This is a genomic window from Pseudomonas sp. C5pp (genome assembly GCF_000814065.1).
Taxonomy (GTDB): domain Bacteria; phylum Pseudomonadota; class Gammaproteobacteria; order Pseudomonadales; family Pseudomonadaceae; genus Aquipseudomonas; species Aquipseudomonas asiatica.
The window spans coordinates 1-56,574 of the sequence record NZ_JWLN01000003.1; the positions used below are offsets into that span (position 1 = coordinate 1).

At 63.6% G+C, this 56,574-nt stretch carries 50 protein-coding genes and 2 pseudogenes (1 of these 52 only partly in view); 30 read left to right on the forward strand and 22 right to left on the reverse strand.

Annotation, left to right across the window (positions count from 1 at the left end):
* Positions 1-33 precede the first annotated feature (33 nt).
* Together RR51_RS02885 and pvdO are read right to left on the reverse strand one after the other, a co-directional pair.
* The gene (locus RR51_RS02885) at positions 34-2,493 is read right to left on the reverse strand and encodes a TonB-dependent siderophore receptor (protein WP_039612569.1); all 2,460 of its coding nucleotides are present in this window, start codon (positions 2,491-2,493) and stop codon (positions 34-36) included.
* Positions 2,494-2,620: 127 nt separating this feature from the next.
* Positions 2,621-3,480 (reverse strand): annotated as a pseudogene (gene pvdO, locus RR51_RS02890) (dihydropyoverdine dehydrogenase).
* Positions 3,481-3,868: 388 nt separating this feature from the next.
* On the opposite strand from pvdO, the gene RR51_RS31165 reads away from it, so the two are divergent.
* Complete coding sequence (locus RR51_RS31165; protein WP_177328635.1) at positions 3,869-4,033, forward strand: hypothetical protein; 165 nt, start codon at positions 3,869-3,871, stop codon at positions 4,031-4,033.
* A 116-nt stretch (positions 4,034-4,149) separates the two neighbouring features.
* Positions 4,150-5,031, forward strand: coding sequence for a DMT family transporter (locus RR51_RS02895; protein WP_039612570.1), 882 nt, complete (start codon positions 4,150-4,152; stop codon positions 5,029-5,031).
* 3 nt (positions 5,032-5,034) lie between these two features.
* Here the strand turns inward: RR51_RS02895 and RR51_RS02900 are convergent, their stop codons facing one another.
* Both RR51_RS02900 and RR51_RS02905 read right to left on the reverse strand, forming a co-directional pair.
* Positions 5,035-5,493, reverse strand: a complete 459-nt coding sequence (locus tag RR51_RS02900; RefSeq protein ID WP_015271322.1) for a DUF4265 domain-containing protein — start codon at positions 5,491-5,493, stop codon at positions 5,035-5,037.
* Positions 5,494-5,506: 13 nt separating this feature from the next.
* Entirely contained in the window at positions 5,507-6,382 is an 876-nt protein-coding gene (locus RR51_RS02905; RefSeq protein ID WP_039612571.1) for a DMT family transporter, read from the reverse strand.
* Between the two features lie 248 nt (positions 6,383-6,630).
* On the opposite strand from RR51_RS02905, the gene aceK reads away from it, so the two are divergent.
* Positions 6,631-8,346, forward strand: a complete 1,716-nt coding sequence (gene aceK / locus RR51_RS02910) for a bifunctional isocitrate dehydrogenase kinase/phosphatase (RefSeq protein WP_039612572.1) — start codon at positions 6,631-6,633, stop codon at positions 8,344-8,346.
* A gap of 129 nt (positions 8,347-8,475) precedes the next feature.
* Here aceK and RR51_RS02915 read toward each other — a convergent pair whose 3' ends face one another.
* Positions 8,476-9,336, reverse strand: a complete 861-nt coding sequence (locus RR51_RS02915; RefSeq protein ID WP_039612573.1) for a DUF6279 family lipoprotein — start codon at positions 9,334-9,336, stop codon at positions 8,476-8,478.
* Between the two features lie 131 nt (positions 9,337-9,467).
* Between RR51_RS02915 and RR51_RS02920 the strand changes: the two genes are divergently transcribed.
* Complete coding sequence (locus RR51_RS02920) at positions 9,468-10,304, forward strand: CvfB family protein (protein WP_013973728.1); 837 nt, start codon at positions 9,468-9,470, stop codon at positions 10,302-10,304.
* Here RR51_RS02920 and RR51_RS02925 read toward each other — a convergent pair whose 3' ends face one another.
* Positions 10,305-10,685, reverse strand: coding sequence for a hypothetical protein (locus RR51_RS02925; RefSeq protein ID WP_013973727.1), 381 nt, complete (start codon positions 10,683-10,685; stop codon positions 10,305-10,307).
* A 186-nt stretch (positions 10,686-10,871) separates the two neighbouring features.
* Here RR51_RS02925 and RR51_RS02930 point away from each other — a divergent pair, with 186 nt between their 5' ends.
* The 3 genes from RR51_RS02930 (at position 10,872) to def (ending at position 12,703) form a co-directional block, all read left to right on the forward strand.
* A complete protein-coding gene (locus tag RR51_RS02930; RefSeq protein WP_015271319.1) occupies positions 10,872-11,051 on the forward strand; it encodes a CsbD family protein in 180 nt (59 codons plus the stop codon).
* Between the two features lie 159 nt (positions 11,052-11,210).
* On the forward strand, positions 11,211-12,170 hold the full coding sequence (locus RR51_RS02935; protein WP_013973725.1) for a YihY/virulence factor BrkB family protein: 960 nt from the start codon (positions 11,211-11,213) through the stop codon (positions 12,168-12,170).
* Positions 12,167-12,703 carry a peptide deformylase gene (gene def / locus RR51_RS02940; protein WP_039612574.1) on the forward strand — a complete coding sequence of 179 codons (537 nt, stop codon included), beginning with the start codon at positions 12,167-12,169 and terminating at the stop codon, positions 12,701-12,703. The genes RR51_RS02935 and def overlap by 4 nt, the downstream gene beginning before the upstream one ends.
* Here def and RR51_RS02945 read toward each other — a convergent pair.
* Complete coding sequence (locus RR51_RS02945) at positions 12,658-13,026, reverse strand: GNAT family N-acetyltransferase (protein WP_039612575.1); 369 nt, start codon at positions 13,024-13,026, stop codon at positions 12,658-12,660. The genes def and RR51_RS02945 overlap by 46 nt on opposite strands.
* Positions 13,027-13,380: 354 nt before the next feature.
* Between RR51_RS02945 and RR51_RS02950 the strand changes: the two genes are divergently transcribed.
* From RR51_RS02950 to RR51_RS02970, 5 genes are all read left to right on the forward strand, one after another.
* Positions 13,381-13,638, forward strand: coding sequence for a DUF2790 domain-containing protein (locus RR51_RS02950; protein WP_004375752.1), 258 nt, complete (start codon positions 13,381-13,383; stop codon positions 13,636-13,638).
* A gap of 259 nt (positions 13,639-13,897) precedes the next feature.
* Entirely contained in the window at positions 13,898-14,323 is a 426-nt protein-coding gene (locus RR51_RS02955) for a YybH family protein (RefSeq protein ID WP_039612576.1), read from the forward strand.
* A gap of 44 nt (positions 14,324-14,367) precedes the next feature.
* Positions 14,368-14,712 (forward strand): YciI family protein, encoded by a 345-nt coding sequence (locus RR51_RS02960; protein WP_013973721.1) that lies wholly within the window; start codon positions 14,368-14,370, stop codon positions 14,710-14,712.
* A gap of 21 nt (positions 14,713-14,733) precedes the next feature.
* Complete coding sequence (locus RR51_RS02965) at positions 14,734-15,219, forward strand: SRPBCC family protein (RefSeq protein ID WP_004375750.1); 486 nt, start codon at positions 14,734-14,736, stop codon at positions 15,217-15,219.
* A complete protein-coding gene (locus RR51_RS02970; protein WP_039612577.1) occupies positions 15,219-16,457 on the forward strand; it encodes an RNA polymerase sigma factor in 1,239 nt (412 codons plus the stop codon). Before RR51_RS02965 ends, RR51_RS02970 begins: the two co-directional genes overlap by 1 nt.
* Positions 16,458-16,583: 126 nt before the next feature.
* Here RR51_RS02970 and RR51_RS02975 read toward each other — a convergent pair whose 3' ends face one another.
* Together RR51_RS02975 and RR51_RS02980 are read right to left on the reverse strand one after the other, a co-directional pair.
* Positions 16,584-17,054, reverse strand: a complete 471-nt coding sequence (locus RR51_RS02975; RefSeq protein ID WP_012273633.1) for a MaoC family dehydratase — start codon at positions 17,052-17,054, stop codon at positions 16,584-16,586.
* Positions 17,055-17,088: 34 nt separating this feature from the next.
* Entirely contained in the window at positions 17,089-18,033 is a 945-nt protein-coding gene (locus RR51_RS02980) for an alpha/beta hydrolase (RefSeq protein WP_039612578.1), read from the reverse strand.
* Between the two features lie 219 nt (positions 18,034-18,252).
* Between RR51_RS02980 and fadD2 the strand changes: the two genes are divergently transcribed.
* Together fadD2 and fadD1 are read left to right on the forward strand one after the other, a co-directional pair.
* Complete coding sequence (gene fadD2 / locus RR51_RS02985) at positions 18,253-19,941, forward strand: long-chain-fatty-acid--CoA ligase FadD2 (RefSeq protein ID WP_039612579.1); 1,689 nt, start codon at positions 18,253-18,255, stop codon at positions 19,939-19,941.
* 332 nt (positions 19,942-20,273) lie between these two features.
* Positions 20,274-21,971 carry a long-chain-fatty-acid--CoA ligase FadD1 gene (fadD1, locus tag RR51_RS02990; RefSeq protein ID WP_023663600.1) on the forward strand — a complete coding sequence of 566 codons (1,698 nt, stop codon included), beginning with the start codon at positions 20,274-20,276 and terminating at the stop codon, positions 21,969-21,971.
* 158 nt (positions 21,972-22,129) lie between these two features.
* On the opposite strand, the gene RR51_RS02995 is transcribed toward fadD1, so the two are convergent.
* Positions 22,130-23,437: an NAD(P)/FAD-dependent oxidoreductase gene (locus tag RR51_RS02995; RefSeq protein WP_039612580.1), complete on the reverse strand. Its 1,308-nt coding sequence runs from the start codon at positions 23,435-23,437 to the stop codon at positions 22,130-22,132.
* Positions 23,438-23,460: 23 nt separating this feature from the next.
* Positions 23,461-24,825: a glutamine synthetase family protein gene (locus RR51_RS03000; protein ID WP_039612581.1), complete on the reverse strand. Its 1,365-nt coding sequence runs from the start codon at positions 24,823-24,825 to the stop codon at positions 23,461-23,463.
* A 533-nt stretch (positions 24,826-25,358) separates the two neighbouring features.
* Between RR51_RS03000 and hrpA the strand changes: the two genes are divergently transcribed.
* Together hrpA and RR51_RS03010 are read left to right on the forward strand one after the other, a co-directional pair.
* Positions 25,359-29,264, forward strand: coding sequence for an ATP-dependent RNA helicase HrpA (gene hrpA, locus RR51_RS03005; protein ID WP_039612582.1), 3,906 nt, complete (start codon positions 25,359-25,361; stop codon positions 29,262-29,264).
* Positions 29,265-29,502: 238 nt separating this feature from the next.
* Complete coding sequence (locus RR51_RS03010) at positions 29,503-30,624, forward strand: beta-ketoacyl-ACP synthase III (RefSeq protein WP_039612583.1); 1,122 nt, start codon at positions 29,503-29,505, stop codon at positions 30,622-30,624.
* A 199-nt stretch (positions 30,625-30,823) separates the two neighbouring features.
* Here RR51_RS03010 and RR51_RS03015 read toward each other — a convergent pair whose 3' ends face one another.
* Positions 30,824-32,068 (reverse strand): putative porin, encoded by a 1,245-nt coding sequence (locus tag RR51_RS03015; protein WP_039612584.1) that lies wholly within the window; start codon positions 32,066-32,068, stop codon positions 30,824-30,826.
* Between the two features lie 262 nt (positions 32,069-32,330).
* Between RR51_RS03015 and RR51_RS03020 the strand changes: the two genes are divergently transcribed.
* Entirely contained in the window at positions 32,331-33,458 is a 1,128-nt protein-coding gene (locus tag RR51_RS03020; RefSeq protein ID WP_039612714.1) for a GNAT family N-acetyltransferase, read from the forward strand.
* Positions 33,459-33,583: 125 nt separating this feature from the next.
* Here the strand turns inward: RR51_RS03020 and RR51_RS03025 are convergent, their stop codons facing one another.
* The 4 genes from RR51_RS03025 to RR51_RS03040 form a co-directional block, all read right to left on the reverse strand.
* Entirely contained in the window at positions 33,584-35,416 is a 1,833-nt protein-coding gene (locus tag RR51_RS03025; RefSeq protein ID WP_015271302.1) for an ABC transporter ATP-binding protein, read from the reverse strand.
* A gap of 63 nt (positions 35,417-35,479) precedes the next feature.
* Positions 35,480-36,037, reverse strand: coding sequence for a peptidylprolyl isomerase (locus RR51_RS03030; protein ID WP_039612585.1), 558 nt, complete (start codon positions 36,035-36,037; stop codon positions 35,480-35,482).
* Positions 36,031-36,843: an alpha/beta fold hydrolase gene (locus RR51_RS03035; RefSeq protein WP_013973707.1), complete on the reverse strand. Its 813-nt coding sequence runs from the start codon at positions 36,841-36,843 to the stop codon at positions 36,031-36,033. The genes RR51_RS03030 and RR51_RS03035 overlap by 7 nt, the downstream gene beginning before the upstream one ends.
* A gap of 13 nt (positions 36,844-36,856) precedes the next feature.
* Positions 36,857-37,780: a LysR family transcriptional regulator gene (locus RR51_RS03040; RefSeq protein ID WP_012273620.1), complete on the reverse strand. Its 924-nt coding sequence runs from the start codon at positions 37,778-37,780 to the stop codon at positions 36,857-36,859.
* A gap of 48 nt (positions 37,781-37,828) precedes the next feature.
* Here RR51_RS03040 and RR51_RS03045 point away from each other — a divergent pair, with 48 nt between their 5' ends.
* From RR51_RS03045 to RR51_RS03060, 4 genes are all read left to right on the forward strand, one after another.
* Positions 37,829-38,143, forward strand: a complete 315-nt coding sequence (locus RR51_RS03045; RefSeq protein WP_012051530.1) for a hypothetical protein — start codon at positions 37,829-37,831, stop codon at positions 38,141-38,143.
* 109 nt (positions 38,144-38,252) lie between these two features.
* Positions 38,253-38,852: an FMN-dependent NADH-azoreductase gene (locus RR51_RS03050; RefSeq protein WP_039612586.1), complete on the forward strand. Its 600-nt coding sequence runs from the start codon at positions 38,253-38,255 to the stop codon at positions 38,850-38,852.
* 285 nt (positions 38,853-39,137) lie between these two features.
* Complete coding sequence (locus RR51_RS03055; RefSeq protein WP_039612587.1) at positions 39,138-40,019, forward strand: carboxylate/amino acid/amine transporter; 882 nt, start codon at positions 39,138-39,140, stop codon at positions 40,017-40,019.
* Positions 40,020-40,091: 72 nt separating this feature from the next.
* The gene (locus tag RR51_RS03060; RefSeq protein ID WP_039612588.1) at positions 40,092-41,468 is read left to right on the forward strand and encodes a purine-cytosine permease family protein; all 1,377 of its coding nucleotides are present in this window, start codon (positions 40,092-40,094) and stop codon (positions 41,466-41,468) included.
* A gap of 311 nt (positions 41,469-41,779) precedes the next feature.
* Here RR51_RS03060 and RR51_RS03065 read toward each other — a convergent pair whose 3' ends face one another.
* Positions 41,780-43,081 carry a mechanosensitive ion channel family protein gene (locus RR51_RS03065; RefSeq protein WP_039612589.1) on the reverse strand — a complete coding sequence of 434 codons (1,302 nt, stop codon included), beginning with the start codon at positions 43,079-43,081 and terminating at the stop codon, positions 41,780-41,782.
* 104 nt (positions 43,082-43,185) lie between these two features.
* Between RR51_RS03065 and RR51_RS03070 the strand changes: the two genes are divergently transcribed.
* Positions 43,186-44,547: a DEAD/DEAH box helicase gene (locus tag RR51_RS03070; RefSeq protein WP_039612590.1), complete on the forward strand. Its 1,362-nt coding sequence runs from the start codon at positions 43,186-43,188 to the stop codon at positions 44,545-44,547.
* Positions 44,548-44,672: 125 nt separating this feature from the next.
* Here the strand turns inward: RR51_RS03070 and RR51_RS03075 are convergent, their stop codons facing one another.
* Positions 44,673-44,945: a hypothetical protein gene (locus tag RR51_RS03075; protein ID WP_013973700.1), complete on the reverse strand. Its 273-nt coding sequence runs from the start codon at positions 44,943-44,945 to the stop codon at positions 44,673-44,675.
* A gap of 118 nt (positions 44,946-45,063) precedes the next feature.
* Between RR51_RS03075 and RR51_RS28820 the strand changes: the two are divergent.
* The 3 genes and pseudogenes from RR51_RS28820 to RR51_RS03085 form a co-directional block, all read left to right on the forward strand.
* A pseudogene (locus tag RR51_RS28820) lies at positions 45,064-45,171 on the forward strand (BrnA antitoxin family protein); the annotation flags it as partial.
* A gap of 77 nt (positions 45,172-45,248) precedes the next feature.
* Positions 45,249-45,644: a hypothetical protein gene (locus tag RR51_RS03080; protein WP_039612591.1), complete on the forward strand. Its 396-nt coding sequence runs from the start codon at positions 45,249-45,251 to the stop codon at positions 45,642-45,644.
* A 107-nt stretch (positions 45,645-45,751) separates the two neighbouring features.
* The gene (locus tag RR51_RS03085) at positions 45,752-46,678 is read left to right on the forward strand and encodes a DMT family transporter (protein ID WP_013973697.1); all 927 of its coding nucleotides are present in this window, start codon (positions 45,752-45,754) and stop codon (positions 46,676-46,678) included.
* A 127-nt stretch (positions 46,679-46,805) separates the two neighbouring features.
* Here RR51_RS03085 and RR51_RS03090 read toward each other — a convergent pair whose 3' ends face one another.
* Positions 46,806-47,978: an MFS transporter gene (locus RR51_RS03090; RefSeq protein ID WP_039612592.1), complete on the reverse strand. Its 1,173-nt coding sequence runs from the start codon at positions 47,976-47,978 to the stop codon at positions 46,806-46,808.
* Between the two features lie 106 nt (positions 47,979-48,084).
* On the opposite strand from RR51_RS03090, the gene ptrR reads away from it, so the two are divergent.
* Positions 48,085-48,978 carry a putrescine utilization regulator PtrR gene (gene ptrR / locus RR51_RS03095; RefSeq protein ID WP_015271294.1) on the forward strand — a complete coding sequence of 298 codons (894 nt, stop codon included), beginning with the start codon at positions 48,085-48,087 and terminating at the stop codon, positions 48,976-48,978.
* Positions 48,979-49,102: 124 nt separating this feature from the next.
* Positions 49,103-49,231 (forward strand): PA1414 family protein, encoded by a 129-nt coding sequence (locus RR51_RS31745; RefSeq protein WP_009683677.1) that lies wholly within the window; start codon positions 49,103-49,105, stop codon positions 49,229-49,231.
* Between the two features lie 183 nt (positions 49,232-49,414).
* On the opposite strand, the gene RR51_RS03100 is transcribed toward RR51_RS31745, so the two are convergent.
* Entirely contained in the window at positions 49,415-50,794 is a 1,380-nt protein-coding gene (locus RR51_RS03100; RefSeq protein WP_013973694.1) for a sodium:solute symporter, read from the reverse strand.
* Positions 50,795-50,927: 133 nt separating this feature from the next.
* Entirely contained in the window at positions 50,928-51,878 is a 951-nt protein-coding gene (gene speB, locus RR51_RS03105; RefSeq protein WP_013973693.1) for an agmatinase, read from the reverse strand.
* Between the two features lie 225 nt (positions 51,879-52,103).
* Between speB and RR51_RS03110 the strand changes: the two genes are divergently transcribed.
* From RR51_RS03110 to RR51_RS03120, 3 genes are all read left to right on the forward strand, one after another.
* A complete protein-coding gene (locus tag RR51_RS03110) occupies positions 52,104-52,997 on the forward strand; it encodes a LysR family transcriptional regulator (RefSeq protein WP_013973692.1) in 894 nt (297 codons plus the stop codon).
* A 139-nt stretch (positions 52,998-53,136) separates the two neighbouring features.
* Entirely contained in the window at positions 53,137-54,702 is a 1,566-nt protein-coding gene (locus RR51_RS03115) for a methyl-accepting chemotaxis protein (protein ID WP_013973691.1), read from the forward strand.
* A 64-nt stretch (positions 54,703-54,766) separates the two neighbouring features.
* Positions 54,767-55,366 carry a tRNA-uridine aminocarboxypropyltransferase gene (locus RR51_RS03120; protein ID WP_039612593.1) on the forward strand — a complete coding sequence of 200 codons (600 nt, stop codon included), beginning with the start codon at positions 54,767-54,769 and terminating at the stop codon, positions 55,364-55,366.
* A gap of 128 nt (positions 55,367-55,494) precedes the next feature.
* Here the strand turns inward: RR51_RS03120 and RR51_RS03125 are convergent, their stop codons facing one another.
* Positions 55,495-56,574 carry the 3' portion of a TolC family outer membrane protein gene (locus tag RR51_RS03125; RefSeq protein WP_003259075.1) on the reverse strand. Its footprint extends 279 nt past the window's final position, so the window shows 1,080 of its 1,359 coding nt (coding positions 280-1,359); its start codon lies off the right edge, out of view — the gene reads right to left on this strand; the stop codon is at positions 55,495-55,497.

The following is a 56,574-nucleotide window of genomic DNA, read 5'->3' on the forward strand; positions in this document are numbered from 1 at the left end:
AACCTCCAGGGTCGCCTTTTTTCGTTCAGCTGATCAGAAATCGTAGCGCAGGTTCAGCGTCGCGTTCCTCGGCGCGCCATAGTGGCCATAGTTGCCGGCCAGGCCTGCGTAGTATTTCTTGTCGAACAGGTTGTCCACGTTCAGCGTGGCGGCCAGGTGCTCGCTGATCTTGTAGCGGGCCATCAGGCTGGCCACGGCGTAGTCTTCCTGGGTGATGCGCGTGTTGTAGCGGGTGGCCAGGGATTGCTGGGAGTTCCAGTTGACCCCACCACCAACAGTCAGGCGCTCCCATTCGCCGGGCAGGCGGTAGGTAGTCCACAGGCGGAATGTATCCAGCGGCAGTTGAGACGTCAGCCGAGTGCCATTGGCATCTTCCGTGCGGGAGTGGCTGTAACCGGTATGAACTTCAAGCCCGCGAGCCACTTCGCCGGACAGTTCAAGATCAATGCCCTTGGTTTCGGCGCCGCTGACCGCGCGGTAAGCGGTGGAGTTAGGCACGCCCGGTACGCTGAAACCGGTGTCTTCCTCTGCAAGGTTGTCGCGCTTGATGAGGTAGATCGCCGCGTTGGCGTTCAGGCGACCATCGTAGAACTCACCTTTCCAGCCCATTTCATAGTTCTGCCCGATCACAGGGTCCAGCACCTTGCCGGTACGGTCGCGGCTGGTCTGGGGCTTGAAGATATCGGTGTAGCTGGCGTACACCGATTGCTCATCGGTCAGGTCGTAGATCAGGCCGGCGTACGGTGTTACCTCTCCGTGCTCATTCAGTTGCGTGGGGTTGCCGTTGCCAGTGGTCAACACCACCTGGTTCGAGTCCGAGCGGTAATTGGTGGTACGGGCACCGAGAATCATGTGCAGGTCGTCGGTGAAGTTGAGCCGGGTGGCAATGAAGTAGCCGGTCTGGCGGATGGTCAGGTCATAGTCCAGCAGTGGCGAATAGTTGCCAGGTTGCGGTATGCGGTTGCCCCAGGTGTAGAAGTTGAATGTGGCTTCCCCAGCTGTCCCGGTGAAGTGGTTGTTCTCGTAATCCATGTAGTCGAAGCCGGTAACCAGTTCGTGGGTCTGGCCAAACAGCTCGAAAGGCCCCTGCAGCGTGATGTTCATGCCCCGCTGAACCTGGTGGGCATCGACTTGCAGCAGGTCGGACTTGGCGTTGCCGGTGGCTTGATCGAGGGTAGATACGCCCGCACCGGTGCGGTAGAACGCCGACAGCGAGTCGCGATCGACATCCATGTAGTTGCCGGCCATCTTCAACTGCCAACCATTGCCAAGCTCCTGGTCCAGGCCGAAGGAGTAGTTCTTGGTGGTGTAGTCTTCATACATCCAGCGCGGCCCGGAACTGGTCGAGCGGGAGAAGTTGGTGGGCTGGCCATTGCTGAAGAACAACGGCACACCTGGCGCGCCATTGGCGTCGTAGGTCTGGTAGTCCATGCCGAAGCGCACGGTGGTGGTATCGGTCAGGTCTGCTTCGAGCACGCCGTAGACCAGGTCACGGTCCTGGCTGTACCAGTCCATGTAGCTCTGGTTGCTCTGCTTGGCGGCCACCAGGCGGCCGCGCAGCTTGCCGCTTTCGATCAGCGGGCCGGACACGTCGGCCTCGGTGCGATAGTAGTCCCACGAGCCCACACCGGCCTGCACATACGACTGGAATTCACGCGTGGGGCGCTTGCGTACCATGTTGACCACACCGTTGGGCTCGCCCGCACCGGTCATCAGGCCAGTGGCGCCGCGGACGATCTCGATGCGGTCGAACATGGCCATGTCCATCAGGGTGTTGGGCATGTTGCGCGTCAGATAGTCTTGCGTGGTGTTCACGCCATCGAGCTGGTAGGTGCTGATTTCCGAGCCGCGCGAATAGATGTGAAAGCGCTCGCCACCGTCCTGGGACATGGTGATGCCCGGGTTCTGCTTCAGCACGTCGGTAATGGTCGCCAGGTGCTGGTCGTCCATTTGCTGGCGGGTGATGACGCTGATGCTTTGCGGTGTTTCGCGTATCGACAGGTTCATGCGGGTGGCCGTGCTGGTCACGCCGGTGGTGTAGGAACCCGTGCCTTCGGTAGTGGCCCCCAGGCCCACGCTATTGACGTTGGTCGCCGAAAGCTCGACCTGGCCGTCCTTTGCGGCTGAACCCGCTGTTACCGTCACGGTGTTGCCGTCGATCTGATAACGCAGCCCGCTGCCGCCCAGCAGGATGCGCAGGGACGAAGCGAGATCGTGGCGCCCTTTGAGTGCGGAGGAGCGCAGGCCACCGATATCTTCCGGGCTGTACAGCAACTGGGTATCGGTCTGCCTGGCCAGTGCCTGCAACGCCGAGTTCATCGACTGCGCGGGAATATCCAGCGTCCACTCCTGCGCCTGCACCTGGGCAACCATCGCAGCGGATATCGCCAGGCCCAGGCCGATGCGTGTGAACGCGCGCTGGGGACGAAGGGAATGACGGATCAGTAGTGCTTTGGCAAGCGGGTTGAGCGAGCCGGGGAGGGACTTGGACATCTATTGCGGTCTCGTTGGCAGAGGGGTTTTTTTCTATGTCAGCTATATGACGCAGCACCTGTGAAAAACCGGAACGATTCTTATTGGCGATTTTTTTGGGCGATGCTGCGTTAACCGCGTCACAACTTCACAGTTCGCGTGCTACGCGAAAGCCGAGGAAGTCACCGCGGGTGGTCTTGAGGCGGTCGTTGCGGTTGGCCGAGCGGGAGAAGATCGGCGGCTCGCCCCAGTCGTTGCCGCGCATGTGCGCGCGGATGCACTTGGGGTCCTGGATCCAGGCACTGCCGTCGGTAGGGGCGTCTTTGTAGCTGTCGTGGTAGCAGTCGGCGACCCATTCGTAGACGTTGCCGTGCATGTCGTACATGCCGAAGGCATTGGGCGGGTAGCTGCCCACCGGGGCGGTGAAGGCGTAACCGTCCTTGGGGCCATAGGTGTTGGCGTGCTTGCTGATCTCGTATTTGCCAGGTTCGTCGAAGGGGAAGGGGAACGGGCCGCTGGAACCGCCACGGGCGGCATATTCGCGTTCGGCTTCGCTGACCATGCGGTACGGCTTGCCGGTGGTTTTCGCCAGCCATCGGGTGTAGGCCTGCACTTCGTCGTAGTCGATGCACACCGCCGGCTGGCGGGGGCCTTGCTTGTAGCTGGGCTTGCTGGCTTCGCACCAGCGGCCGGGGCGGTCGTCGCCGCTCTTGATGACGGTGCCGGTGGCCTTGATGTAGGCGTCCAGTTCGCCGGCGGTGACCTGGTAGCGGCTCATGGCGAAGGGCTTGGCGAAGGTCACGGTGTGCAGCGGGCCCTCGTCGGGCTGGCGGCCGACTTCATCGTCGGGGGCCCCATCACGTAGCTGCCGGCGGGCAGCACGACCATTTCGGGGCAGTCCTTGCAATCCTTGAACACGTCGCCGGGCTTGGCGGCATGGGCGTAGGCGCTGACCAGCAGCAGGCAGGTGATCTGGGCTGGCCGGTAGAGCCGGGCGGATACGTTCATCGGTGGTCCTCGAAACGGGTGAATGCGGGCTGCGTTTCGCATTCAGACGAATCGGGGTGGTGAGAAATTAACCAATACACACGCGACCCCTTACCAGCCAGTTAACGTCACTGGGGCTGCTGCGCAGCCCATCGCCGGCAAGCCAGGCTCCCACAGGGACTGCGAAAATCTTGAGTTCTGCGCCGTACTTGTGGGAGCCCGGCTTGCCGGCGATGGGCCGCAAAGCGGCCCCGGCAATATCGGCGTGGATGCAAAGAACTGGGGCCGCTTCGCGCCCCCTCGCGACACAAGGCCGCTCCTACACGGGATTGTGGCCGGCGGGGTAGTTGCCAGCCAGGAAACACCGGGCTATAGTCCAGCCCACTGTTCTCTTCCCGAAGACCTGTTCATGCCAGCCAACCCATCCACCACAAGCTTTGCCATCGCGCCAGTCGCGGGCATGGTCGTGCGTGGCTGCCAGCAGCCGGCGATGATCAGTCACTATCCACCACCACCTGTCAGTGGCGTCGTAGGCGGCGTAGCTCCGCCTCCTTGCGTGGTCGTGCTGGGCTGATCGGCTTCTGGCCGCATCCCTTCGCACACGCAACCTACTGAACACGGTCGGCGACTTCCCACGCTGAAGCGCACGCCGTCCGTCTGGCTTATTCGCCTTATATCAGGTGGCAATACATGTCTGTCTTTAGCAAAGCATCCGTGGCCTCGGCGGCCACTACCAGCCTGTTCGTCCTGCTGTGGAGCAGCGGGGCGATCGTCTCCAAGCTCGGCCTGGCGCATGCCAGCCCGTTTGCCTTCCTGCTGTTGCGCTCGGCGCTGGCCCTGGCCGGCCTGCTGCTGATCGGCCCATTGCTGGGGCTGCGCTGGCCGCGCAGTCGCGGGGCCATCCTGCGGGCCCTGGGCACTGGCTGTGTGCTGCTCGGCGCTTACCAGATCTTCTACCTGCTGGCGCTCGATACCGATGTCACCCCCGGCATCATGGCCACGGTGATGGGGGTACAACCGATCCTGACCGTGGTGCTGATGGAGCGCCAGCGCTCCTGGGGCCGTTTGTTCGGCCTCGGGTTGGGGCTTGGCGGGTTGATCATGGTGGTCTACCAGGGCATCAACCTGGGCGGGGTATCGCTGGCGGGGATGTTGTTCGCCTTGCTGGCGCTGGGCAGCATGACCTGCGGCTCGATCCTGCAGAAGCGCATCACCGACAACCCCATGGGCACGCTGCCGCTGCAGTACCTGGCCGGCTTTGCCATGTGCGCGCTGTTCGCGCCGCTGCAGCCGCTGCATGTGGAGTGGACTGGCGGTTTCGTCGGCGCGCTGCTGTGGATGGGGCTGGTGGTCTCGCTGCTGGCGACCCTGCTGCTTTACCGGCTGATCGCCAAGGGTAACCTGGTCAATGTCACCAGCCTGTTCTACCTGGTGCCGGCAGTGACCGCGGTGATGGACCTGCTGATCTTCGGCAACCGCCTGGCGCCGCTCAGCCTGCTGGGCATGGGGCTGATCGTGGTGGGCCTGCTGTTCGTGTTCCGCAAGCCCGCCGCGCGCCTGGCCGAGGCATAGGCCCTAGCGGAACTCTTCGGGGATGGCGTGGCGCAGTACGCCTTCCTCGAAGTCCAGCAGGCCGGCTTCGCGCTGGGTGAGCAGGTAGTAGAGCAAGGTGTCGAGCGAGCGCTGCGGCGGGACCTCGACCGCCAGCATCTTCACCGCCTGCTCGGTTTCGCAGTTGCAGCCGAAGTCGTGCAAGGCCGCGCGTACCTGGTCCAGGGTTTCCGGGGGCTTGACGATCACCCGGAACACCGAGCTGCCGCTGCTGCGGCGCAGTTCGGCGAACCAGGTTTCGCCGGCTTCCTCACGTGTGCCGATCACGTCGCCCGGGGCGATGCCGTAGACATGGAAGGGAATGTTGTCGACGGCATAGCCGCCTTCCACGGCCTTGGCCCACAGGCCCTCGACCGAGGCGGGCGGGTAGCCGTTTTCGTCCTGCTCCAGGCGGAACAGGACCTTCTTGTACGCGTCGTTCATCGTGTACCCCGCTTCAGCTGCGGGCCGGACGCAGCACCAGCCACAATGCCACGCCAATCAGCAGACCGCCGTACAGGTGCGCCATCGACAGCGGCTCGGCCAGCAGCCATGCCCCCCACAATACGCCGAATACCGGGATCAGGAAGGTCACGGTACTGGCCTTGACCGGGCCGATCTCCTCCAGCAGGCGGAAGTACAGGATGTAGGCGAACGCTGTGCACAGCAGGCCCAGGCCGAGCAGCGACAGCCACACCTGCCAGCCGCCCCAGCTGGCGGGTGGCTGGCTCAGCGCGCTCCAAGCGAACAGCGGGCTCAGCATCAGGGTGGCGCCGAGCATGCTGCCCAGTGCCGACAGGCGGCTGTCCAGCCCGCTGACCCAGCGGCGGGCGAGGAAGCCGGCAAAGCCGTAGCAGGTGGTGGCCGCCAGGCAGGCGAGGGCGCCTTGCAGCAAGGCCAGGTCCAGGGCCACCGGGCCGGCACCGCTGAGGATGCCGACGCCGAACAGGCCGAGGAAGATGCCGCAGAGCTTGGCCAGGGTCATCGGTTCGCGGAAGAACAGCACGCCGACCAGCACACCCATCAGCGGCGTGGTGGCGTTGAAGATTGCCGAGTAGCCGGCGGGCAGCACCTGGGCGGCCACGGAGTAGAACGTGGCGGGGATACCGGAATTGATCATGCCCAGCACCAGGCAGGCCCCGAGCTTGCCCTGGAAGTCCCAGCGCACGCGGGCGGCAGCGAGCAGTGCAACCAGGCCCAGGCAGGCGATGGACACACGGAAGAACGCCGTCGGCACCGTGCCCAGTTCGGGGGCGATGATGCGCATGAACAGGAAGCTCGCCCCCCAGACGGCGGCAAGGGTCAGCAGGCGGGCTAGGGCGATGGGGCTCACAACGGTCTCCGGAGGCAGGGCAGGGGCGCGAGTGTACGCCAGGGGGGCTGGGGATTCTTGTGCTTTCTTGCGGTGTAAACCTGTGGCGGCCTCTTCGCGGGTAAACCCGCTCCCACAGGATTTCCACAGGGCCGAGCACTGCACAGAACCTGTGGGAGCGGGTTTACCCGCGAAGAGGCCGGTACAGGCGCCGTATTCCGGACAGGCAGACTAAGCTCTGTATCTCACCCCTGCACCGAGGTCCTCGCATGCCCCAGCCCTGGCCCGCTGTCGAAATCGCCCGGACGATCCTTGCCGGCTTCGACGACTACCGCGACCACTTCCAGCGCATCACCCTCGGTGCCCGCCAGCGCTTCGAGCAGGCGCGCTGGCAGGATATCCAGCGTGCCGCCGCCGCCCGTATCAATCTCTATGAAGAGAAGGTCGCCGAGGTCAACGGCTGGCTGCGCCAGAGCTTTGCCGAGGAGGTGCTGCTGGATGTGGAGCAATGGCCGTTGGTGAAGAACGCCTATATCCACCTGATCGACCCAAGGCTGGACGACGAGCTGTCCGAGACCTGGTACAACTCGCTGTTCTGCAGCCTGTTCAGCCATGACCTGATCAGCGACGGCTGCATGTTCATCCACACCACCCGACCGTCCATGCGCAGCCGTGAGCGCGCCGCGCAAACCCGTACCTATCGGCCTGACGGTGGGCTCAAGGGCCTGCTGCGGGCGGTGTTCAGCGATTACCCGTTCGATGTGCCGTACGGCGACCTGGAGGGCGACCTGGTGCGCCTGGAGGAACAGCTGCGCGACTGCCTGCCGGACTGGGTATGCAAGGACCCGACCTTGGCGTTGGAGCTGTTTGTGCCGGTGCTTTACCGCAACAAGGGTGCATACCTGGTCGGCCGTCTGTTCAACAGCGATGAGCAGTGGCCGCTGGTAATCCCGCTGCTGCACCGCGAAGGGCACGGTATCGAGGCCGATGCGCTGATCACCGACGAGGCCGAGGTGTCGATCATCTTTTCCTTCACCCGCTCGTACTTCATGGTCGATGTGCCGGTGCCGGCGGAGTTCGTCAACTTCCTCAAACGCATCTTGCCGGGCAAGCACATTGCCGAGCTGTATACCTCCATCGGTTTCTACAAGCATGGCAAGTCGGAGTTCTACCGGGCGCTGATCAACCACCTGGCCAGCAGCGACGACCGCTTCGTCATGGCGCCCGGGGTGCGCGGCATGGTCATGAGCGTGTTCACCCTGCCGGGCTTCAACACCGTGTTCAAGATCATCAAGGACCGTTTTTCACCGTCGAAGACGGTCGACCGTGCCACGGTGATAGACAAGTACCGGCTGGTGAAAAGCGTCGACCGCGTCGGGCGCATGGCCGATACCCAGGAGTTCGCCGATTTTCGATTCCCGCGCAGCAAGTTCGAGCCGGAATGCCTGGCCGAACTGCTGGAGGTGGCGCCATCGACCGTGGCGCTCGAGGGTGACACGGTGCTGATCCGCCACTGCTGGACCGAGCGGCGCATGACGCCGCTGAACCTGTACCTGGAACACGCCAGCGAGGGCCAGGTGCTGGAGGCCCTGGAGGATTACGGCCTGGCCATCAAGCAGTTGGCGGCGGCGAATATCTTCCCTGGCGACATGCTGCTGAAGAACTTTGGCGTAACCCGCCATGGCCGGGTGGTGTTCTATGACTATGACGAGATCAGCTTCCTGACCGAGGTGAACTTCCGCCATATCCCGCCGCCGCGTTACCCGGAGGACGAGATGTCGGGCGAGCCGTGGTACTCGATCGGGCCGCATGACGTGTTCCCCGAGGAGTTTCCGCCGTTCCTGTTTGCCGATATCGGCCAGCGGCGCTTGTTCAGCCGCCTGCATGGGGAGTTGTACGACGCGGATTACTGGAAGGGGCTGCAGGCGGCGATTCGTGACGGGAAGGTGATCGATGTGTTTCCGTATCGGCGCAAGGGGCGGTGACTGTGCTTTAACAGGCCCGGCCCCTTCGCGGGTAAACCCGCTCCCACAGGTACGGCACAGGATTCGAAACCAGTGGGGTCCCTGTGGGAGCGGGTTTACCCGCGAAGAGGCCGGGCCTGCTTTTCACCGTCACCCTTTCAAACACTTCAATTCACTGAAATCGGTGCGCACCTTGCCCAACCGCTCCTGCAGGTACCGCCGCTGCTGCGGGGTACTCTGGTGCACCAGGTCCACCAGCAAGCTGCGCGCCTGCTGCTCGGTATTCTGATACGCCGCCCGGTATTCCGGCGTCCACAAACTCTCCTTGCGCTGCAACAACGTTGCCAGGCGCGGCTCGAAGCTGGCGTCGTTGCGCTGGTTCATCGCCAGCAGCAATTGCTGCTGCCAGTGCGCGCGGTTGGCGATCCATTCGCGGTTCTGGTCGCCCAGCGCCCGGGACCAGGCCTGCACGCGCTGCTTCTGTACCGCGGTCAGTTCGCCGAACCACGGCGTCAGGCGTTTCTCCATGCGTTCGGTACGGCGGGCTATCTGCTTTTCCAGCGGCGTATCCACATACTTCTTCTGCCGTTCGCTGATGTCTTCGCGGAACGCCTCGCGCATCTCCGCCACCTGGGCATCGCTCATGCCGCGCAGCAGCTCGGTGGCCGAAGGGGTGATTTCCTCGGCTACCCGGCCAATCGCCTCGCGGGCTTCGCGGGTACGCTGCTGCAGGGATTGGTCGGTCACCTGGTCGTCGGCGACCATGCCGCGTACCCGGTCCAGCCAGTCGAGGTAACCAGGCAGCTGGGTCTTGCAATGCCAGGCCAGGTGCTCCCGCAGGCGGTCGTCAAGCATGGCCTTCTGCTCGCTGTTCATGACCAGGTAGTCGCCCAGCGACCACGGCACCAGGCGGTCGAGGTTGCGGTAGGCCAGGTCGATACGGCTGCAGGCGACCAGGGCCAGGGCGCAGCCGATGGCGACGAGCAGGGCTTTGGACAGGCGTAGCGGCATGGGCTGCTCCTTGCGGGTGCTTGCCCGTCGGTAGACGCAAGAGGGACGCTGACGGTTCCACTGCATCAGCGGTCGGGCGGCGCGCTGGCTTCAGGTGTAGAATAGCCGCCTTGTCTTGAGGAACATCGGAAATGGCTCTGCTTGGGCGTTACAACAGTTTGCAAATCGTGAAACACGTGGACTTCGGCCTGTACCTGGACGGCGGCGCCGACGGCGAGATCCTGCTGCCCGGGCGCTACATCCCGAAAAACGCCGAAACCGAAGTGGATGACTGGCTGAACGTGTTCATCTACCTGGACAGCGAAGACCAGCTGATCGCCACCACCGAGAAGCCCAAGGTGCAGGTTGGCGAGTTCGCCAGCCTCAAGGTCAAGGATATCAACGGTGCCGGCATCTTCCTCGACTGGGGCCTGTCCAAGGACCTGCTGATGCCGTACTCGGAAGAGGCGCGGCCGCTGAAAATCGGCGACTACTGCGTGGTACACGTGTACCTCGACAAGCGCACCCGCCGCATCACCGCCACCTCACGCCTGGACCGCTACCTGGACCGCACCCCGGCGGACTACCAGGTGGGCCAGCCGGTCGAGCTGCTGGTGGCCGGCGAGACACCGATGGGCTTCAAGGCGATCATCAACAACCGCCACTGGGGCCTGATCCACAAGAACGAGGTGTTCAAGTTCCTGCGCTCGGGCATGCACGAGAAGGGCTTCATCAAGGAAGTGCGCGCGGATGGCAAGATCGCCTTGAGCCTGCAACCGGTGGGTGCTGCCCTGGCCGACAGCCTGCAGGAGCAGATCATGGCGCGCCTGGAGGCCGAAGGCGGGGTGCTGGGGGTGTGCGACAAGAGCGACCCGGCGCTGATCAGCAAGCTGTTCAACGTAAGCAAGGGCAACTTCAAGAAGGCCATTGGCGGGTTGTTCAAGCAGGGCCGCATCGTCATCCATGACGATCGCATCGAAAAGGCCTGATCAGGCCTGCACGAAGGTACGGAAGTCCAGCTGCTCGCCACCCGGTCGGGTGTCGCGCAGCAGCGAGTCGCGGTCGGCGCTGAGGGCCAGGCTGATGGTCGAGCGGCGCTTGCCGGGGTTGCGCACTTCCATCTGTTCCTGGTGAGCGCGCAGGAAGTTGGTCGGCACCTTCAGGTGCTGCAGCTCGTCGCTTTCCGGGGTGTGCAGCAGCAGGTTGACCCAGTCGGGCTGGCCCTTGCGCAGCAGCGCCACCGGCACCTCGAACCACCACAGGTTGCGCTTGCGGTCGAGGATGGCGAACAGGGTGTTGCTGCTGGTCAGCACCGGGCGGGCCAGTGCTTCGTTACGCCGGGCGATGGCGGCGGGTTTGTCGAGTTTCATGCAGGTTCCTGCGGGTTGACGCTATGAAGGCCTGCATTGTGAGGGGTGGCGGGTAGCGGGGCAAGGTTTGCCAACCGCCTTGCCGCTCGGTTCGAAGGCGAAAAAACTGTTGGAACGCTTGGCGAAGGCGTCGGGTCCACCGACTGTCGGCACGGTCCACGTGCCCCCAATTGCAGGAGTTTTGCCATGAGCGGTACCAAAGACAAAGCGAAAGGCCTGGCCAACGAAGCGATCGGCAACGTCAAGCAGGGTGTCGGCAAAGTGACCGACAACGAGCGGCTGCGGGCCGAGGGCGAGGCGCAGGAGCTCAAGGGCGAGGGGCAACAGATCAAGGGCAACGTGAAGGACGCGGTGAAAAAGCCTTGATGTGAGTGGCCTGTCCCGGCCTATTCGCGGGCGTGCCCGCGAACAGGCCGCTACTGGCGTAAGCAAATTCTTGCAGCATGGCCGGGATCAGCACAGCAGCGGCATGGTCTATTAGACTTACCCGTGGTACTCACGAATCAAGCGGCGAAAGGAGACGCTATGATTTTCCCCGACCTGCGCGGCCTGCCCCTGCACCGCGTGCTGGTACGCACCGTCAAGGAATTCCTCGACGACGAGATGTCGACCTACGCTTCCGCACTGGCCTACCAGATGCTGTTCTCGTTGTTCCCGTTCCTGCTGTTCCTGATCGCCCTGATCGGTTTCCTGCACCTGCCGGACTTCTTCTCTTGGCTGCGCCTGCAATCGGAACTGGTGCTGCCACCCCAGGCGCTGGAGCAGGTCAACCCGGTGATCGACCAGTTGCAGCAGTCCAAGGGCGGGCTGCTGTCAGTAGGTATCGTGATTGCCTTGTGGACCGCATCGGCCGGTGTGCGCCTGATGATGAGCGCGATGAACGCCGCCTACGATGTGCCCGAGGGCCGCCCGGTGTGGAAGCGCATTCCGTTGTCGATCATCTATACCGTGGGCATTGCCGGCATGTTGCTGGTGGCAGCGGCGCTGATGGTGCTGGGCCCGCAGGTGATGGAGTGGATTGCCGCCCAGGTCGGCATGCAGGAGGTGATCGTCACGGTGTGGACCATCCTGCGCTGGCCGGCGATCATCATCCTGATGATGGTGGCGGTGGCGCTGATCTACTACGTGATGCCCGATGTCAAGCAGCAGTTCCGCTTCATCACCCCGGGTTCGGTGCTGGCGGTGGTGGTGTGGATCTTGGCGTCGCTGGGCTTTGCCTACTACGTGAAGACCTTTGCCGACTACAACGCCATGTACGGCAGTATCGGTGCAATCATCGTGCTATTGCTGTATTTCTATATCTCCGCCGCCGTTTTGCTGCTGGGCGCGGAGATGAACGCAGTGATCGAGCACATGTCGAGCGAGGGCAAGAACCCTGGCGAAAAGGACGTCGATGAGCACAAACCCCGCGAAACCATTACCGTGCTGGGCCATGAGCACCCCGTTCCGAGCGAGCACCAATCTTCAGAGCCGAACCCCCGATGATCCGTGACATTCTCAAGATGGGCGACGAACGCCTGCTGCGCATCGCCCCGCCAGTGCCCGAGCACATGCTCGGCAGCGCCGAACTGCAGCAACTGATCGACGACATGTTCGAAACCATGCGCCATGTGGGCGGTGTGGGCCTGGCCGCGCCACAGATCGGTATCGACCTGCAGCTGGTGATCTTCGGCTTCGAGCGCAGCGAGCGTTACCCGGATGCCGAACCGGTGCCGCAGACTATCCTGCTCAACCCGGTCATCACGCCCACATCCAGCGAGATCGAGGACGGTTGGGAAGGCTGCCTGTCGGTGCCCGGCCTGCGCGGCGTGGTGCCGCGTTTCAAGCACATCTGCTATGAAGGCATCGACCCCCGGGGCAACCCGATCAACCGTTTTGCCGACGGCTTCCATGCGCGGGTGGTGCAGCATGAATGCGACCACCTGATCGGCCGGCTTTACCCGTCACGCATCCAGGACTTTTCCCGGTTCGGCTACACCGAGGTGCTGTTCCCCGGGCTCGACGCCAGCGACGACTGACCCCGTTGCAGTGCCACCAGGCGTTTGCTGCGCTGGTAGCGCTGCAGGCGGCCAGCCAGGGTTTCCGGCAGCTGCTGGGCGATGTCGAAGCCCAAGCGCTGGTAGAAGGGCGCAAGGTCCGGGTGGCAGAACAGCCAGGTGGGCCCGCCAACCTGCGCCAGCGCCGCCTCGACCAACCGCCCGGCCACCCCTTGGCTGCGCCGCTGCGGGTCGACGAATAACCCGGTCAGCCAGAAGCCTTCGCCCACCGGGCTCAGGCTCAGGCCCGCGATGATGCCGGGACCCCGCGCCACCCATAGCTCAGCGTCGCCCGCAGCACGCATGCGTGAGCCGTGCTGGCGGTAAAAGTGATCCAGCAGCCGGCGTTCCGGGGCCGAAAGTTTCGAACAGTACAAATTTTCAGAAATTGCGCGCCCTGCCCTGAAAGGTGGCCAGAGGCTCTGGCCCGATGTTTTGCGGTGAACTTGTCGCAGATTGTTGCATATCTGGCAAGGGTGAATGTCCGAGTTCGGGGTTCAACTATTCCAGGCCGGGAGTAGACTTTTAGCCATCCCCACTGGCAGTACGAAGCGGGATCGGTACTTCGTGCCATCTTCACCGTAGATGGCAACTTCTCCGCGCCGGGCACGGCAATAGAAGTCAATCGATCAGCTTGAATGCTCAAAAGGCAAACTCACATGAAACCATTACTGATTCTTGCATTGGTCGGTATGTCCTCGTTCGCCCTCGCCGATGAGGCCAGACCCGTCTCCAGCGAGCCCGTCGCCCAGCAGTACGACTACTCCATGAACCTGGACATCAAGCGGGTGATCAACCTGTCGACCATCCCCAACGTCTGCGAAGTGGTACCTGCGACCATGACCTACGAAGACCACCAGGGCCAGGTGCACACCATCCAGTACCGTGCCATGGGTGAGGGGTGCCAGCAGGGCTGAGCCCGCCAAGGGCCTGCCACAGCATTTTCAGCGCCTGTGAGACCGAGCGCGGCCCGCGCGGCGCTCGGTCTCACAGGCGCCACATCACCTAAGGCATGCACGTTGTCGCCCCGACGCAATCCCCCATATGCATTTCAAACCACAACCAACCCAGAATAATTTCCTCGACCTGTCGATTCCTCCGTCCCCCGTTCGACCATAGGTGAGAGCACGTTGCCCCCCGTGCCCAATCACCCATGACCTGTCGGAGGAACCCCCGATGAGCACCGCAGCCGAAACCGAGATCCGCCAATTGATCGAGCGCTGGATGCAGGCCGTGCGCGATCGCGACATCCCCAACATCATCGCTCCCTATGCCGACGACATCGTCGCTTTCGATGCCATCCAGGCCCTGCAGTTCAAGGGCAAGGCAACCTACCAGGCGCACTGGGAAATGTGCATGGGCATGTGCCCCGGCCCCATGGTTTTCGAATACGCCGAACTCACCGTGCATGCCGCTGGCGACCTGGCCCTGGCCCACTGGCTTAACCGCTGTGGCCCCGCGGACAACGAAAGCCAGTGCGGCTTCATGCGCGCCACCGTGGGCTATCGTCGTCAAGGTGGTCAGTGGCGGGTAATCCACGAACACTGGTCGGCGCCATTCAACATGGAAACCCAGAAAGCCCTGTTCGATCTCAAACCCTGAGCCGTTATCGCCAATCGCACTTTGCCAATGCCCTGGAGGCGACCATGAAATACCTGTGCCTGGTCTATTGTGACGAGGGGCTGTTGCACAGCCTGCCCGACAGCCCGGAAGACGCCGAATGCATGGCGTATGCCGAATCCATCCAAGGCTCCGGGCGAATGCTGGCGGCCGAGGCGCTGAAGCCGGTGCAGACCGCCACCACAGTGCGCATGCGCAACGGGCACATGAGCCTGACCGACGGCCCGTTCGCCGAGACCAAGGAGCAGTTGGCGGGCTTCTACCTGGTGGAAGCCCGTGACCTGAACGAGGCGCTGAACATCGCCAAGGGCATCCCCGCCGCACGGGTCGGCAGTGTCGAGGTGCGACCGGTGCGCGAACTGCAACCCTGACAGCAATGGAGACTTCCCAGCATGAGCCTGGCACACCCCGCGCAAGTGCAACACGAGTTGTCCATCAATCGCCTGATCGACGCACCGCCGTCCAAGGTGTTCCGCGCCTGGACCGACCCTCAGTGGCTGATGCAATGGTGGGGGCCGCACGGCATGACCACCCCGGAATGTGAGATGCAGTTGTGGATCGGTGGCCTGTTCCGCACCGTGATGCGGGCGCCGGATGGCAGCGATTACCCGAACCAGGGCGTATTCCTGGAGATTGCTGCGCCGCGACGGCTGGTGTTCACCGATGCCTTCGGCCCAGGCTGGGTGCCTTCGGACAAGGCGTTCATGACTGCCGTGATCAGTTTTGACGAGGAGCAAGGCAAAACCCGCTACACCGCCCGCGCCTGGCACTGGAATGCCGCCGACTGCCGCGCCCATGAGGAAATGGGCTTCCACCAGGGCTGGGGAGAAAGCCTGGACCGCCTGGTGGAGGTAGTGACCCAGCGGATGCCCGACTGATGACGGCACTGGCGCAGGTGCGCGCCGAGGTCGAGGCGGTCTACCGAAACGAGTCACGGCGCATCCTGGCGACGCTGATCCGCCTGCTGGGTGATTTCGACCTGGCCGAGGAGGCCATGCACGATGCCTTCTTCATCGCCGTCGAGCGCTGGCAGCGCGACGGTATCCCCGATAACCCGCGGGCGTGGCTGGTGTCCACCGGCCGCTTCAAGGCCATCGATGCGCTGCGCCGGCGCGCCCGATTCGACCGTTCCCAGGCGGACCTGAGCATGCTGCTCGACGGCCAGGCGCAGGACCCCAGCGAGGAAGAACTGCTGGCCGACGACCGTCTGCGGCTGATCTTCACCTGCTGCCACCCGGCCTTGTCCGCCGATGCCCAGGTGCCGCTGACCCTGCGTGAAGTCTGCGACCTGACCACCGAGCAGATCGCCCGTGCTTTCCTGCAGAGCCCGGCCACCATCGCCCAGCGTATCGTGCGCGCCAAGGCCAAGATCCGCGATGCCGGCATCCCTTACCAGGTGCCGGAACTGAACGAACTGCCCGAGCGCCTGGAGAGTGTGCTGCGGGTGATCTACCTGGTGTTCAACGAGGGCTATTCGGCGTCGTCGGGCGAGGCGCTGTTGCAGCAGGAACTGAGCGATGAAGCCATACGCCTGGCGCGGCTGCTGGTGCAGTTGCTGCCCGACCCGGAGGCGGTCGGCCTGCTGGCCTTGATGTTGCTGCAGGCATCCCGGCAGCGGGCGCGTACCGATGGCCGGGGTAACTTGGTGTTGCTGGAGCAGCAGGACCGTAGCCTGTGGGACCGGCAACGCATTGCCGAAGGTTGCGAACTGGTGCGCCAGGCCTTGCAAAGCCGGGCGTTCGGGGCCTATACCGTGCAGGCGGCGATTGCCGCGGTGCATGCCGAAGCGGCTACAGCCGAAGCGACCGACTGGGCGGAGATCGTCGGGCTGTATGACGTGCTGCAGCGGCATTGGCCGTCAGCTGTGGTTGAACTGAACAGGGCCGTGGCGCTGGCGAAGCGGGATGGGCCGGAGGTTGGCCTGCGGGAGGTCGAAGGGATTCTGGCGCGGGGAGAGTTGCTGGACTATCACCTGGCGCATGCGACGCGGGGTGAGCTGCATTACCAGCTGGGGCATATGGAAGAGGCCCGGGCGGCCTGGCGGCAGGCGCTGGCGTTGACCCGGCAGGAACCGGAGCGCAGGCATATCGAGCGGCGGTTGCAGGCTATTGAATGATGTTGGCTGGACTGGCCTCTTCGCGGGCACGCCCGCTCCCACAGGATTGCGTCACGGCTTGATGCTGTGAGGTCCATGTGGGAGCGGGTTTACCCGCGAAAGGGCCGGTACTGCCTGCATCAATCTTCAGCTAGCCACAAAATTCGGCGGCGAAACCAGCTCGACGGTCTGCTGCTTGCGCGGTGCGAGGATCTCGGCCTCACCCTGAACCACCAGCTCATCATTCTGGTTGTACACATTGGTGGCGATGCGCACCTTGAACTTGGGCAGCTTCTCCAGGATTTCCAGGCGCACGGTCAGGGTATCGCCAATTTTCACCGGCTTCTGGAAGCTCATCTGCTGGCCCAGGTAGATGGTGCCAGGGCCAGGCAAGGTGCAGGCCACTGCAGCACTGATCAGCGCGCCGCTGAACATGCCATGGGCAATGCGCTCGCGGAACATGCTCTTGGCAGCGAACTCGGCGTCCAGGTGTACAGGGTTGTGGTCACCGGACATCGCGGCGAACAACTGGATGTCGCGTTCTTCGACCGACTTTTTGTACTCGGCCTTCTGGCCGACTTCGAGGGCTTCGTAAGGTGTGTTGGTGACCTGGGACATCGGGGCTTCCTTAAGGGGTAGGCGAGGGCGGCTATCATTCACTGCGCACAGGGCGGCCAAGGGCCAGTGCCTGTTCAAGCCAGCCAAGGATATCGCTGGTGACCTCGTCACGGTTGGTTTCGTTGAGTACTTCGTGCCGCGCCTCAGGGTAGACGCGCAGCTGTACATGTCGATTGCCGGTCGCGCGCAGGGCGTCGGCCAGATGGGTGAGACGCTTGCCGGCACTGACCGGATCACATTCACCACCTATCACCAGCAGCGGCAGGTTAGGATCGATCTGCGCGAGGTTACTCGGCTGGCTGATCTGCGCCAAGCCTTGCAGCAGGTCGAGCCACAACTGGTTGCTGCAGCGAAAGCCGCAGAGCGGGTCGTTGACATACAGGTCGACCTGCGCCGGGTCGCGGCTGAGCCAGTCGAACGCCGTGCGGTTGGGCTTGAAAGCCTTGTTGAACGAGCCGAACGACAACCACTCTATGAGCGCGCTCTTTCCCAGCGGCCCTTGGCGCCAGGCCTCCAGCCGGGCAATCAGGCGCGCCACACGGTAGAGCGCTGCCGGCTGGTAGTTGGAACCACTAAGGATCGCCCCGTGCAGGCTGCCACTGTGGTGCAGCAGGTAGGCCTGGGCGATGTAGCTGCCCATGCTGTGGCCGAACAGGAACAGCGGCGTGCACGGGAATTGCTGACCAATGTGCTGGGCCAGCAGCCCGATGTCGTTGACCACGGCATTCCAGCCATGATGGCGGGCGAACAGGCCGAGGCTGCCCAGCTCGGCCGTGCGTCCATGGCCGCGCTGGTCGGGGGCGAACAGGGCGAAGCCGACCTCGCTCAAGGCATGGCCCAGGTGCTGGTAGCGCCCGGCGTGCTCGGCCATGCCATGGGCCAGCAGCACCACGGCTTTTACCGGTGTGGCCGGCAACCATTGGTGCACATACAGGCTGCAGTGCTCGCTGGCGGGTAGCCAGAAGGCGTCGTGAGGCATGGCGGGTCCTTGTGCGCACAGGTACCCGAACAGTGTATGCACAACCGACCGGATTGCAGGAAGGGCACAAATAAGATTCACAATGTTAATGGCGGCACTTGGCGTATATGCCACCTTGGGCTTACCTGCTAACGTCGGATCAACGCCTTTTCGCTTTCGGGCGGGCAGGTGAAAGGATTACAGGACTCACAGCAGGTCCAGGCAGAGGAACAATAATAAATGCAAGCCGACTTCTGGAATGACAAGCGCCCGGCGGGCGTGCCTTCCACCATCGACATCAATGCCTACACCTCGGTCGTCGAGGTGTTCGAGCGCTCCTGCAAACGCTTCGCCGACCGCCCGGCCTTCAGCAATTTGGGCGTGACCCTGACCTACGCGGACCTGGAACGCCATTCGGCGGCCTTCGCCGCCTGGCTGCAGCAGCGCACCGACCTCAAGCCGGGCGACCGCATCGCGGTGCAGATGCCCAATGTGCTGCAATACCCCATCGCTGTGTTCGGTGCCCTGCGCGCTGGCCTGATCGTGGTCAACACCAACCCGCTGTACACCGAGCGCGAGATGCGCCACCAGTTCAAGGACAGCGGCGCGCGTGCGCTGGTGTACCTGAACATGTTCGGCAAGCGCGTGCAGGAGGTGTTGCCCGATACCGGCATCGAGTACCTGATCGAGGCGAGGATGGGCGACCTGCTACCCACCGCCAAGGGCTGGCTGGTCAACACCGTGGTCGACAAGGTCAAGAAGATGGTGCCGGCCTACCAGCTGCCCCAGGCTGTGTCGTTCAAGCAGGTGCTGCGCCAGGGCCGCGAGCTGTCGCACAAGCCGGTGCCGCTCAGCCTGGACGACACTGCCGTGCTGCAATACACCGGTGGCACCACCGGCCTGGCCAAGGGCGCCATGCTCACCCACGGCAACCTGGTGGCCAACATGCTGCAGGTGCTGGCCTGCTTCTCGCAGCACGGGCCGGACGGGCAGAAGCTGATCAAGGACGGCCAAGAGGTGATGATCGCGCCGCTGCCGCTTTACCACATCTATGCCTTTACCGCGAATTGCATGTGCATGATGGTTACCGGCAACCACAACGTGCTGATCACCAACCCGCGGGATATTTCCGGCTTCATCAAGGAGCTGGGCAAATGGCGTTTCTCCGCCTTGCTGGGGCTGAACACGCTGTTCGTCGCACTGATGGACCACCCGGGCTTCCGCCAGCTCGACTTTTCGGCGCTGAAGGTCACCAACTCCGGCGGCACCGCACTGGTCAAGGCCACCGCCGAGCGCTGGGAGGCGCTTACCGGTTGCCGCATCGTCGAAGGCTACGGCCTGACCGAAACCTCGCCGGTGGCCAGCACCAACCCCTATGGCCAGCTGGCGCGTCTGGGTACGGTGGGCATCCCGGTGGCGGGCACCGCCTTCAAGGTGATCGACGATGACGGCAACGAGCTGCCGCTGGGCGAGCGGGGCGAGCTGTGCATCAAGGGCCCGCAGGTGATGAAAGGCTACTGGCAGCAGCCCGAGGCCACGGCCCAGGCCCTGGATGCGGAGGGCTGGTTCAAGACCGGCGACATCGCGGTGATCGACCCGGACGGCTTCACCCGCATTGTCGACCGCAAGAAGGACATGATCATCGTCTCGGGTTTCAACGTGTACCCCAACGAGATCGAGGATGTGGTGATGGGCCATCCCAAGGTCGCCAACTGCGCGGCCATCGGCGTACCGGACGAGCGCTCCGGCGAGGCGGTGAAGCTGTTCGTGGTGCCGCGCGAGGGCGGGCTGAGCGTGGATGAGCTGAAGGCCTACTGCAAGGCCAACTTCACCGGCTACAAGGTGCCCAAGCACATTGTGCTGCGCGAGTCGTTGCCGATGACGCCGGTGGGCAAGATCCTGCGGCGGGAGCTGCGCGACATAGCTTGATACCGGGTTGGCTTCTTCGCGGGTGAACCCGCTCCTACACCGTCCAGTGTAGGAGCGGGTTCACCCGCGAATGCCTTAAAGCCGCTCTAACAGGCTGATCACAGCCCGATCTGCGACATTTTGGATAATTACTCTAAAAATGACCTGTATTGTTCATTGAGTCATTTTTGTGACCGTGAGGCCTGTTTTGGCCTCTAGGCGACCCCAGGCAAAGCTGTTACTCTCGGCCCGCTTTCAGATGATCCGGTTTGCAACGAGCCGTCATCCCATATCAATAATAAGCGCATCGACGCGTGAATCGAACTTCGCTGTTGCTGAAGGAGTGGGCTTCCATGATCGAAAATTTTTGGAAGGATAAGTACCCAGCCGGGATTACGGCGGAAATCAATCCTGACGAATTCCCCAATATCCAGGCGGTACTCAAGCAATCCTGCCAACGCTTTGCCGACAAACCGGCCTTTAGCAACCTGGGCAAGACTATCACTTATGGCGAGCTGTATGCGCTGTCGGGAGCGTTTGCCGCCTGGTTGCAGCAGCATACCGACCTCAAGCCGGGTGACCGCATTGCCGTGCAGCTGCCTAACGTACTGCAATACCCGGTAGCGGTATTCGGTGCCATGCGTGCCGGGCTGATCGTGGTCAACACCAACCCGCTGTACACCGCACGGGAAATGGAACACCAGTTCAACGACTCCGGCGCCAAGGCCTTGGTGTGCCTGGCCAACATGGCCCACCTGGCCGAGAAGGTAGTGCCCAAGACCCAGGTCAGGCACGTCATCGTCACCGAAGTGGCCGACCTGCTGCCGCCGCTCAAGCGCCTGCTGATCAACAGCGTGATCAAGTACGTGAAGAAGATGGTGCCGGCCTACAACCTGCCGCGTGCCGTACGCTTCAACGACGCTCTGGCGCAGGGCAAGGGCCAGCCGGTGACCGAGGCCAACCCGCAGGCCAACGACGTGGCGGTGCTGCAGTACACCGGTGGTACCACCGGCGTGGCCAAGGGCGCGATGCTGACCCACCGCAACCTGGTGGCCAACATGCTGCAGTGCCGGGCGCTGATGGGCTCCAACCTGCACGAAGGCTGCGAAATCCTCATCACCCCGCTGCCGCTGTACCACATCTACGCCTTTACCTTCCATTGCATGGCAATGATGCTGATCGGCAACCACAACGTGCTGATCAGCAACCCGCGTGACCTGCCAGCCATGGTCAAGGAACTGGGCAAGTGGAAGTTCAGCGGCTTCGTCGGCCTCAACACCCTGTTCGTTGCCTTGTGCAACAACGAGGCGTTCCGTGCCCTGGACTTCTCGGCGCTGAAGATCACCCTTTCTGGCGGCATGGCCCTGCAACTGAGCGTGGCCGAGCGCTGGAAGGCCGTGACCGGCTGCGCCATCTGCGAAGGTTATGGCATGACCGAGACCAGCCCGGTGGCTGCGGTGAACCCGGCGGAGGCCAACCAGGTCGGCACCATCGGTATTCCGGTGCCGTCCACCCTGTGCAAGGTCATCGACGACAACGGCAACGAGCTGCCGCTGGGCGAGGTGGGCGAGTTGTGCGTCAAGGGCCCGCAGGTGATGAAGGGCTACTGGCAGCGTGAGGAGGCCACTGCCGAGATTCTCGACAGCGATGGCTGGCTGAAGACCGGCGACATCGCCGTGATCCAGCCGGATGGTTACATGCGCATCGTCGACCGCAAGAAGGACATGATCCTGGTCTCGGGCTTCAACGTTTACCCCAACGAGCTGGAAGATGTTCTGGCGGCCCTGCCGGGCGTGCTTCAGTGCGCGGCCATCGGCGTGCCGGACGAGAAGTCCGGTGAAGTGATCAAGGTGTTCATCGTGGTCAAGCCGGGCATGACCCTGACCAAGGAACAGGTGATGGAGCACATGCGCGCCAACGTCACCGGCTACAAGGTCCCGCGCCAGATCGAGTTCCGCGACGCGCTGCCAACTACCAACGTTGGCAAGATTCTGCGCCGTGAGCTGCGCGATGAAGAGCTGAAGAAACAGGGCTTGAAGAAGATCGCCTGACGCCCAGCCAGCGCGGTCTGTGTAGGAGCGGCCTTGTGTCGCGATCGGGTCGCGAAGCGGCCCCAGGTTTTCAGCCGTGATGCTGAAATTGCTGGGGCCGCTTCGCGGCCCGATCGCGACACGAGGCCGCTCCTACAGAGGTTGCGCAGGCCTCAGGTTCAGCGCAGTTTCTCCAGCATCTGGTAGTACCACATCCCCGCCGCCAGCAGCGGATTGCCCAGCAAGTCCCCCATCGGCACCCGCACATGCTTGCACTGGGCGAAGGTGTCGAACTTCTCCAGCGTCCCGGTCAACGCTTCGGCCATGATCTCGCCCATGATGTGGCTGGTGGCAATGCCGTGCCCCGAATAACCCTGGCAATACCAAACGTTGTCCGACAGCTTGCCCAGCTGCGGGATGCGGTTGACCACGATGCCCATGGCGCAGCTCCACTGGAATTCGATCGGCACACCTTTCAACGCCGGGAAGGTGCGCTCGATGCACGGGCGCAGTTCGCCTTCGATATCCCGTGAATCACGGCCGGAATAGTTGGCGCCACCGCCAAACAGCAGGCGCTTGTCGGCGGTCAGCCGGTAGTAATCGAGCACGAAGCGGCAGTCGTATACCGCCAGGTCCTGCGGGTTGATCTGTTCGGCCAGTTCCCCCAGCGGTGCGGTAGTGACGATGCCGCCCATGGCCGGGAAGATCTTGCCCTTGAGCTGGCGCTTTTCCAGTTTGTGGTACACATCGCCGGCCAGCATCACCTGGCGCGCCTCGACCCGCCCGTGGGCAGTGACCACCGCCGGGCGCGGGCCGTGGACGATGTCCAGCACTTCGGAGTTTTCGAAAATCAGCGCCCCCAGGCCATGGGCAGCACGGGCCTCGCCCAGGCAGAGGTTGAGCGGGTGCAGGTGCAGGTTGCGCAGGTTTTTCAGCGCGCCCAGGTACAGCGGGCTTTGCAGGTGCTCGGCCATGCCATTGCGGTCCAGCAGTTGCACCTGCTCGCCCATGCCGCGCCGCCGGGCCTCGGCTTCGAATGCGCGCAGCTCGTTCATGTGCGAGGGCTTCATGGCCGCGTGCAGGTGGCCGCGCTTGAGGTCGCAGTCGATGCTGTAGCGCGCCACGCGCTGCTCGATCACCTGGTGGCCGCGCCAACGCAAGTGCCAGATGAAGTCATCGACCTCGGTACCGAGGCGGTTGCGCATCTGCGAGCGCATGGCTTCGTCGCCCGACAGGCTGCCGGTGACCTGGCCGCCGTTGCGCCCGCTGGCACCCCAGCCGATGCGGTTGGTTTCGACGATGGCCACCTTCAGGCCACGCTCGGCCAGCTCCACCGCCGTGGCCACGCCGGTGAAGCCGCCGCCGATGATCGCCACATCCACCTGTACCGTGCCCTTGAGCTGTGGGTATTCGGTGTGGTCGTTGAGGGTGGCGCTGTAGTAGGACGGCGCGCGTTGCGCCGGCCCTTTGTTCAATGCTGCATTCATGGGTGTTCCTTGTTATCCGGGGATCAGGCCTGGTGCAGGTACCAGCGCCAGTCCTGCTCACTGACTTCGGCCATGAACTGGCGGTACTCGGCGCGCTTGACCTTCAGGTACACGCCAAGGAAGTCCTCGCCCAGTGCTTCGCGAGCCCAGCTCGATTGCTGCAGGGCGTCGAGGGCAGTCAGCCAGTCGGTGGGCAGGTGTTCGGTGGCCTGGGCATAGCCATTGCCTTCCACCGGTGCCCCCGGTTCCAGCTGTTGGCGAATGCCCCAGTGGCTGGCGGCAAGGATCGCCGCAGCGGCCAGGTAGGGGTTGGCATCGGCGCCGCAGATGCGGTGCTCCACGTGCCGGCTGTTGGCCGGACCGCCCGGTATGCGCAAGCTCACGGTGCGGTTGTCGACGCCCCAGGTTGGCGCCAGCGGGGCGTAGCTGTTGGCCTGGAAGCGGCGGAACGAGTTGGCGTTGGGGCAGAACAGCAGCAGCGAGTCGCGCAGGTGTCGCAACATGCCTGCCACGGCCTGGCGCAGCAGCGGGGTACCGGCTTTGTCCTCACTGGCGAACAGGTTGTTGCCGGCGCTGTCGGCCAGGCTCAGGTGCATGTGCATGCCGGTGCCGGCCAGTTGCGCGAACGGCTTGGCCATGAAGCAGGCCTGCATGCCATGGGCATGGGCAATGCCTTTGACCAGGCGCTTGTAGCGCACGGCCTGGTCCATCGCCTGCAGAGCGTCGCCGTGCTCGAGGGTGATTTCCACCTGGCCGGGGGCGTATTCCGAAATCGCCGTGCGCGCCGGGATGCCCTGGGCCTTGCAGGCGGCGTAGAGGTCGGCAAGGAACGGCTCGATCTGCTCCAGTTCGCGCAGGCCATACACCTGGGTGGTGCGTGGGCGGCCGCCGTCATTGTCCAGTGCCGGTTGCGGGCGGCCCTGGGCATCAGGTTGCTGGTCCAGCAGGTAGAACTCCAGCTCGCAGGCCATCACCGGATGGTAGCCGTCGGCCTTCAACGCCTCGATGGTACGCAGCAGCACATGGCGCGGGTCGGCGATGCTGGCCGGCAGGCCCTCGTTCGGGTGCATGCTCACCTGCACCGCGGCGGTCGGCACCCGGCGCCAGGGCAGGCGCACCAGGCTGCCTTCAAGCGGGTAGGCGCGGCAGTCGATATCGCCCACGTCCCACACCAGGCCGGAGTTTTCCACGTCGTCGCCGTTCAGGGTCAGGCCGAGAATGGTGCTGGGCAGCGGCCGGCCGGTCTGGTACACGGCCAACAGTTCCTCGCGGTGCAGCAGCTTGCCGCGCGGTACGCCATTGGCGTCGAGGATGAACAGTTCGAACAGTTCGATATCGGGGTTGTCGGCCAGAAAACGGCTGGCCTGCTCTACAGGTGCAAAGTGCATGATGGATTCGCTCACGGGCGCACGGGCCACCGCGTATGCTGGCGGCCCGGCTGAGTCAAACGGCCGGAAGACGGCCGGGTCTGGTCACAACGGCGTGAGCGAGAAATCCGGTGGGCGTGCGTGACGGCAGTGCCACAGGGCCCAGAAGGCGAGGATGATGTGGACCAGCGGATTCTCACCGGCACGGCGCCGGGCCTTCGCTTGCGAAGGGCGGGACGACGGTTGGGCGATGGGCTGGACGGGAGTCATGCCTTTGATACTCACATGCGGCGTAAGGTTGATTAAAGCAGTGAATGGCAACCTTTACATCGCACCTGGCTAAACATTTGTGCCGTTGCACCTGGCCTCTTCGCGGGTAAACCCGCTCCTACAGGATTGCATCAAGGCTGGGTGCTGTGCGGTCCCTGTAGGAGCGGGTCTACCCGCGAAGAGGCCGTCACAGGCAGCAGAGAACCGGCAAATCTGCGACAATCGCGCATCCTTCGAATGCCGATCATGAAAAAGCAGGCCCACCTGCATCACTAAAAAGCCCCATGACTGACCACGCCATCGACAAACTGCTGCAAAACCTCGACCACGCCATGATCGCCGACCGCCATCGCCTGCGCCGGCAATTGCACGAACTGCGCAAGCGCCCCGACGAGGCGAAGCTGGCGCAGTGGGTGGAAAAGGTCCAGGCGTCCTGCGCCCAGGTCACCGCGCGCCAGCAGAGCGTGCCGACCGTGCGCTACGACGACAGCCTGCCAATCGCTGCCAAGCGTGACGAAATCAAGAAGGCCCTGGCCGAGAACCAGGTGCTGGTTATCGCCGGCGAAACCGGCTCGGGCAAGACCACCCAGTTGCCGAAGATCTGTCTCGAACTGGGCCGTGGCAGCCATGGCCTGATCGCCCACACCCAGCCACGCCGGATCGCCGCCCGCAGCGTTGCCGCGCGGGTCGCCGAAGAGCTGGGCACGCCGCTGGGCGGGCTGGTCGGCTACCAGGTGCGTTTCGAAGACCAGAGCGACGCCAACACCCTGGTCAAGCTGATGACCGACGGCATTCTGCTGGCCGAAACCCAACACGACCGTTTCCTCGAGCGCTACGACACGATCATCGTCGACGAAGCCCACGAACGCAGCCTGAACATCGACTTCCTGCTCGGCTACCTGAAGACCCTGCTGCACCGCCGCCCGGACCTGAAGCTGATCATCACCTCGGCGACCATCGACCTGGAACGCTTCTCCAAACACTTCGACGGCGCGCCGATCATCGAGGTGTCCGGGCGTACCTTCCCGGTGGAAACCTGGTACCGCCCGCTGACCAGCGAGCAGGACGAGGAGGGCAACCAGATCGAGGACGACCTCACCGTCGACCAGGCCATCCTCGCCACGCTGGATGAGTTGGCGCACCACGAGCGGAGTGAGGGCAAGGGCCCCGGCGATGTGCTGATCTTCCTGCCGGGCGAGCGCGAGATCCGTGATGCCGCCGAGATCTTGCGCAAGGCGCAACTGCGCCACACCGAGATCCTGCCGTTGTACGCGCGCCTGTCGCCGGCCGAGCAGCAGCGCATCTTCCAGCCACACACCGGGCGCCGTGTGGTGCTGGCCACCAACGTTGCGGAAACCTCGCTGACCGTGCCGGGCATCCGCTACGTGATCGATACCGGTACCGCGCGCATCAGCCGCTACAGCTACCGCGCCAAGGTGCAGCGCCTGCCGATCGAGGCCGTGTCGCAGGCCAGTGCCAACCAGCGCAAGGGCCGCTGCGGCCGGGTCGAGCCGGGTATCTGCGTGCGCCTGTACAGCGAAGAGGATTTCAACAGCCGGCCGGCGTTCACCGACCCGGAGATCCTGCGCACCAACCTGGCGGCAGTGATCCTGCAGATGCTGCACCTGCGCCTGGGCGCAATCGACGCCTTCCCGTTCATCGAGCCGCCGGATGGCAAGGCCATCAGCGATGGTTTCAACCTGCTGCAGGAGCTGTCGGCGGTCAACCGCGAAAACCAGCTGACCCCGATCGGTCGCCAACTGGCGCGCCTGCCGATCGACCCGCGGCTGGGCCGCATGCTGCTCGAAGGCGCCCGCCTGGGCAGCCTGCAGGAAGTGCTGATCGTCACCAGTGCGCTGTCGGTGCAAGACCCGCGCGAACGCCCGCCGGAGCGCCAGCAGGCCGCCGACCAGGCGCACGCGCAATGGAAGGACGTGGATTCCGACTTCGCCGCGTTGGTCAACCTGTGGCGTGGCTTCGAGGAACAGCGCCAGGCGCTGACCGCCAACCCGCTGCGCAACTGGTGCCGCAAGAACTTCCTGAACTACCTGCGCCTGCGCGAATGGCGCGATGCCCATCGCCAGCTGGCGCTGATCTGCCGTGACCTGCAGTTGACGGTAAACAAGGACCCGTCCGACTACCCGAAAATGCACAAGGCCATTCTCAGTGGCCTGCTCAGCCAGATCGGCCAGAAGACTGAAGAGGGCGACTACCAGGGCGCCCGCCAGCGGCGCTTCTGGGTGCACCCGTCGTCGGGCCTGGGGCGCAAGCGCCCACAGTGGGTAATGGCTGCCGAGCTGGTCGAAACCACCAAGCTGTACGCCCGCATGGTGGCCAGGATCGAGCCGGACTGGATCGAGCCGTTGGCCGGCCACCTGGTCAAGAAGAACCACTTCGAACCGCATTGGGAGAAGAAGCGCGGGCAGGTGGTGGCCTACGAGCAGATCACTCTGTACGGCCTGATCCTGGTCGGCCGTCGGCCTGTGCATTTCGGCCCGATCGACCCGGTCACCTCCCGCGAGCTGTTCATCCGCGAAGGCCTGGTGGGTGGCGAAATCCAGTCGCGGGCCAAGTGCCTGGCGGCCAACAAGCGCCTGCTGGAAGAGCTCGACGAGCTGGAGGCCAAGGCCCGCCGCCGTGACATCCTGGCCGACGAAGAGACGCTGTATGCCTTCTACGAAGCGCGTCTGCCTGCGGAAATCCACCAGACGGCGACCTTCGACAGCTGGTACCGCATGGGCAGCCAGAAGGACGCCAACCTGCTGATCATGCGCGAGGAAGACGTGCTGGCCCGCGAGGCCAGCGAAGTCACCGCCGCGCAGTACCCCGACAGCCTGCAGGTGGGCGAGCTTCGCCTGCCGCTGAGTTACCACTTCGAGCCCGGGCACCCCCGCGATGGCGTGACCGTGCGGGTACCGGCGCCGCTGCTGCCGAGCTTGCCGGGCGAGCGCCTGGAATGGCTTGTGCCCGGCCTGCTGGAAGCCAAGTGCGTGGCGCTGGTGCGCAACCTGCCCAAGGCGCTGCGCAAGAACTTTGTGCCGGTGCCGGACTTCGTCAAGGCCTCGCTGGCGCGCATGACCTTCGGCCAGGGCGCATTGCCGCAGGCCCTGGGCCAGGAACTGCTGCGCATGACCGGCGCCCGTGTGCCCGACGAGGCATGGGACGAGTCGGTCAACCTGGTCGAAGGCCACCTGCGCATGAACATCGAAGTGGTCGATGGCCAGGGCAAGTTCCTGGGTGAAGGCCGCGACCTGGCCGAGCTGACCGCGCGCTTTGCTGCAGCCAGCCAGGCAGCGTTGGCCGTGCCGCGTGACGCCAAGAGCGAGCAGCCGGTACAGGCCAAGGCTTTCAGCGAGGTTAAGCAGACCGCGCAGCAGAAGATCGCCGGCCTGTCGATGACCGTGTACCCGGCACTGGTGGAAGAGGGCGGCACCGTGCGCGAAGGGCGTTTCTCGACCCAGGCCGAAGCCGAATTCCAGCACCGCCGCGCGTTGCAGCGTCTGTTGCTGCAGCAGCTGGCCGAGCCGGCCAAGTACCTGCGCGGCAAGCTGCCGGGGCTGACCGAGCTGGGCCTGCTGTACCGTGAAATGGGCCGGGTCGAGGCGCTGGTCGAGGATATTCTGCTGGCCAGCCTGGACAGCTGCATCCTTGAAGGCGAACAGCCGCTGCCACGCGATGGTGCGGCCCTGGCTGGCCTGGCCGAGCGCAAGCGCGGCAGCTGGGCCGAGCATGCCGAGCGCCTGGCACGGCAGACGTTGGAAGTGCTGAAGCTGTGGCATGGGCTGCAGAAGCGCTTCAAGGGCAAGATCGACCTGAGCCAGGCAGTGGCGCTTAACGACATCAAGCAACAGCTCGGCAACCTGGTGTACCCAGGCTTCGTGCGTGAAACCCCCGGGGCCTGGTTCAAGGAGCTGCCGCGTTACCTCAAGGCGGTGGAACTGCGCCTGGAGAAGCTGGGTTCGCAGGTGCAGAAGGACCGGGTGTGGAGCGGTGAGCTGGCCAACCTGTGGGCGCAGTACAAGTCACGTGCCGACAAGCATGCCCAGGAAGGCAAGCGTGATGAGCAACTGACGGTGTACCGCTGGTGGCTGGAGGAATATCGGGTTTCGCTGTTTGCCCAGCAGTTGGGGACAAAGGTGCCGATTTCCGACAAGCGATTGAGCAAGCAATGGAGCCAGGTGGAGGGCTAAACTTCCGCAGATGTGGCAATATTGATGCAATTTGGGGCCGCCTGGCGGCCCCTTCGCGGGTAAACCCGCTCCCACAGGTGCAGCAGTGTCCTCGGGAGCGGCGCAATCCCTGTGGGAGCGGGTTTACCCGCGAACGAGGGCGCAGCCCTCGCCCCTAAATTGGCACTAAAGTGCCATTAACCTGTCATGTTTCCCAGCCAGCGCCCCGTGGCGATGGCCTTTGACCAGAGGAACGACCGTGCATAACGTCGTGATCAGCGGCACCGGCCTGTACACCCCGGCCCAGAGCATTTCCAACGAAGAACTGGTGGCGTCCTTCAACACCTGGTCGCAGCAGTTCAACCAGGACAACGCCGCCGCCATCGAGCGCGGTGAAGTCGAGGCGGCGCCGCTGTCCGATGCGGCGTTCATCGAAAAGGCCTCGGGCATCAAGAGCCGCTTCGTCATGGACAAGGCCGGCATTCTCGACCCGCAGCGCATGAAACCGCGTCTGCCCGAGCGCTCCAACGACCAACCTTCGGTGCTCTGCGAAATGGCCGTGGCCGCTGCCCGCCAGGCCCTGGAGCGCGCCGGTCGCACGGCGGCCGATGTCGACGGGGTGATCGTCGCCTGCTCCAACCTGCAGCGCCCGTACCCGGCCATCGCCATCGAAGTGCAGCAGGCGCTGGGCATCCAGGGCTTTGCCTTCGACATGAACGTGGCCTGCTCGTCGGCCACTTTCGGCATCCAGACCGCCGCCAACAGCGTGGCCCTGGGCCAGGCGCGCGCGGTGCTGATGGTCAACCCGGAGGTGTGCACCGGCCACCTGAACTTCCGTGACCGCGACAGCCACTTCATCTTTGGTGATGCTGCCACTGCGGTGCTGCTCGAGCGTGCCGACAAGGCCACCTCGGCGCACCAGTTCGACATCGTCAGCAGCAAGCTGTGGACCGAGTTCTCCAACAACATCCGTAACAACTTCGGCTTCCTCAACCGCGCGGCGGAAGAGGGCGAGGGCGCGGCGGACAAGCTGTTCATCCAGGAAGGCCGCAAGGTGTTCCGCGAGGTGTGCCCGAAGGTGGCCGAGCTGATCGGTGAGCACCTGCAGGAAAACGGGCTGCAACCAAGCGATGTGAAACGCTTCTGGCTGCACCAGGCCAACCTCAGCATGAACCAGCTGATCGTCAAGAAGCTGCTGGGGCGCGAAGTGGCCGAGGAGGATGCACCGGTGATTCTCGACCGTTATGCCAACACCAGTTCGGCGGGGTCGGTGATTGCCTTCCACCTGTACCAGGACGACCTGGCCAAGGGCTCGCTGGGGGTGTTGAGCTCGTTTGGTGCGGGGTATTCGATTGGTAGCGTGATCCTGCGCAAGCGCTGATTTGTCTGGCGCCTGTACCGGCCTCTTCGCGGGCTTGCCCGCTCCCACAGGTACTGCACAGTTTTCAAGAGCTGTGGTGATTCTGTGGGAGCGGGCGAGCCCGCGAAGAGGCCGACGCAATTCTGCCAGGCAAAAAAAGCGGGAAACGCCGGATGGGGTCGGCATTTCCCGCTTCAGGTGAAGCAGTGCAGGGTTTTGCTTAGAACTTGGCTTCCAGGTCTACCTGCAGGGTATCTACATCGGCATCGCTGTTGGGCAACTGCGACAGGTCGGTCTTGGCCATCAGGTAGGCAGCGCCCAGGGAGAAGTTCTTGTCGATTTCATATCCGACCTTGAACTTGTGCCCGCGCGAACCGGTAAAGCCGTTGCCAAAGTCAGAGTCGGTGAACAGGCTGACCACGGCGTTACGCTGCACGTCGCGGTAGTTGTAGTCCAGGCTCCAGGCGCCGACCTTGGTTTTCAGGCCCGCCAACCAGGCCTGGTCTTCGCCATCGGTGCTCTCGGTGTTTTTCACATACTGACCGTAAGCAGAGAGCGGGATGGCAAAGCCGGTGAAGTCCATCTGGCCGAAGCCTTCCACGAGGTTGAACTCGTTGGTGGTGTTGCCGAACGACTGCAGGATGGTGGCTTCCTTGTCGTTGTCGTAGCCATAGATACTGGCACCTACGGTCAGCTTGAGCACATCGGCCGGGGCGAATTTGGCGCCCAACTGGCCGTGATAGACCTGTGCGTCATGCTTGTATTGCACGCCGTCGCCATCGACGTTGTCCTTGAGGGTGTACTGACCGGCGCTGGCGAACACTTCGGCCCCGCCCAGGTCGGTCTTGTAGGTGGCTGCCACGCCTTCCGGGTTGATGTCGCTGTCCCAGATGATGTCGCCCATGCTCACCCATGGCTGCGCCATCTTGCCGCCAATCAGGTGCAGGTTGGGAACTGCAGTCGGGTGCCAGTCGAGGTAGGCCTGGTCGACCCACAGCGACTTCTTGTCGAAGTAGTTGTCGAAGCTCTGGTTGGTCGAACGGCGGTCGGCACTGCTGCCGGTGGCGATACGGATGCCCGCGTCGACCTGCGGGTTGATTTCGCTGTAGAAGCCGACACGGGCACGCACGCGCTGGCGGTCCTGGTTGCCGCTGCTGCTGTTCGGGTCGTCGACGTTGACGTCTTCGTAACGCAGGCGCAAATCACCCTTGACCTGGGTCTTGGCGGCCCATGCCACTTTCTGTTCAAAGGAGCTCATCCGTTCGGACTGAGCTTTCTGAGCGGCCTTTTCCTTGGTTTCTTGAGCCAGGTCCGCCTGCAGTTCGTTGTACTGCGCCTGGTTGATCGAGCCATTGGCGCGGAGCATTTCGAGCAGCTTGGCGTCGACAGCTGCACTGGCCGGAGTACTCAGAGCCAGCATCATGCCGGTGAGGCTCACTCCGGTAAGTGTAGAAACAAGACGCATAAGGTTCTCCCTGTTGAATAAGATGGGGAGGCTCAAGCGCCCGCCCCTGTGTTGGCATGTCTTCGGAAAGGGCCTGAATAGACAGGTTCTGGGGTTCCGGAAAACAGGCGCAAGTATTGCGGGGGCGAATGACAGATTAATGTCGAATTGGTGGCACTGCGGTTAAGTAATTGAGAATAAAAGGATCTGTCCCGGCTATCGTGATTTGAGTGGCGGGCCTTCCTTGGGGATACTGGGTACCTTGAAACAGCGAGCCGAAACCGTGACCAGCCTGTACAGCCTTGCTCATTTGCGTGATCTTCCGGCGGCCACCTGGGATGCCCTGGTGCCCGCTGGCCAACCGTTCCTGCGCCATGCGTTTCTCAGCGCCATGGAGGACAGCGGCAGCGTCGCGCGCAACACCGGCTGGGCCGCCGAGCACCTGGTGCTGGAACGTGACGGGCGGGTACGGGCGCTGCTGCCGGCGTACCGCAAATGGCACTCGTTTGGTGAGTACGTGTTCGACCATGGCTGGGCCGATGCCTGTGAGCGGGCCGGCATTGCCTACTACCCCAAGCTGCTCGGTGCCGTGCCGTTCAGCCCGGTCAGCGGCCCGCGCCTGCTCGCCGCCGACCCAGCCGATGGCCTGCTGGTGCTGCAGGCGTTGCCGGAGTACCTGGCCAAGGGAGGGCTGTCTGGCGCGCACATCAATTTCACCGAGCCGGCGTTGGACGAACAACTGGCAGGCCAGCCTGGCTGGATGGAGCGCCTGGGCTGCCAGTTTCATTGGCGCAACCACGGCTATCGTGACTTTCAGGATTTTCTCGACAGCCTGAGTTCGCGCAAGCGCAAGCAGATGCGCAAGGAGCGTGAACAGGTTGCCGGGCATGGTATTGAATTCCGCTGGTACCGTGGGGGTGAACTGGATGAGGCGCAGTGGGATTTCGTCTACCGCTGCTACGCCAATACCTACGCGGTGCGCCGCCGTGCGCCCTACCTGACACGCGAGTTCTTCAGCCTGCTTGCCGAGCGCATGCCCGAAGCGTTGCGCGTGGTGATGGCGCGGCAGGGTGGCCGTGATGTGGCCATGGCCCTGAGCCTGGTGGGGGGCGACAGCCTGTTTGGCCGTTATTGGGGGTGCCTGGACGAGTTCGACCGGCTGCATTTCGAAACCTGTTTCTACCAGGGCATGGACTTTGCCATTGCCGAAGGGCTGCAGCGTTTCGATGCCGGGGCACAGGGGGAGCACAAGCTGATTCGAGGGTTCGAGCCGGTGCTGACGCGGTCGTGGCACTACCTGCTGCACCCGGGGCTGCGGCGGGCGGTAGAGGATTTTCTGGCGCAGGAGCGGGAAGGGGTGCTGGCGTATGCCGAGGAGGCCAGGGGGATGTTGCCCTATCGCCGGGACTGATCCATTCATATTGCCTGTGCCGGCCCTTTCGCGGGTGAACCCGCTCCCACAGGTACTGCACAGGCCGTGAAATTTGTGCGGTCCCTGTGGGAGCGGGTTCACCCGCGAAGAGGCCAGTACAGGAATCAGTCGACCCCGACAAACCCCCCGGTCTGGTGATGCCACAACCGGGCATACAAGCCTTGCTGCTCGAGCAGTTCACTGTGGCTGCCACTCTCGACAATCCGCCCCTTGTCCAGCACTACCAGCCGGTCCATCCGCGCGATGGTGGAAAGCCGGTGGGCAATCGCGATCACCGTCTTGCCCTGCATCAGCGTCTCCAGGCTTTCCTGGATCGCTGCCTCCACCTCCGAATCCAGCGCTGAAGTGGCCTCGTCCATGATCAGGATCGGTGCATTCTTCAATAATACCCGGGCAATCGCGATGCGCTGGCGCTGGCCACCCGACAGCTTGACCCCGCGCTCGCCCACATGGGCATCGAAACCGGTGCGACCCTGAGCGTCCGACAGCTGCGGGATGAACTCGTCGGCGCGGGCCCGGCGCACCGCTTCATGAAGCGCGGCCTCGCTGGCATCGGGGCGGCCATACAGCAGGTTGTCACGGATTGAGCGGTGCAGCAGCGAGGTGTCCTGGGTGATCATGCCGATCTGCGCGCGCAGGCTGGCCTGGCTCACTTCGGCAATGTCCTGGCCGTCGATGAGGATGCGCCCGCCCTGCACGTCATACAGCCTCAGCAGCAGGTTCACCAGGGTCGACTTGCCTGCCCCCGACGGGCCGATCAGGCCGATCTTCTCGCCCGGGCGTATGTCCAGGCTGAGCCCTTCGATCACGTTGGCGGCCTTGCCGTAATGGAAGTCCACATCATCGAAACGCACCGCACCGCGGCTGACCTTGAGCGCCGGTGCGTTGGGCCGGTCGGTGACGGTGACCGGCTGGGCGATGGTCTGCAGGCCGTCCTGGACCATGCCGATGTTCTCGAAGATGCCGTTGACCACCCACATGATCCAGCCCGACATGTTGACGATGCGAATCACCAGGCCGGTGGCCAGGGCGATGGCGCCGACGGTGATCAGCGACTGGCTCCACAGCCACAGCGCCAGGCCTGTGGTGGCGACCACCAGCAAGCCATTGAGGGTGGTGATGACCACGTCCATGCTGGTGACCACGCGTGCGGCCAGCTGGGTTTTCTCTGTCTGTTCGCGGATCGCTTCGCGCGCGTACTGCTGTTCGAAGTCGGTGTGGGCGAACAGCTTGAGGGTGGCGATGTTGGTGTAGCCGTCGACGATGCGGCCCATCAGCTTGGAGCGGGCGTCGGAGGAAATCACCGAACGCTCCTTCACCCGGGGGACGAAGTAGAACAGCGCGGCGATGTAGCCTGCGATCCATAGCAGCAGCGGCAGCATCAGGCGCCAGTCGGCCTCGGCGAACAGCACCAGCGAGGTGATGGCGTAGATCAGCACGTGCCATAGCGCATCCACCGCCTGCACCGCAGAGTCTCGCAGTGAGTTGCCGGTCTGCATGATGCGCTGGGCGATGCGCCCGGCGAAGTCGCTCTGGAAGAAGTTCAGGCTCTGCTTGAGTACATAGGTGTGGTTCTGCCAGCGGATCAGGCTGGTCATGCCGGGGTTGATGGTCTGGTGCACGAGCAGGTCGTGCAGGCCGAAGAACACCGGGCGCAGCAGCAGGATCACCACCAGCATCCAGATCAGTTCGCCGCTGTGTTCGCTGAAGAAACTGGCATTGGGCGTGCCCTGTGCCAGGTCGATGATGCGGCTGAGGTAGCTGAACATCGCCACCTCGATCAGCGAGGCGACCAGGCCCACCACCAGCAGGGCGACAAAACTCGGCCACACCTGGCGCAGGTAGTACAGGTAGAACGGCCAGACCTGGCCGGGTGGCGACTCGCTGGGCGCGTCGCGGAAGATATCGATCAACTGCTCGAAACGGCGGTACAGCATGGGTGACGACACTCCTGTTTCATCCGACCCTCAGGCGGTTTCACGTCCCTGTGAAGCCTGCGGTCAGTCGATGCGTTTGGCCGACTTGATGTAGACCGGATCGGTCGGTACATCGCGCATGCCTTTCTTGATGGTGGTTGGCGAATTGACGATCTGGTCGACCACTTCCATGCCCTTGGTCACCTTGCCGAATACGGCATAGCCACGGTCACGCCCAGGGTTGAGGAAGTCGTTGTCGGCCACGTTGATGAAGAACTGGCTGGTGGCCGAGTTCGGGTCCTGGGTACGGGCCATGGACAGCGTGCCACGGGTGTTCTGCAGGCCGTTGCCGGCTTCGTTGGTGATCGGGGCTCGGGTGTTCTTCTGCACCATCTGGTCGGTGAAACCGCCGCCCTGGACCATGAAGCCCGGGATTACCCGGTGGAAGATGGTGTTGTTGTAGAAGCCGCTGTCGACGTATTCCAGGAAGTTCTTGGTACTGATCGGTGCCTTCTCGGCATTCAGCTCGATTTCGACCTGGCCGAAGCTGGTTTCCAGCAGTACGTGCGGGGTCTTGTCGGAGGCCATGACGCTGGTGGCGAAGGCGACCGAGCAGGCGGTGAGCAGGAGTTTTTTCAGCATGGGCTCAAAGATCCTTGAGAGGTGGAAGCGGCTGCAAGGAACTGCAGCAGGGTCTGGTTGAAGACCTCGGGTTGGTCGAGGGGTGTAGCGTGCCGGGAATCGTCGATGACCACCAGCCTGGCGTGGGGCATCAGGGCGACGTAGCGTTCTTTCAGTTGTATCGGGGTGTAATCCTGGTCGGCTGCGATCACCAGGGTAGGACAGTGAACCTGGCCGATGCGTTCCTGCACGCCCCAGTCGACGATGGCGTCGAAACTCTTGAGGTAGGCGCGCTTGTCGTTGCGTGCCCAGCGCTGGGCCATCTTGTGCCGCAGTTCGGCCTGCTGCGGTTTGGGAAACAGCCGCTCGGCCAGGCCCTTGCCGACGGTTTCGACACTGAGCAGGCGCGCCAGGCCCCAGCGCTTGAGCCACCATACCCAGTCACTGCGAGTGCGGCGCTTGACCTCGGGGGCGCTGTTGACGATGCACAGGCTGCGCAGCCACTGCGGGTGGTCGACAGCGAACTGGAAGGCGACCATGCCACCCATGGACAGGCCGACGATGTGCACGGGGCCGGTGTGCAGGTGTTCGAGCAGGGCCAGCAGGTCGGCACTGAAGGTGGCAATCTGGTAACCGTCGCGTGGCTTGTCGGAGCGGCCGTGGCCGCGGATGTCCATGAGGATTACCCGGTAGTGGCGGCTGAGCACCGGCACCTGCAGCTCCCAGTCCTGGCAGCTGGAGCCCAGGCCATGCAGCAATACCAGGGGTTCGCCCTGGCCGTATTCCTCGTAATGCAGTGTGCATCCTTCGTGTTCGAAATAGGCCATGGGCGCGGTCCTCTCAGGCTTGCGGGGGGGCTGCGAAGGGCACGTCCAGTGGCGCGGTGTCGAAATTGCGCAGCAGGTCGATGAGGATCTGCGTAGCCGGGCCCAAGGTCTTCTCTTTGCTCGAATAAAGGTAGAACAGTGGGTGGCGGCTGCCACCCTGATCCAGCGGCAACGGCTTGAGCACGCCTTCGCGCAGCTCGCGCTCGATCATGTGGCGGGGCAGCCAGGCAAAGCCCAGGCCGCTGCTGACGAAGGTAGCGGCGGTGCCCAGGCTGCCGACGGTCCAGCGTTGCTCGGCACCCAGCCAGCCGACATCGCGCGGCTGGGCGCGGCCGGAGTCGCGGATTACCACCTGCAACTGGCTCTCCAGGTCCTGGAAGGTCAGTTCGCGGCCCAGGCGGTGCAGGCTGTGTTCGGGGTGGGCGACGGCGACGAACTCCACCGCGCTCAGTTCGGCGCCCAGGTAGCCGCCGATGCTGTAGCTGCTGATAGCCAGGTCGGCGATGCCTTCGTGCATCACTTCCTCGACGCCAGACAGCACTTCTTCACGCAGGCGCACCCGGCAGCCACGGCTCTGCGGCATGAACGCGGCCAGGGCGCGGACCAGGCGGGCACTGGGGTAGGCGGCATCGACCACCAGGCGTACCTCGGCCTCCCAGCCCTGTTCCATGTGGTGGGCAAGGTCTTCGAGCTGGCTGGCCTGCTTGACCAGGTGGCGCGAACGGCGCAGCAGGACATTGCCGGCCTCGGTGAGCACCGCCTTGCGGCCGTCGATGCGCAGCAGCGGCACGCCCAGTTGCTCCTGCATGCGGGCCACGGTGTAGCTGACCGATGACTGCGAGCGGTGCAGTGCCTCGGCGGCCTGGGCAAACCCACCGTGATCGACCACTGCCTGCAGGGTTCGCCACTGGTCAAGGGTTACGCGCGGCGCTTTCATCTTTCGCTCCTGTTGTCCTAAGCTGCGCTCTTTCAAGGAGAGCGGCCAATGAAGAAATGTTGTGCGGCAATACTGATGTGCCTGCCCCTCGGGGCCATGGCTTATCCCATCGACGTTGAGAAGGAACTGACCGGGGTAAAGCTCGATTACACCGCCTATGACACGGCCTACGACATTGGCGCCATCACCCTCAACAACTACGGGCAGGTACCGGCCGCGTGCAAGGTGACCTTCCGCAATGGCCCCGAGGCACCAAGGGTGCGCCGGGTGAACGTACCGGCCGGTAAAAGCGTCGATGTCACTGCCAAGTTCAACCGGCAGATCATCAAACTACGGATCGCCTTGAACTGCAGTGCAGAATAAACTGATAAATCGATAGATTGAACCCATTTTTTACGCTTTTTTATCGATAGGTCAACCCGTAATCTCACCTCCATCGAATCGCAACCCTTTTGCCGATGGAGGCACCCCAATGTCCCGCGTACTGATCATCGAAAGCAGCGCCCGCCAGCAGGATTCCGTTTCCCGTCAGCTGACCCGTGATTTCATCCAGCAGTGGCAGGCCGCCCACCCGGCCGATCAGATCAGTGTGCGCGACCTGGCCGTGAACCCGGTGCCGCACCTGGACGCCAACCTGCTGGGTGGCTGGATGAAGCCTGAAGAACAGCGCAGCGCTGCCGAACTGGAAGCGCTGGCCCGATCCAACCAACTGACTGATGAATTGCTTGCTGCCGATGTGCTGGTGATGGCTGCGCCGATGTACAACTTCACCATCCCCAGCACCCTCAAGGCCTGGCTGGACCACGTGCTGCGTGCCGGCATCACCTTCAAGTACACCCCCACCGGCCCGCAGGGCTTGCTGACCGGCAAGCGCGCCATCGTCCTGACGGCCCGTGGCGGCATCCACGCCGGTGCCACCAGCGACCACCAGGAACCGTACCTGCGCCAGGTAATGGCCTTCATCGGCATTCACGATGTCGACTTCATCCATGCCGAAGGCCTGAACATGAGCGGCGAGTTCCACGAGAAGGGCGTCAACCAGGCCAAGGCCAAGCTGGCGGCGGTGGCCTGAAGCTTAGCGAATTCCCAACCCTGACACCTGTTGTTGCTCCTTTGGGTGTACCTGCCCGGCCCGCATGGCCGGGCTTTTTTATGCCTGTGAATTTTGTGTGGGCCTGTGCCGGCCTCTTCGCGGGTAAACCCGCTCCCACAGGAATATCACGGCACCTGAGATCAGTGGTGTCCCTGTGGGAGCGGGTTTACCCGCGAAGAGGCCGGCACAGCCCCACATTCCTCATGGTTGAACTCATTCATCGCAACCCGCTAAGGTCGCGGCCTTGATCCACGAGAGGCAACCATGGGCTACCTGATAATCGTCGCGCTGATCCAGGCGTTTTCCTTCAGCCTGATCGGCGAGTACCTGGCCGGGCACGTCGACAGCTACTTTGCCGTGCTCGCGCGCGTGGTGCTGGCTGGCCTGGTGTTCCTGCCGCTGACCCGCTGGCGCCAGGTCGAGCCGCGCTTCATGCGCTCTATGCTGCTGATCGGCGCGTTGCAGTACGGCATCACCTACGTCTGCCTGTACCTGAGCTTTCGCGTGCTCACCGTGCCGGAGGTGCTGCTGTTCACCATTCTCACGCCGTTGCACGTGACGCTGATCGAAGACGCCTTGAACCGGCGCTTCAACCCGTGGGCCCTGCTGGCAGCGCTGGTGGCGGTGGCCGGCGCGGCGGTGATCCGCTTCGACACCATCAGCGGCGAGTTCTTCATCGGCTTCCTGCTGCTGCAACTGGCCAACTTCACCTACGCCGCCGGCCAGGTGCTGTACCGCCATCTGGTTGCACGCCACCCCAGCGACCTGCCGCATTACAAGCGCTTTGGCTACTTCTATCTGGGCGCGTTGATCGTGGTATTGCCGGCCTTCCTGCTGTTTGGCAACGCCCAGCACCTGCCGACCACCGATGTGCAGTGGCTGGTGCTGCTGTTCCTGGGCCTGTGCCCGACGGCGCTGGGGCTGTACTGGTGGAACAAGGGCGCCTGCATGGTTTCGGGCGGGACGCTGGCGGTGATGAACAACCTGCATGTGCCGGTAGGGTTGCTGCTCAATTTGCTGATCTGGAACCAGGACGAGCCATTGGGCAGGCTGTTCATCGGCGCGGCGGTGATCCTGGCGTCGGTGTGGATGAGCCGCCTGGGTACCCTGACGTTATCAAGCAAGCCATGGCGCAGTCAGCTATGACGCGTTCGTTACTGAACCCAAATTCCGCCGGTCCCTAACCGATAATCAGGAAAACAAAATCGGGAGACCGGCGTGAAGCTAGAAACGCGAAGTATCGAATTTGTCCCACACGCAGAGCGTTATGGCACGCCTAAACGATTGTTCACTATCTGGTTCAGCTCCAACTTCCAGATAACCGCGCTGATGGTCGGCACCCTGGGCATTGCATCGGGGCTAAGCCTTGGCTGGACCTTGTTGGGCCTGTTGGTCGGCAACCTCATCGGTACCGTGTTCATGGCCGCGCACTCTGCCCAGGGGCCTCACCTGGGCGTGCCACAGATGATCCAGAGCCGGGCCCAGTTCGGTGTCCATGGTGCCGCGCTCCCTCTGCTGGTGATGGTCACGGCCGCAGTCCTGTTCCTCGCCGCCAGCGGCGTGCTGATGCGCAGTGCCTTGCAGGCGCTGGTGCCCATGAGCGATGACCAGGCGATCGTGGTGGTCGGCTTGCTGACCTTTGTCATCGGCTTTGTCGGCTACGAGCTGATCCACCGCCTGGGCGCGTGGATGAGCCTGTTGTCCACACTGGTTTTTGCCGGCGCCCTGGTGCTGATCCTGCTGCACCCTGGCGACATGGCAACCACAACGGCAGTGAGTACCGGCTTCTCGTTCACCGCCTTCAACCTGATCGTGGCCCAGTCGGCCTCCTGGACGCTGGGGTATGGCCCCTATGTAGCCGATTACTCGCGCTACCTCCCGGCCAACGTCAACCCACGCGCCACGTTCTGGGCCACCTATTGCGGTTGTGCGCTGGGCTCCTTCGCCATGATGGCACTGGGCGCGCTGGTGGCAGTGGCATTGCCGTCGGCACTGGGGCATGACCCGGCCACAGCCATTGCCGCGTTGTTTGGCCCGTGGGCGCCGCTGGCGCTGGCAGTGATAGCGCTGGGGGTGATCCAGTACAACGTGCTGTGCCTGTACAGCGCCTACATGTCGTCGGTCACGATCTTTGGTGCCTTCAAGTCCATCCGGCGCGTGACCGCGACGGCCAAGGCCTTGGTAATGGCTGGGCTGACCGCAGCGGCAACGGTGATCGCCATCGCCACCCAGTACAATTTCGATACGTTCTTTGCCGACATCCTGATCGGCCAGCTGTACCTGTTGATCCCATGGAGTGCCATCAACCTGGTGGATTACTACTGGGTATGCCGAGGCCACTATGATGTGGGGGCGCTGTATGACTCCAAGGGGCGTTATGGCTGCTTCAATCGTCGAAGCCTGGCGGTGTACGCCGTGTCGATCATCGGTACCATCCCGTTCATGAAACTGTCGTTCTACACGGGCTTCGTGGCCGAGTGGCTGGGGGCGGATATCAGTTGGGCGATGGGGTTGATCCTGGCCGGTGCGCTGTATTGCATGGTCCATGGACGCGAGAGCAACCGCCTTTCGACAACCATGAATGCGCAACCCTGACTCGGCCCTTACACGAAAAGGGCTGCTTAAACACCACCCTCGTAATGCCTGTCAGTCAAACAATTTGGGGCCGCTTTGCGGCCCATCGCCGGCAAGCCAGTTCTCATCGAACTGCACATAACTCTTTGAATTAGCAGGGGCCTTGTGGGAGCGGCTTTAGCCGCGAACACCGGCGCAGCCGGTGCCATGCACCGCGTTGGATTCTTCGCGGCTAAAGCCGCTCCCACAGGTACAACGAAGATCTCACGATCTGCGTGACCTCTGTGGGAGCTGGCTTGCCGGCGATGGGCTGCGAAGCAGCCCCGGCAATATCAAGCCTCGCTCATGTCTTCCAGTCGACGCGGCACAGGCTCCTGCGATACACGCCCGCTCAACCCCACCCGCATGTCGTTGCCACTTGGCTGCTGATACAGGCTCAAGCCAAACTCCGGCAACACCGCCAGCAGATAATCGAAGATATCCCCCTGAATCCGCTCGTAATCCGCCCACACCGTGGTGGTGGTAAAGCAGTAGATCTCCAGCGGCACGCCCTCTGCGGTGGTCTGCATCTGCCGCACCATGCAGGTCATGTTCGGGTGCACGTTGGGATGGTTCTTCAGATAGGCCAGGGCAAACGCCCGGAAGGTGCCGATGTTGGTGAGCTTGCGGCGATTGGCCGACAGCTCGGCCACCGGCCCCATGGCCTCGTTCCAGCGCTGCAGCTCCTGGCGCTTGCCGGCCAGGTAGTCGGCCAGCAAGTGCACCTGGCTCAGGCGCTGTTCTTCCTCGCGAGTCAGAAACCGCACGCCGGCCGCGTCGATGAACAGGCTGCGCTTGATGCGTCGGCCACCGGACTGCTGCATGCCGCGGTAGTTGCGGAACGACTCGCTCATCAGGCGCCAGGTGGGGATGGAGACGATGGTCTTGTCGAAGTTCTGCACCTTCACCGTGTGCAGGGTGATGTCCACAACATCGCCATCGGCGCCCACCTGGGGCATTTCGATCCAGTCGCCCACGTGCAGCATGTCGTTGCTGGTCAGTTGCACACTGGCGACGAACGACAGCAGGGTGTCCTTGTACACCAACAGCAGCACCGCCGACATGGCACCCAGGCCCGACAGCAGCAACAGTGGCGAGCGGTCAATCAGGGTGGCGACGATGACGATGGAGGCGAAGATCCACAGCATCATCTTGGCCAGTTGCACGTAACCCTTGATCGAGCGGGTGCGGGCGTGTTCGGTGCGGGCATAGATGTCGAGCAGGGCATCCAGCAGGCACGACAGCGCCATGGTCATGAACAGCAGGGTAAAGGCCAGGGCGACATTGCCGAGGAAGTGCTGGGCGGTGTCGGACAGCTCGGGCACCAGTTTCAGGCCGAACTGCAGCACCAGTGACGGCGTGGTCTGTGCCAGGCGGTGGAACACCTTGTTGTTGCGCAGGTCGTCCAGCCACTTCAGCGCTGGCTGGCGGGCCAGCAGGCGGGCGCCATGCAGCACCAGGAAGCGTGCCAGGCGGCCGATGACCAGGGAAACCAGCAGCAGCACCGCCAGGCCGATGGCCGCGTGCAGCATCGGATGTTGGTCAAGGGTGCCCCACAGGTCGAGGGAGTCACGCCAGATTCGTTGGATATCCATGGGCTTGCGTACAGTCTTTGTTGCCAAACGAAGCGCCATTAGAGCGCGGATGGCGACAAAGTTGCCAAAAGAAATTCGGCTAAGGCGGCAGAAAACGTTACCCTATGCAACTGAATTTTCCGCACTTGCCTGAGGTTACCTCCGTGTTCTCCCAATTCGCCCTGCATGAACGCCTGCTTAAAGCCGTGGCCGAGCTTAACTTTGTCGAGCCAACCCCGGTGCAGGCCGCGGCCATCCCCCTGGCCCTGCAAGGGCGTGACCTGCGCGTGACCGCGCAGACCGGCAGCGGCAAGACCGCGGCCTTCGTGCTGCCGCTGCTCAACCGCCTGGTCGACCTGCGCGAACGCCGCGTCGAGATCCGCGCGCTGATCCTGCTGCCGACCCGTGAGCTGGCCCAGCAGACCCTCAAGCAGGTACAGCTGTTCTCGCAGTTCACCTACATCAAGTCGGGCCTGGTTACCGGCGGTGAAGACTTCAAGGAACAGGCCGCCATGCTGCGCAAGGTGCCGGATGTGCTGATCGGCACCCCGGGCCGCCTGCTCGAGCAGCTCAATGCGGGCAACCTCGACCTGTCCCACGTGCAGGTGCTGATCCTCGACGAAGCCGACCGCATGCTCGACATGGGCTTTGCCGAAGACATGGAGCGCCTGTGCAAGGAGTGCGAGAACCGCCAGCAGACCCTGCTGTTCTCCGCCACCACCGGTGGTGCGGCCTTGCGCGACATCATCGGCAAGGTGCTGAAAGACCCAGAGCACCTGATGCTCAACAGTGTCTCGCAGCTGGCCGAAGGCACTCGCCAGCAGATCATCACCGCCGACCACGACCAGCACAAAGAGCAGATCGTGCAGTGGCTGCTGGCCAACGAAACCTTCGACAAGGCGATCATCTTCACCAACACCCGCGCCCTGGCCGACCGCATCTACGGCCACCTGGTGGCCAAGGACGTGAAGGCCTTCGTGCTGCACGGCGAGAAGGACCAGAAGGACCGCAAGCTGGCCCTGGACCGCTTCAAGCAGGGCAGCTCCAAGGTGCTGGTGGCTACCGACGTTGCGGCCCGTGGCCTGGACATCGACGGCCTGGACCTGGTGATCAACTTCGACATGCCGCGCAGCGGTGACGAGTACGTGCACCGCGTGGGCCGTACCGGCCGTGCCGGTGGCGAAGGTCTGGCGATCTCGCTGATCACCCACAACGACTGGAACCTGATGTCGAGCATCGAGCGCTACCTCAAGCAGCAGTTCGAGCGCCGGGTGATCAAGGAAGTGAAGGGCACCTACAACGGGCCTAAGAAGGTCAAGGCCTCGGGCAAGGCGGCTGGCAGCAAGAAGAAAAAGGTCGAGAAGAAGACCGGTGACAAGAAGGCGGCCGCCAAGCGCAAGCCAACCGCCAAGCCGAAGGCCAATGCACCGCTGGCCAGCGCTGACGGCCTGGCGCCGCTGAAGAAGCGCAAGCCTGCGGCTGAGTAACGCTCGGTAACGGTGTTAGTTTCTTCGCGGGTGAACCCGCTCCCACAGCGACCCCACAGGCTTCCAGGCCTGTGCGATCCCTGTGGGAGCGGGTTTACCCGCGAAGAGGCCAGCACAGGCGACAACTATTCAGCCTTTTTCTCCGCCTCTTTCAACTCCTTGATCCGCTTGTCGATCAGCTGACACTTGTCGGGCAAATCCTTGCTCGCCGTCCCAAGCTCCATCCCTTGAAGCTCGTCATTGATCTCCTTGGCCTTCTGCGGGTTCTGCTCGGTCAACTGGGTGACCAACCCGGCCAGCTCTTCGCGTTTCTGCGTTGCTTCTTCCGGTGTGCAGGCCCAGGCGGGCAGGGCGCAGGACAGGGCAGTAGCACAGGCAATGGGCAGCAGCAGTTTCATCCTTCTACCTCCGGCGGTGGTGATGCCCGGTGGAGGCATGTGCCTGGCCGTTAGTTCAGCGCCTTCGACCGGTGGCACTTCATGGTCAGCCTGTCCTCAGCTGGGCATCTGACCTAGCCTCGATTCCGATGTCCTCGCCTGGTTCAAAGAGCAGGGTAGCGGCTACCAGACCCGGATCAACCAGTTGCTGCTTCAGTACATGCAAGCGCAAAAACGCCAGCGCTGAGATATTTCGGAACGCCGGGCAACCTCGGCAGGTCCCAACCTGTGTACCCCTTCCGTCCACAGCAGGAGCCCGTAGCCATGAGCATCGCCTACGACTGGGACCTGATCGAGCGTTTGCTGCACGAGGTGCAGAACGGCGCCGGTCACAGCTTCACGCCACGCCCCTATGCCGAGCAGCACGCTGCGGCACTGGCTGCCAAGGGGGAGCCGGTGGGCGACCTGGACCACCTGAAAACCCGTGCCTGCGAGTACGAGAGGCTATTGTTCGAGCGTGGTTTCATCGAAACCCGACCCGAAGAAGATGGTGGTAATGGCGAGAATTTCGTGCTGACCGAACGAGGCTCGCGGTTGATGAGCCTGATCGACAGCAGCATCCCCGGCTTCGAGCACCCGCGCCAGGTGCTGGACGATCAGGAGGATGCGCTGGACGAAACCACCTTCGAGCAGGTGTCGGCGAAGGCACAGATCGCCTGAGGTCGTTTTGAGGCTGGCAAGGGCGGCCATGGAAACCCGATAATCGGTAGTTCCTGAATAACTGCCGAGCCCTCGCCCATGCCAATGACCATCGCAGAGGCCCGCTCATGAGCGCGGCCCGCAAGAACCCTGACGCCTTTGCCTTCCAGGTGATGCTGGGGCTGTGCCTGATCTGGGGCTGCCAGCAGGTCCTGATCAAGACTGCTGCCATTGATATCGCGCCGGTGATGCAGGCGGCCTTGCGCAACGGCATCGCCGCCGTGCTGGTGGGCCTGATGCTGTGCTGGCGCGGGGGTTGGGAGCAGGTCGGCAGCACCTGGCGTGCCGGGGTGGTGGCGGGCGGGCTGTTCGGTCTGGAGTTCCTGTTCATTGCCGAGGGGCTGAAGCTGACCTCGGCGGCGCACATGTCGGTGTTCCTCTATACCGCGCCGGTGTTCACCGCGTTGGGCCTGCATTTCAGGTTGCCCAGCGAACGCCTGCGGCTGCTGCAATGGCTGGGGATTCTGCTGGCGTTCGGCGGCATTGCCATGGCGTTTGCCGGCGGTATGTCGTTCGAGCACATGGATGGCCGCACCCTGCTGGGGGATGCCTTTGGCGTGATTGCCGGGCTGGCCTGGGGGGCGACCACGGTGGTGGTGCGTTGCTCGCGGCTGTCGGAAGCACCGGCGACCCTGACCCTGTTCTATCAGCTGGCGGTGGGCTTTGCCGGGTTGCTGCTGATTGCCTTGCTCAGCGGCCAGATCGGCGCGGTGACGCTGACGCCGCTGGCGATGGGCAGCGTGCTGTTCCAGGGGATTGTGGTGTCGTTCATCAGCTACCTGACCTGGTTCTGGTTGCTGCGCAAATACCTGGCGTCGAACCTGGCAGTGTTCTCGTTCATCACCCCGCTGTTCGGGGTGACCTTTGGCGTTTTGTTGCTGGATGAGCCGCTTAGCCTGAACTTTGTGGTTGGCGCGTTGATGGTGCTGCTGGGGGTGGTTCTGGTGAGTGCCGAGCCTTGGGTGAAGCAGCAGTTGCGTAAGTTTGTGGGATGAGTTTTAGCCTGTTACGGCCTCTTCGCGGGTAAACCCGCTCCCACAGGGGCCGCACAATCTTCAAGGCCTGTGCAGTACCTGTGGGAGCGGGTTTACCCGCGAAGAGGCCGGCACAGGCAGCTACGATTCAGGATGCAGCCTTGGCCTGACAGGCGTTGCCCTGCGGTGCAGAGCTGCCAAACAGCACCAGCCCCCCAGCCACCACCAACCCACCCGCGGCCACCATCAGCGCAGGCTGCAGCCCGCCGCTGTAATGGCTGCTGACCGCCGCCAGCAATGGACCGCTCAACTGCCCCAGGGCAAAGCAGGCTGTCAGCAGCCCGGCATTGCGCTGCGTGGCATGCGGCGCCAGCTCCCGCGAACGTTGCATCACCAGCTGCATGCAGGCCAGGAACGGCCCGCCACACAGCACCACGCCCAACGCCAGCCCGACACCTCCGCCCATCAGGCAGGCCAGCACACCCAGCCCCTGCAGCCACAGGGTGGCGGTGAGCCAGGTCGCGGTTCGGCCGCCACGCCGCAAGCTCACGAGCAGAACCCCCAGCGCCGCCGCCAGGCCGAATGCCGGCCAGAACAGGTCTGCGAGCCACTGCCCGTGGAACTGCTGGTTGGCCATCTGCGACAGGAAGGTGGCCGGCAGGATGTAACCTACGCCATACAGCGCATATACCAGCCCCAGGCGACCGATGCCGACACTGCGGGTCGGGCCCAGGTGTGTAGCGGGCGATACCGGCGCGGCTTGCAGCGCCCTGGGCAGCCAAGGCCGCACCGCCAGCAGCATCACCAGCGCGGCCACGGCATAGATCAGCCACAGTGCTGCCGAGCCGAGCCCCCACAAATGCGCCACCAGCGCCAGCAAACCAGTCAGCGCAATGCCCAGGCCGGGCCCCGCGAACACCAGGGCACCCAGGCGCTGGCGGTTGTCGGCATTGGCCACCTGTTGGCTGAGGCTGGTGATCATCACCAGCACCCAGGCGCTGGCCACGCCGGTGCCGAAGCGCAGCAGCAGGTGGCTCCAGAACCCGTCTGCGGCCCAGGAGGCCAGAGTCAGCAGTACGCACAGCCACAGCCCACCGTGCAGGCGCAGGCGCACCTGGCCCGGCGAGCGGGCGAACATGGCATCGACCGCGCCGATGAAGTAACCCAGGTAGTTGGCCGCGGCCACCAGCCCGGCGACCGTCAGGTCGAACTGGCCTTCGGCGATCAGTTGCGGCAGCTGCGGGGTCAGGGCGAAACGGCCGATGCCCATGGCCATCATCAGCGCCACGGCGCTGGCCAGCAGTTGAATGAGTGGCGACATGACAAGTCTCCTGCACGGATGTAAGCGATGGCTGGCAGGTTAGGGCGGTTTCTTTTTCAATAAAATTGAATAATGATGATCAAGTTGTTCTGTTTTGGAGAATGCCGTGGAATTCAGCCAACTGCGTATCTTCCAGGCCGTGGCCGAGGAAGGTTCGGTCACCCGCGCCGCAGAGCGCCTGCATCGGGTGCCGTCGAACCTGTCGACGCGCTTGCGCCAGCTCGAAGAGCAACTGGGTGTCGAGCTGTTCCTGCGCGAGCGCCAGCGCCTGCAGCTGTCGCCCGCGGGCAAGGTGCTGCTGGATTACGCCAACCGCATGTCAGCCTTGCGCGACGAGGCGCTGGCCGCCGTGCGGGGCGGCCAACCGGCCGGGGACTTCGTGCTGGGGACCATGTACAGCACGGCGGCGACCCATTTGCCGGGGTTGCTGGCGCGTTATCACCAGGCCTACCCGGCGGTTAACTTGCAGGTGCGTGCGGCGCCCAGTGGCGAGTTGCTGGAAGGCCTGCTCAACCACACCTTGGACGCGGCCCTGGTGGACGGGCCACCGAGCCTGGCCGGGCTGGATGGCGTGCCGCTTTGCGATGAGCAGTTGGTGCTGATCACCAGCCCCGAGCACCCTGCGGTACACACTGCCAAGGATGTGGCCGGCAAGGCGGTGTTCACCTTCCGCCAGGGCTGCTCGTACCGCATGCGCCTGGAGGCCTGGTATGCCCATGCCCATACGCCCATGGGCCGGGTGATGGAAATCGAGTCGTACCAGAGCATGCTGGCCTGCGTGATCGCTGGCGCGGGTGTGGCGATGATGGCCAGGTCGATGCTCGACAGCCTGCCCGGGCGCGACCGGGTGCGGGTGCACCAGCTGCAGGCACCGTTCGATCAGGCGGTCACCTGGTTGATGTGGCGCCAGGGCATGCGCGGGGCAAATTTGCAGGCCTGGATCGACCTGCAACAAAGCGAAACGATTAACCAGTCGTCGGAATGCGCCGTTACGGCTTGATCCGTATCAAAATGGCCCGTATCTGTAGCTTTAGAGGCATGCGTAATACAGGACATAGGGCTATGATCTGTATGAAACATCGCAGGATTGAATTGCCGTGAGGCTGACCCGTCAAGGGGGCATTATGAATAAACCACTGTCCAACTGGCTCCATGACCTGGCTGTCGCCTTGGGGCTGATTCCACCACCCTTGCAGCCGGTGCCGATCCCGACTGATGAAGAGCAGCGCAAACGCCAACCGCGTCGTCGCTGATACAGACAAAGGCCGCTGCACCTGGGTGGGTGCAGCGGCCTTTTTGTGTCTGCCAGTTGTGTGTTGCCTGTACCTGCCTCTTCGCGGGCTTGCCCGCTCCCACAGGTACCCCATGAATTTCAAGGCTTGTGGTATCCCTGTGGGAGCGGGCGAGCCCGCGAAGAGGCCAGTTCAGGCTGTAGATCAGGCCAGCTTCACCGCCGCCACCGATTTACGCGACATCAGGCTGACCACCACAAAGCTGACCAGACCAACTGCCAGGCTGTAGTAGATCGGCGTATTGGCCTCCAGCCCATCCTTGAACATGAACAGCAGCGCGGTGGCAAAGCCCAGCGACATGCTGGCGATAGCCCCGGCGGTGGTAGCGCGCTTCCAGAAGATCGCCCCGATCAGCGGGATCAGCATACCGCCGACCAGCAGGTTGTAGGCCAGGGTCAGGGCGTTGATCACGTCGTTCACCACCAGCGCAATGCCCAGCACCACCAGGCCGGTGAGCAGGGTGAACAGGCGGCTGACGCCCAGGCTCGACGCCTTGCCGCCACGCAGCTTGGGCAGCAGGTCTTCGGTCAGGGTGGTGGACGCAGCCAGCAGGCCGGCGCTGGCGGTGGACATCATGGCGGCCAGCGCCGCTGCCATCAGCAGGCCACGGATGCCATCGGGCAGCGTGGTCTTGATCATCTCGGCAAAGGCATTGTTCGGGTTGGCCAGGTCGGGCATCAGCACATGCGCAGCCATGCCGATCGCGGCGCAGGCCAGGCCGTACAGTATGCAGTACACACCGGCGGTGGTGCCGGCACGCTGGCAGACCTTCTCGTCACGGGCAGTGAACACCCGCTGCCAGATGTCCTGGCCGATCAGGATGCCGAAGAAGTAGATCAGGAAGTAGGTGATGATGGTGTCCCAGCCAATGGTGGTCAGCTGGAAGCTGGCCGCCGGCAGCTTGGCCACCAGGGTGTCCCAGCCACCGGCCTTGTACAGGCACACCGGCAGCAGGATGAACATCAGGCCGACGGTCTTGATCACGAACTGGACGATGTCGGTCAGCGTCAGCGACCACATGCCACCAATGGTCGAGTACAGCACTACCACACCACCACCCAGCAGCAGCGAGGCCCAGAACGGCAGGTCGAGCAGCACCTGCAATACGGTGGCCATGGCCAGGGTCGAGGTGACGCCGATCATCAGTGCGTAGGCCAGCATGATCACGGCGCTGGCCTGACGTGCGGCCGGGTTGTAGCGCTGCTCCAGCACCTGGGTCACGGTGAAGATGCGCAGGCGCAGCAAGGGTTTGGCCAGCAACAGGTTGAGGGCGATGATGCCCAGGCCCAGGGCTGCGCACAGCCAGAAGCCGGAGATGCCGTGGACGTAGCCCAGGCGTACGGTGCCGACGGTAGAAGCGCCACCGAGTACGGTGGTGGCCATGGTGCCCATGTACAGGACCGGGCCGAGGTTGCGCCCGGCCACCAGGTAGTCCTCATGGGTTTTCGCGCGCCGCATGCCGTACCAGCCAAGCCCGAGCATGCCGGCGGTATAGATCATTACAACAATGATGTCCAAGGCCATTGGGGGTCTCCCGATTATCTTTATTATGGCGAGATCGACCACGCGGGCGGGTTCACGGCGCCCGGCGGTCTTGTCGTGTTGTTGGCGGGCCTCTGTGGCCCTCCCTCATGGCTCCTGCCGGGGTATAGCGGTATTAACGACGCACTACGCCCGGTAGCACGCAGAGCATCTCGAACAGCAGGTTGGCACCGAGCAGCGAGGTGTTGCCGGTGGTGTCGTAAGGCGGGGAGACTTCGACGAGGTCACAGCCGATCAGGTCCAGGCCGTGGCAGCCGCGAATGATCTCCATCGCCTGGATGGTGGTCAAGCCGCCGATTTCCGGGGTGCCGGTACCGGGAGCCCAGGCCGGGTCGATGCCATCGATGTCGAACGACAGGTACACCGGGCCACCGCCGACCTTTTCGCGCACTTCGGCCATCAGCGGTTCCAGCGACTTGTGCCAGCACTCTTCAGCCTGGACTACACGGAAGCCCTGACGGCGGCTCCAGTTGAAGTCATCGGCGGTGTAGCCCTGGGCGCGCAGGCCGATCTGCACCACGCGCTCGCAATCGAGCAGGCCTTCTTCCACGGCACGGCGGAAAGTGGTGCCATGGGCGATCTTCTCGCCGAACATGTGGTCGTTGACGTCGGCGTGGGCATCGATGTGCACCAGGCCGATCTTGCCGTGCTTCTTGTGCAGCGCGCGCAGGATCGGCAGGGTGATTGTGTGGTCGCCACCCAGGGTCAGCGGGATGATGTTGTGCTCGAGGATCTCGTCATACGCTTCTTCGATGATGCGCACGGCGTCCAGCAGGTTGAAGGTGTTGATCGCCACGTCACCGATGTCGGCCACCGACAGCGAGTCGAACGGTGCAGCTCCCGTGGCCATGTTGTACGGGCGGATCATCACCGATTCGGCGCGGATCTGACGCGGGCCGAAACGGGTGCCGGAGCGCAGCGAAGTACCGATGTCCAGTGGCACGCCGATGAAGGCGGCGTCCAGGCCTTGGGCACTTTGCAGGTGGGGGAGACGGAGCATGGTGGCGATGCCGCCGAAACGCGGCATTTCGTTGCCGCCCAGTGGTTGGTGGAGGATCTTGTCCACGGTGGGCCTCATCAGTCGGTCGATTGTTCTGTTTGTTCGAACCTGTGCCGCCGCGCGCCTTCCAGGTGTGGTCTTGCCGGCGGGCAGGGACATTTCGGCCAAGTCTGCTGAAGGTAGTGCCGGGGAAAAATCGCTACCGGCAAATACTTAGTTCAGGAATTTCTGAACTAAAGGCGGCAGAGCGGTTAGACTGCGCGCTAATACCCCCTGCGGAACCGTTGCACCATGGCCTCGACCTTGCCCGACCTGAAACTGCTGCGCATCTTCGTCAGCGTGGTGCGCCACCAGGGCTTTGCCAATGCCCAGCGCGAGCTGAACCTGTCGACCTCGGCCATCAGCACCTACATGAGCCAGCTGGAAGGTGCCCTGGGGATCGTGCTGTGCCATCGTGGCCGTGGCGGGTTCAGCCTGACCAGCAAGGGTGAGCTGTTCCACCAGGAAACCCTGCGCCTGCTGGCCGAGCTGGACGGCTTCGAACAGTACGCCGCCGCCCTCAAGGGCGAGTTGCGTGGCACCCTTAACCTGGGGGTGATCGATTCCACGGTCGGTGACAGGGCCTTGCCGCTGGCCGAAGCCATCGGCGCCTACAGCCAGGAACACCCGGCGGTGCACCTGCATTTGTCGGTATCCAGCCCTTACGAGCTGCAACTGGGTGTGCAGGACAACCGTCTGGACCTGGCGATCGGGGCGTTCTCCTCGCGCATGAGCGGGCTGCTCTACCAGCCGCTGTACCGTGAGCAGCACTGGCTGTACTGCAGCAGCCGCCACCCGTTGTATGCCGAACGGCGCATCCCCGAGCAGGTGGTGACCCAGCAGCGCATGGTCGGGCGTGGCTACTGGAGCCAGGCCGAACTGGCCCGGCATGGCTTCAAGCACAGCGCGGCGACGGTGGAGAGCATGGAGGCGCAGTTGATCCTGATTCTGTCCGGGGCCTACATCGGCTACCTGCCCGAGCACTATGCCCAGGCCTGGGTCGACAAGGGCGACTTGCGCGTGCTGTCGCCGTCGACCTTCGGCTACCAGGCACCGTTCTCGCTGATCATTCGCCGCGGGCGCAGCCGCGAGCCATTGATCCAGACCTTCCGCGACCTCCTCAAAAGCCAGCTCAACGTGGGCTGAAGCCCGGCATATGCTGTATTTCGTCGGCACCCGTTAAATTGTTGGTGCTGTCGACCGACAACATAATGGCGTCCTGCTATATATCAAATTTGCGTGTGCTGCTGTCTACCTCCCTTTCATCCTGCAAGGATTGCCCAAGATGCGCATGAATTTGCCCGTCACTGAGCACGAAAGAACCTTTCCCAACGATCAACGCCTGATCTCCACCACTGACCTCAACAGCCGCATCACCTACTGCAACGACGCTTTCGTGGCGATCAGCGGGTTCACCTACGACGAGCTGGTCGGCCAACCCCACAACCTGGTGCGCCACCCGGACATGCCGCCGGCAGTGTTCGGCCACATGTGGGAAACCATCAAGCAAGGCAAACCGTGGATGGGGGTCGTCAAGAACCGGGCGAAGAACGGTGATTACTACTGGGTCAGCGCCTACGTCACGGCCATCTATGAGCAGGGCCGCATCAGTGGCTACGAGTCGGTGCGCTCGGTGCCCACTCGCGAGCAGATCCGTCGCGCCGAGGCGTTGTATGCGCGCCTGCGGGCCGGCCGCACACCGGTGCCGTGGGCGGCCCGCCTGCTGCATGGCCTGGGCCACGGTTGGCCATTGATAAGTGCGGGCCTGCTGTCGGCGGCGGGCTACTTGTGGCTACCGCCCTACGCGGCGCTCGGGGTGCTGATGGCCAGCCTGCTGCTGGCCTGGTATCTGGTCGAGCACCGGCAGAACCAGGCGGTCCGCCGCACGCTGGCCGAGCATCCCAAGGCCTTCACCAGCCCGCTGGTGGCACTGACCTACAGTGATAACCCAGGCCTGCAAGGCCAGCTGGATCTTGCCATCATCAGTGAAGAAGCACGCCTGCAAACGGCCTTGACCCGCCTGGTGGATGCCGGGGTCGGGGTGAAGTCGCGGGCAGCGCAGTCGTCCGACTTGTCCGATGCCCAGGCACAGATGCTCGACCGCCAGCGCAACGAGACCGACCAGTCCGCCGCCGCCATCGCGCAGATGGCGGCGACCATCCAGCAGGTTACCCACAACGTGCAGAGCACGGCGCACGCAGCGGGCGATGCCGACCAGCTGGCGCAACAGGGCAGCGAGCTGGCGATGCAGAGCCTGCAAGCCATGGGCAGCATGAGCAATGCGGTCAACGACATCGGCCAGGCGGTCAATGCCCTGGCCGAGCAGACCCAGTCGATTGGCAGCGTGGTTGATGTGATTACCTCGATCGCCGAGCAGACCAACCTGCTGGCGCTCAACGCAGCCATCGAGGCGGCGCGTGCCGGCGAACAGGGGCGCGGGTTTGCCGTGGTGGCCGACGAGGTGCGTTCGCTGGCCCAGCGCACCCGTGCCTCGACCGAGGAGATCCACCAGATCATCGCCTCGTTGCGCGCCGGGGCAGAGCGCGCGGTCAGCACTGCCAGCCGCGGCGAGCAGATCTCGCGGGACAGTGTGCACAGCGTCGAGGCGGTGCAGGCAGCGTTGAGCGGGATTGCCCAAGCGGTCAGCCGCATCACCGGCATGAGCCAGCAGATGGCGACGGCGTCGGAGCAGCAGAGCCATGTGGCCGAGGACATCAACCAGCAGATCGTGCGCATAGCCCACCTGTGCGACCAGAGTGCCGGGCAAGCCAGGCAGGGCGCTGAAATCAGCCAGGACCTGGAGCGCATGGCGGAATACCTGCATAGCCTGGCAGAGCGCTTCAACCGTTGAGATCGCCGGGCCCGCAAAGCGGGCCCCGGTTCTGTGGCAAACTGTTCCCGCCAAGGAGAACCCCATGCCCAGACCCCGCTGCGAGCGCTGCCAGCGCCCGCTCGACCATTGCCTCTGCTCACTGATCCCTGCGCTCGACAGCCGTACCCGCGTCATCCTGCTGCAGCACCCCAGTGAAACCGCCCATGCCCTGAATACCGCCCGCCTGGCCGCCCTTGGCCTGAACAACGCCGAGTTGCGGGTAGGCGAGGTATTCGATGACCTGAACGAATTGCTGGCGACCCCCGGTTACCGGCCGGCCCTGCTGTTCCCGGGCGACGACGCCCAGGAGTTGGTGGCCTATGGCGAGACGGACGACAAACCCTTGCTGTTGATCGTACCCGACGGCACCTGGCGCAAGGCGCGCAAGCTGCTGTACCTGAACCCGTTGCTGGAGGCGTTGCCGCGAGTGACGCTGGGGGCTGTCGCGCCTTCACGCTACCGCTTGCGCAAGGCGCCGGAGGCGGGGGCGTTGTCGACTATCGAGGCGGTGGTGGGAGCGCTGAACGCGTTGGAGCAGCCTGCCTGTTTCGATGCGCTGCTGGCACCGTTCGAGGCGTTGATCGAGGCACAGATCAGGGCCATGGGTTTGGAGACGTTCCAGCGTAACCATGGTAGTGAGTGAGGGCAGGGGGCTGCTTTGCAGCCCATTCGCAGCACAAGGCTGCTCCTACAGGAAAGCGCGCAACATCTGTAGGAGCAGCCTTGTGCTGCGAATGGGCCGCAAAGCGGCCCCGGCTATCTCGAACCCGATCAACGCATATCAGGCAAACGCGCCTCGGTGCGTACTTCGGTGGTAGCCAGCGCTTCCGGCGGCAGCGAAATACGTTGCTTGGTCAACAGCTCGCCCATGGTCGCCAGCACGCGGTAGCGCGAGAACTCCTCGGTATAACGCACCTCGGTGTAGCGACGGTCGGCGTTGTACAGCTCGTTTTCACTGTCCAGCACGTCAAGCAGGGTGCGCTGACCCAGGCCGAACTGGTCCTGGTAGGCAGCACGCACGCGCTTGGTGGTCTCGGCGTATTCACGCGCAGTCGGCAGCTGCTTGCTGGCGTTGTTCATGGCGTTCCACGCCAGGCTCAGGTTTTCGGTCAGCTCACGCAGGGCGTTGTTGCGGATGTCGAGGGCCTGGTTGATCTTGTGCGCGTCGGACTGCAGGCGAGCCTTGTCGCTGCCGCCGCGGAACAGGTTGTAGTTCATCTCCACGCCGGCTTGCCAGTCGTTGTTGTTGTGGCCCTTCTCGCCACCGGTGTTGTTGTTGGCACCGGTAGCCAGAATGGCGTCGAAGCGTGGGTAGAAGGTCGACTTGGCCACTTCGTATTGCTGCTCGGCAGCATTGACGTCAGCCTGGGCAGACTTGATGTACGGGTTGTTCTGGCGCATGCCGTCGCGGGCTTCGTCCAGGGTGCCAGGCACTTCGCCCTTGATGGACTGCGGGCTTTCCAGCTCGTCCGGCATGCGGCCGACGACGCTGAAGAAGTTGGCCTCGGCATCGGCCAGGTCGACTTCGGCGGTGTCCAGGTTGTTTTCCGCCAGGGCGCGACGTGCGCGGGACTGGTCAAGGTCGGCGGTGCTGCCGACGCCGCGCTCGTTGCGCAGGCCGATCTGGTCGTTGACGCGCAGGTGGGCTTGCAGGTTGTTCCTGGCCAGGGTCACCAGTTCACGGCGTTTGAGCACTTCCAGGTACACCTCGACTGCACGCAGGGCGACATCCTGGGCAACGGCCTGGGTGTAGTAGGCGCGGGAGGTGGAGACCGCTTCGGTGCGGCCCACTTCATTCGAGGTGTTGAAGCCGTCGAAGATCATCTGCCGCAGGCGCAGCTCGGACTGGGT

Excerpts from the sequence above, each read along its gene's own strand:
- RR51_RS02980 (WP_039612578.1), bottom strand. The coding sequence starts at position 18,033 with ATGCCTCACGACGCCTTCTGGCTACCCGCCAGCGAGCACTGCAGCCTG.
- RR51_RS03050 (WP_039612586.1), top strand. The coding sequence starts at position 38,253 with ATGTCCCGCGTACTGATCATCGAAAGCAGCGCCCGCCAGCAGGATTCC.
- RR51_RS02895 (WP_039612570.1), top strand. The coding sequence starts at position 4,150 with ATGTCTGTCTTTAGCAAAGCATCCGTGGCCTCGGCGGCCACTACCAGC.
- RR51_RS03000 (WP_039612581.1), bottom strand. The coding sequence starts at position 24,825 with ATGCACTTTGCACCTGTAGAGCAGGCCAGCCGTTTTCTGGCCGACAAC.
- RR51_RS02945 (WP_039612575.1), bottom strand. The coding sequence starts at position 13,026 with ATGCGTGCTGCGGGCGACGCTGAGCTATGGGTGGCGCGGGGTCCCGGC.
- RR51_RS03090 (WP_039612592.1), bottom strand. The coding sequence starts at position 47,978 with ATGTCGCCACTCATTCAACTGCTGGCCAGCGCCGTGGCGCTGATGATG.
- fadD1 (WP_023663600.1), top strand. The coding sequence starts at position 20,274 with ATGATCGAAAATTTTTGGAAGGATAAGTACCCAGCCGGGATTACGGCG.
- RR51_RS02950 (WP_004375752.1), top strand. The coding sequence starts at position 13,381 with ATGAAACCATTACTGATTCTTGCATTGGTCGGTATGTCCTCGTTCGCC.
- RR51_RS02965 (WP_004375750.1), top strand. The coding sequence starts at position 14,734 with ATGAGCCTGGCACACCCCGCGCAAGTGCAACACGAGTTGTCCATCAAT.
- RR51_RS02915 (WP_039612573.1), bottom strand. The coding sequence starts at position 9,336 with ATGCCGCTACGCCTGTCCAAAGCCCTGCTCGTCGCCATCGGCTGCGCC.
- RR51_RS03035 (WP_013973707.1), bottom strand. The coding sequence starts at position 36,843 with ATGGCCTATTTCGAACACGAAGGATGCACACTGCATTACGAGGAATAC.
- RR51_RS03015 (WP_039612584.1), bottom strand. The coding sequence starts at position 32,068 with ATGCGTCTTGTTTCTACACTTACCGGAGTGAGCCTCACCGGCATGATG.
- RR51_RS03110 (WP_013973692.1), top strand. The coding sequence starts at position 52,104 with ATGGCCTCGACCTTGCCCGACCTGAAACTGCTGCGCATCTTCGTCAGC.
- RR51_RS03070 (WP_039612590.1), top strand. The coding sequence starts at position 43,186 with ATGCAACTGAATTTTCCGCACTTGCCTGAGGTTACCTCCGTGTTCTCC.
- RR51_RS02885 (WP_039612569.1), bottom strand. The coding sequence starts at position 2,493 with ATGTCCAAGTCCCTCCCCGGCTCGCTCAACCCGCTTGCCAAAGCACTA.
- RR51_RS02920 (WP_013973728.1), top strand. The coding sequence starts at position 9,468 with ATGGCTCTGCTTGGGCGTTACAACAGTTTGCAAATCGTGAAACACGTG.
- RR51_RS03030 (WP_039612585.1), bottom strand. The coding sequence starts at position 36,037 with ATGCTGAAAAAACTCCTGCTCACCGCCTGCTCGGTCGCCTTCGCCACC.
- RR51_RS03080 (WP_039612591.1), top strand. The coding sequence starts at position 45,249 with ATGAGCATCGCCTACGACTGGGACCTGATCGAGCGTTTGCTGCACGAG.
- RR51_RS02960 (WP_013973721.1), top strand. The coding sequence starts at position 14,368 with ATGAAATACCTGTGCCTGGTCTATTGTGACGAGGGGCTGTTGCACAGC.
- RR51_RS02955 (WP_039612576.1), top strand. The coding sequence starts at position 13,898 with ATGAGCACCGCAGCCGAAACCGAGATCCGCCAATTGATCGAGCGCTGG.
- RR51_RS31745 (WP_009683677.1), top strand. The coding sequence starts at position 49,103 with ATGAATAAACCACTGTCCAACTGGCTCCATGACCTGGCTGTCGCCTTG.
- RR51_RS02995 (WP_039612580.1), bottom strand. The coding sequence starts at position 23,437 with ATGAATGCAGCATTGAACAAAGGGCCGGCGCAACGCGCGCCGTCCTAC.
- RR51_RS02900 (WP_015271322.1), bottom strand. The coding sequence starts at position 5,493 with ATGAACGACGCGTACAAGAAGGTCCTGTTCCGCCTGGAGCAGGACGAA.
- RR51_RS03040 (WP_012273620.1), bottom strand. The coding sequence starts at position 37,780 with ATGAAAGCGCCGCGCGTAACCCTTGACCAGTGGCGAACCCTGCAGGCA.
- RR51_RS03045 (WP_012051530.1), top strand. The coding sequence starts at position 37,829 with ATGAAGAAATGTTGTGCGGCAATACTGATGTGCCTGCCCCTCGGGGCC.
- fadD2 (WP_039612579.1), top strand. The coding sequence starts at position 18,253 with ATGCAAGCCGACTTCTGGAATGACAAGCGCCCGGCGGGCGTGCCTTCC.
- hrpA (WP_039612582.1), top strand. The coding sequence starts at position 25,359 with ATGACTGACCACGCCATCGACAAACTGCTGCAAAACCTCGACCACGCC.
- RR51_RS03075 (WP_013973700.1), bottom strand. The coding sequence starts at position 44,945 with ATGAAACTGCTGCTGCCCATTGCCTGTGCTACTGCCCTGTCCTGCGCC.
- RR51_RS03115 (WP_013973691.1), top strand. The coding sequence starts at position 53,137 with ATGCGCATGAATTTGCCCGTCACTGAGCACGAAAGAACCTTTCCCAAC.
- RR51_RS02970 (WP_039612577.1), top strand. The coding sequence starts at position 15,219 with ATGACGGCACTGGCGCAGGTGCGCGCCGAGGTCGAGGCGGTCTACCGA.
- def (WP_039612574.1), top strand. The coding sequence starts at position 12,167 with ATGATCCGTGACATTCTCAAGATGGGCGACGAACGCCTGCTGCGCATC.
- aceK (WP_039612572.1), top strand. The coding sequence starts at position 6,631 with ATGCCCCAGCCCTGGCCCGCTGTCGAAATCGCCCGGACGATCCTTGCC.
- RR51_RS02930 (WP_015271319.1), top strand. The coding sequence starts at position 10,872 with ATGAGCGGTACCAAAGACAAAGCGAAAGGCCTGGCCAACGAAGCGATC.
- RR51_RS03120 (WP_039612593.1), top strand. The coding sequence starts at position 54,767 with ATGCCCAGACCCCGCTGCGAGCGCTGCCAGCGCCCGCTCGACCATTGC.
- RR51_RS03055 (WP_039612587.1), top strand. The coding sequence starts at position 39,138 with ATGGGCTACCTGATAATCGTCGCGCTGATCCAGGCGTTTTCCTTCAGC.
- RR51_RS02975 (WP_012273633.1), bottom strand. The coding sequence starts at position 17,054 with ATGTCCCAGGTCACCAACACACCTTACGAAGCCCTCGAAGTCGGCCAG.
- RR51_RS02935 (WP_013973725.1), top strand. The coding sequence starts at position 11,211 with ATGATTTTCCCCGACCTGCGCGGCCTGCCCCTGCACCGCGTGCTGGTA.
- RR51_RS03025 (WP_015271302.1), bottom strand. The coding sequence starts at position 35,416 with ATGCTGTACCGCCGTTTCGAGCAGTTGATCGATATCTTCCGCGACGCG.
- RR51_RS31165 (WP_177328635.1), top strand. The coding sequence starts at position 3,869 with ATGCCAGCCAACCCATCCACCACAAGCTTTGCCATCGCGCCAGTCGCG.
- RR51_RS03085 (WP_013973697.1), top strand. The coding sequence starts at position 45,752 with ATGAGCGCGGCCCGCAAGAACCCTGACGCCTTTGCCTTCCAGGTGATG.
- RR51_RS03100 (WP_013973694.1), bottom strand. The coding sequence starts at position 50,794 with ATGGCCTTGGACATCATTGTTGTAATGATCTATACCGCCGGCATGCTC.
- RR51_RS03065 (WP_039612589.1), bottom strand. The coding sequence starts at position 43,081 with ATGGATATCCAACGAATCTGGCGTGACTCCCTCGACCTGTGGGGCACC.
- RR51_RS02925 (WP_013973727.1), bottom strand. The coding sequence starts at position 10,685 with ATGAAACTCGACAAACCCGCCGCCATCGCCCGGCGTAACGAAGCACTG.